The organism is Brucella sp. GW823-FHT04E01 (assembly GCF_058796175.1).
Map to the genome: position 1 here is coordinate 448267 of NZ_JBXAIK010000001.1, position 48057 is coordinate 496323.

Here is a 48057-nt window from a genome sequence, read left to right on the forward strand (position 1 = left end):
GGTGATCGACCGGGTTCATTGCAACGCCGCGAACGTGCGGACGCTTGCCACGCCACACCGAACGACCGGCCTTACCGTCGTTGATGTTGCCGTGGTCCGGGTTGGACACTGCACCGACCGAAGCGAAGCAGGCACCTGGAACCAGACGCTGTTCACCGGAGTTGAGGCGCAGAATGGCCATGCCCTGATCGCGACCAACCAGCTGAGCGTAGGTGCCAGCCGAACGAGCGATCTGACCGCCCTTGCCAGGCTTCAGTTCGACGTTGTGAACGATCGTACCAACCGGCATGGAAGCGAGCGGCATTGCGTTGCCCGGCTTCACGTCAACGGAGTTGCCTGCAACAACCTTGTCACCAACAGCCAGACGCTGCGGAGCCAAGATGTATGCCAGTTCACCGTCTTCGTAACGGATCAGCGCGATGAACGCGGTGCGGTTCGGATCGTATTCCAGACGTTCGACAGTGCCGACGACGTCAAGCTTGCGACGCTTGAAATCGATGAAACGGTACGTACGCTTGTGACCACCGCCCTGAAAGCGAACAGTGATACGACCGGTGTTGTTACGGCCACCCTTCTTGGACAGACCTTCGGTCAGGGACTTGACCGGCTTGCCCTTGTAGAGTCCCGAACGGTCCACGATGACCAGCTGACGCTGGCCTGGCGTGATCGGATTAAAATGCTTGAGTGCCATTGTCTCTTACTCCATGGCCTCTCAGAGACCGGTCGAAACGTCGATGCTCTGGCCTTCGGCCAAAGTAACGATCGCTTTCTTGACGTCGCTCTGGCGCCCGATAAGGCCGCGGAACCGCTTAACCTTACCCTTGCGCACTGCAGTGTTGACTGCGGTAACCTTGACGCCGAACAGCGCTTCGACTGCAGCCTTGATTTCCGGCTTCGTTGCCTTGCGGGCTACGTTGAAGACAACCTGGTTGTGTTCGGAAACCATGGTGGACTTCTCGGTGATAACCGGGCTGACGATCACGTCGTAATGGCGAAGATCAGTCATTTGAAACGCTCCTCGAGGGCTTCGACAGCCGCCTTGGAAAGAACGAGCTTGCCGCGGCGAAGGATGTCGTAAACATTGATGCCCTGCACCGGCAGAACGTCGATGTTCGGGATGTTCGAAGCCGCGCGCTGGAAGTTCACGTCGATCTCTGCACCGCCGATGACGAGTGCATTTTCAAGACCGAGCTTGGCGAACTGCGAAACAAGCTGCTTCGTCTTGGCTTCCGTTGCAGCCAGATCATCGATGATGATCAGGTCAGATGCCTTTGCCTTTGCAGACAGGGCATGACGCAGGCCAAGAGCGCGAACCTTCTTCGGCAGATCGTGATCGTGCGAACGGACAACCGGTCCGTGAGCCTGACCACCACCGCGGAACTGCGGAGCGCGAGCCGAATGGTGACGAGCGCGACCCGTACCCTTCTGCTTGTACATCTTTGCGCCGGTGCGGCTTACGTCGCCACGGCCCTGAGCCTTATGGGAGCCCTGCTGGCGGCGAGCCAGCTGCCAGCGCACAACGCGCTGAAGAATGTCGTCACGCGGGTCGAGGCCGAAGATTTCTTCGTTCAGCTTGACCTTGCCGGCATCCTTGCCTTCAAGAGTGGTAATCGTGAGATCCATTATTCGGCTCCCTCAGTCGCGACAGCTTCAGCCTTCGCGGCACCTGCACGCAGAGCGGCCGGCTTCGGCGCGTTCTCAGGCAGCGAGACCTTTACCGCATCGCGCACGATGATCCAGGCGCCCTTGGAGCCAGGAACCGCACCGCGAACCAGAATGAGGCCGCGATCGCTGTCCGTCGAGACAACTTCAATATTCTGCGTGGTTACGCGGGTCTGGCCCATGTGACCAGCCATCTTCTTGCCCTTGAACACCTTACCCGGGTCCTGACGCTGACCGGTCGAGCCGTGAGCGCGGTGGGTAATGGAGTTACCATGGGAAGCGCGATGACCGGCGAAGTTATGACGCTTCATAACACCAGCAAAGCCCTTACCAATCGAAGTACCCGTCACATCGACCTTCTGGCCAGCGACGAAGTGTTCGGCGGTGATTTCAGCGCCGACTTCGAGGAGGTTGTCCGGCGAAACGCGGAATTCCGCGACCTTCGCCTTTGGCTCGACCTCGGCCTTCGCGAAATGACCGCGCATAGCCTTGGACGTGTTCTTTACCTTGGCAAGTCCAACGCCAAGCTGAACAGCCGTGTAACCATTCTTTTCAACTGTACGCTGAGCTACCACGTGGCAATTCTCCATGCGGAGAACCGTCACCGGCACATGCTCGCCGGCGTCGTTATAGACGCGGGTCATGCCCAGCTTCTGTGCAATAACACCTGAACGCATCGGGTTCGTTCCTTCCGTCCTCAAGCCGATTAAAGCTTGATCTCGACATCGACACCGGCGGACAGATCGAGCTTCATCAGCGCGTCCACCGTCTGCGGGGTCGGGTCAACGATATCGAGAAGACGCTTGTGCGTGCGCATCTCGAACTGCTCGCGGCTCTTCTTGTCGATGTGCGGCGACCGGTTAACCGTGAACTTCTCGATCCGCGTAGGAAGCGGGATCGGTCCGCGCACATTTGCACCGGTACGCTTGGCAGTCGACACGATTTCCCGCGTCGAAGCGTCAAGGATCCGATGATCAAACGCCTTGAGGCGAATGCGGATGTTTTGACCGTTCATTTCATCTGTTCCTTGTTACGCGGGAACGCTCGCTCCAAAGCGAGCGTTCCTGCACAAACCTTCATTACTCGATGATCGAGGAGACGATGCCTGCACCGACGGTGCGGCCGCCTTCACGGATAGCGAAGCGGAGCTTCTCTTCCATGGCGATCGGCACGATCAGGGTGACGTCCATAGCGACGTTGTCGCCAGGCATAACCATTTCCGTGCCTTCCGGCAGCGTGACAACACCGGTCACGTCCGTCGTGCGGAAGTAGAACTGCGGACGGTAGTTCGTGAAGAACGGCGTATGACGGCCACCTTCGTCCTTGGTCAGAATGTAGGCTTCTGCCTTGAACTTGGTGTGCGGCTTCACAGAACCCGGCTTGCAGAGAACCTGGCCGCGTTCAACGTCTTCACGGCCAACGCCGCGGATCAGAGCGCCGATGTTGTCGCCAGCCTGGCCCTGATCGAGCAGCTTGCGGAACATTTCAACGCCGGTAACCGTCGTCTTCGCCGTCGCCTTGATGCCGACGATTTCAACTTCTTCACCAACCTTGACGATACCGCGCTCAACGCGACCCGTCACAACCGTACCACGGCCCGAGATCGAGAACACGTCTTCGATCGGCATCAGGAACGGCTGGTCGATCGGACGTTCCGGGGTCGGAATGTAGTCGTCAACAGCGGCCATCAGCGAACGAACGGCGTCTTCGCCCAGTTCCTTCGAAGAATCTTCCAGAGCAGCAAGAGCCGAGCCCTTGATGATCGGAACTTCGTCGCCCGGGAAGTCGTACTTCGACAGAAGTTCGCGTACTTCCAGTTCAACCAGTTCGAGCAGTTCTGCATCGTCAACCTGGTCGCACTTGTTCAGGAACACGACGATTGCCGGAACGCCAACCTGACGAGCGAGCAGGATGTGCTCACGGGTCTGCGGCATCGGGCCGTCAGCGGCCGAAACAACCAGAATTGCGCCGTCCATCTGGGCAGCACCGGTGATCATGTTCTTCACATAGTCAGCGTGACCTGGGCAGTCGACGTGTGCATAGTGACGGTTCGGCGTTTCGTACTCGACGTGTGCCGTCGAGATCGTGATGCCGCGGGCGCGCTCTTCAGGAGCGGCGTCGATCTGGTCATACGCCTTGAACTCGCCGAAAAACTTCGTGATCGCTGCAGTCAGCGACGTCTTGCCATGGTCAACGTGACCAATCGTGCCGATGTTAACGTGGGGCTTCGTACGTTCAAACTTACTCTTTGCCATTTGAGCTCTCCGTAAATTTAGCCTGCTCAGGCATTCTTTTAATTGGGAGCGTGACCCTTAGGTCACGCAAACTTCTTCTGGATTTCCTGTGCGACCGCCGTCGGAACCGGCTCATAATGGTCGAACTGCATCGTGTACTGTGCACGGCCCTGGGACATCGAACGCAGGTTGTTCACGTAACCAAACATGTTGGCGAGTGGAACATTTGCATTGACGACCGTGGCGATGCCGCGGGCTTCGGTGCCGGAAATCTGACCGCGACGCGAGTTCAGATCGCCGATAACGTCACCAACGTAATCTTCCGGCGTGACAACCTCGACCTTCATGATCGGCTCGAGGAGCTGAGCGCCTGCCTTCTGCGCACCTTCACGGAACGCTGCACGGGATGCGATTTCGAAGGCGAGAACAGACGAGTCAACGTCATGGTATGCGCCGTCGATCAGGGTGGCCTTCACGCCGAGCATCGGGAAGCCAGCCAGCGGGCCTGCACCCATGACGCTTTCGATACCCTTCTGGACGCCCGGAATGTATTCCTTCGGAACCGAGCCGCCGACGATCTTCGATTCGAAGATGAAATCGTCGCCATCATGCGGTTCGAAGATGATCTTAACGCGAGCGAACTGACCCGAACCACCCGACTGCTTCTTGTGGGTGTAATCGATTTCAGCCTGACGGGTGATCGATTCACGGTAAGCAACCTGCGGGGCACCGACGTTGGCTTCAACCTTGAATTCGCGCTTCATGCGATCGACGAGAATGTCGAGGTGAAGTTCGCCCATGCCGGCGATGATGGTCTGACCGGATTCTTCGTCCGACTTGACGCGGAAAGAAGGATCTTCGGCAGCCAGACGATTGAGCGCAATGCCCATCTTTTCCTGGTCGGCCTTGGTCTTCGGCTCGATAGCGATTTCGATAACCGGATCCGGGAATTCCATGCGCTCGAGGATAACCGGCTTCAGCGGATCGCAGAGCGTATCGCCAGTGGTGGTTTCCTTGAGGCCAGCCAGAGCAACGATGTCGCCTGCAAAGGCTTCTTCGATGTCTTCACGGCTGTTGGAGTGCATCTGCAACATACGGCCGATACGCTCACGCTTGCCCTTGACGGTGTTTTCGAGCGAAACGCCCTTGGTCAGCTTGCCCGAGTAGATACGAGCGAAGGTCAGCGAACCAACGAACGGGTCGTTCATGATCTTGAATGCGAGCATCGAAAGCGGTGCTTCATCCGAAGATTCACGGGTGGTTTCGGTTTCCGTCTTGACGTCGATGCCCTTGATCGCTGGCACGTCGGTCGGAGCCGGAAGGAATTCCACAACAGCGTCCAGAAGCGGCTGAACGCCACGGTTCTTGAACGCGGTACCGCAAAGGATCGGGTGGAACTTGACCTCGATGGTGCCCTTACGGATCAGCGCACGGAGCTGTTCGTTCGTAGGCATCGTGCCTTCGAGGTAAGCTTCCATGGCAGCTTCGTCGATTTCCACAGCCAGCTCGATGAGCTTTTCGCGGTATTCTTCAGCCTGATCCTTGAGATGCTCAGGAATTTCACCAACGGTCGCAGCTGCGCCGATCGTGCCATCCCAGGTCAGCGCCTTCATTTCGATCAGGTCGATGACGCCTTCGAACTCGTTTTCAGCGCCGATCGGCAGCTGAACCGGAAGTGCTACTGCGCCAAGACGCGAACCGACCATTTCTACGCAACGGTAGAAATCGGCACCGATCTTGTCCATCTTGTTGACGAAGACCATACGCGGGACGTGGTACTTTTCAGCCTGACGCCACACGGTTTCGGTCTGAGGCTCAACGCCAGCGTTGGCGTCGAGCAGTGCAATTGCGCCGTCGAGAACGCGGAGCGAACGTTCAACTTCAATCGTGAAGTCAACGTGGCCCGGCGTGTCGATGATGTTGAAGCGGCGCTTCTTGCCATCCTGACCCTGCCAGAACGTGGTCGTGGCAGCGGACGTGATGGTGATACCGCGTTCCTGCTCCTGCTCCATCCAGTCCATGGTCGACGCACCATCGTGGGTTTCGCCGATCTTATGGTTCTTACCGGTATAGAACAGAATGCGCTCGGTCATCGTCGTCTTACCGGCGTCGATGTGAGCCATGATACCGAAATTGCGGTAGTCTTCGATTTTATATTCGCGGGCCATGATAGTCGCTCTTTGAATAGGTTTCGACGATTACCAGCGGTAATGCGAGAAGGCGCGGTTGGCTTCAGCCATGCGGTGCGTGTCTTCACGCTTCTTCACAGCAGAACCACGGTTGTTAGCAGCGTCAAGCAGCTCACCGGAAAGACGATCGATCATCGTCGTCTCGTTACGGCCACGAGCAGCATTGATGAGCCAACGGATGGCAAGTGCCTGGCGGCGTTCTGGACGCACATCAACCGGAACCTGATAGGTTGCACCACCAACGCGGCGCGAACGGACTTCGATGTGCGGAGCTACATTGTCGAGCGCCTGATGGAACAGCGCGACCGGCTCGGACTTGGCCTTGGCTTCGATTACATCGAGCGCACCGTAAACGATGCTTTCAGCAACCGACTTCTTGCCATGAAGCATGACTGCATTCATGAACTTCGTGATAACGAGATCGCCGAACTTCGGATCCGGATTGATCTCACGCTTCTCAGCCTTATGGCGTCTGGACATTTCGTCTCTTCTTTCAATTACATCGGGCTCAGCTCGCCTTCTGGCGGCCGGTATCCCCGGAAAATCTTACTTCGGACGCTTTGCACCGTACTTCGAACGGCGCTGCTTGCGGTTCTTGACACCCTGGGTATCGAGAACACCGCGGATGATGTGGTAACGCACACCCGGCAAGTCCTTTACACGACCGCCGCGGATCATGACGACGGAGTGCTCCTGCAGGTTATGCCCTTCACCAGGGATATAACCAATGACTTCGAAGCCGTTCGTCAGACGAACCTTGGCAACCTTACGGAGAGCCGAGTTCGGCTTCTTCGGGGTCGTCGTGTAAACGCGGGTGCAAACGCCGCGCTTCTGAGGGTTTGCCTGCAGTGCAGGAACCTTATTACGCTTTACCGGCGCAATGCGCGGCTTGCGGATAAGCTGGTTTACGGTTGGCATACAACCTTCCTCTATAAAAAATCTCGTATCCACGCCCATACGGGCCGTTTCACCGCCATGCTGATGCACGAATTCGGGACAAGTCACGACAACCGGTGACCACCCCGAACAAAAGCAGAGGAAGCTGACGCTTCATGCGAACGGCAAGTTGCATTTCGATCGTAAAACGAACCCTGTTTGAGATGAACTTCAGGGCGCGTCGCCCCGAAAAAGCTTGTCTCACATCGGCTCAGATGGGGTGCTGATACGTCTTTAGCGACGTTTCGTCAAGGGCAGCGGCTCAAGTTTCTTCAATGGACGGTCCGAAACCAGCGTTTTGGCTTCGCCCGGACAGGTTATTGCGCCGCATTTGACGTCTATTCGCTAATATTTCGCGATCAAAACCGTCATTTTCCTATGCAAGCATGGCGCAGCCACTTGGTAAAGGTTATTGAAGCACATCTGAGTCGAAACGCAACAGAATATTAAGGGTTTCTCAATGTCTTCCACATCCCCAACAGCCGGCGACGATTCGCCAACCGTCCATCTCGTCATCGCTGACGTCTGGAATGAAGGTGAAGAATCTCCGGTAGAAGTGCACCTGCTTTTGAAATCAGACGAGAATGAAGATCTCGTCCAGACGGTCCTCAGCATTCTTGCCGAAGAAGGCTACCATGAAGCCGAGCTTCTCGAGATGGGCACGCTGACCGAAGAACCGGAAGAAGAGCCGCACAAGAGTGCCTGGGCCACCGCGCTCAGCGGCGAAGTCGCGCTGATCGAATTCGACGGCGACGACGAAGAAGAAGAATAAGCATCAGAAGAAAGTGCCGGTTCCGACCGGCATTTTTTTATCCAGCATCAAGCCGCACCCGCTTTTGCAGGAAATATCGAAATACAAAAAGGCCGCCTCGAAAGGCGGCCTTTTTCAGTTTCATATCTGTCGATCTTACTCGGCAGCGTTGTTGGTCATATCGACCAGCATTGCATTGGCTTCGGTAGAACCCGAAGACTTGCGGCGCTCATCGATGATCAGCTCGTCGCGTGCAGTTGCGATGCGACGGATCTGGTTGGTCATGCCGCCAGTACCGGCCGGAATGAGACGGCCGACGATGACGTTTTCCTTGAGACCCTGCAGCGTGTCCATCTTGCCGGCAACCGCAGCTTCGGTAAGCACGCGGGTCGTCTCCTGGAACGACGCAGCCGAGATGAACGAAGGCGTCTGCAGCGAAGCCTTGGTAATACCGAGGAGGACAGGATTGCCGGAACCCGGCTTCTTGCCTTCTTCGATAAGACGTTCGTTGATCTCTTCCAGCTCGATGCGGTCGACGTGGTCGCCCGGAATGTAACCGGTATCGCCGGATTCCGTGATTTCCACCTTCTGCAGCATCTGACGGACAATCACTTCGATGTGCTTGTCGTTGATCAAAACGCCCTGCAAACGATAGACTTCCTGGATTTCGTTCACGAGGTACGAAGCCAGAGCTTCGACGCCCTTGATCGCCAGAATGTCATGCGGTGCCGGGTTGCCGTCGAGGATGTACTCACCCTTTTCGATGACGTCACCGTCCTGAAGATGGAACGGCTTGCCCTTCGGAATGAGGTACTCGACCGGCTCGATCGTGTCGTCGTTCGGCTCGATGATGATGCGACGCTTGTTCTTGTAGTCGCGACCGAAACGAACGGTACCATCGATCTCGGCGATGACGGCATGGTCCTTCGGACGACGTGCTTCGAACAGTTCCGCAACGCGCGGCAGACCACCGGTGATGTCCTTGGTCTTGGCGCTTTCCATCGGCAGACGGGCGATAACGTCACCAGCCTTAACATGCGCGCCCGGCTCGACCGAAAGGATCGATTCCACGGAGAGCATGAAGCGGGCATCGCCACCCTTCGACAGTTTCAGGATCTTGCCGGCCTTGTCCTTGATGACCATGGCAGGCTTGAGGTCCGAACCGCGAGGGGTAGAACGCCAGTCGATAACGACGCGCTTGGTGATACCGGTCGACTCGTCAGCCGATTCCGAAACCGAGAGACCATCGACGAGATCTTCGAACTCAACGTAGCCTTCAACTTCGGTCATGATCGGACGGGTGTACGGATCCCACTCGGCAATACGCTGACCGCGCTTAACCGTGTCGGCCTCATCAACGAACAGACGCGAACCGTAGGTCACGCGATGGACCGCACGTTCCTTGCCCGTATTGTCGAGGATCAGCACAGCCATGTTACGGCCCATCACCACGAGGTTGCCATCGGAGTTGCGAACCACATTGCGGTTACGCAGCTTGACGGTGCCTTCGTACGAAGCTTCGAGATACGAGCTGTCAACAACCTGTGCAGTACCGCCAAGGTGGAAGGTACGCATGGTGAGCTGAGTGCCCGGCTCGCCGATCGACTGAGCGGCGATAACGCCGACAGCTTCGCCCTGGTTGACCGGAGTACCGCGTGCAAGGTCGCGACCATAGCACTTGGCGCAAACGCCGTTGCGGGTTTCGCAGGTCAGGGCCGAGCGGATGCGGATCGACTGGATGGCAGCCTTCTCGATGATCTCGACGTCCTTTTCCTCGATCATGCGGCCAGCCTCGACGATGACTTCGCCGGTGGTCGGATGCAGGATCGGATCGAGAGCCGTGCGGCCCAGAACGCGCTGGCCAATCGAAGCCACGATCTGGCCGGCATCGACGATCGGCTGCATGGTGAGACCGATTTCGGCGCCGCAATCGACTTCCGAAATGATCGCATCCTGTGCAACGTCAACGAGACGACGGGTCAGGTAGCCCGAGTTAGCAGTCTTCAAGGCGGTGTCTGCCAGACCCTTACGGGCACCGTGGGTCGAGTTGAAGTACTCGTTAACGGTCAGGCCTTCCTTGAAGTTCGAGATTATCGGGGTTTCGATGATTTCACCCGACGGCTTGGCCATAAGGCCACGCATGCCGCCCAGCTGACGCATCTGGTTGACCGAACCACGGGCACCCGAATGCGACATCATGTAGACCGAGTTCATCTGCTTCTGGCGACCGGTCACCGGATCGAATTCGACGGCCTTCAGGCGCGCCATCATCTCTTCGGTGATCTTGTCGGTAGCCTTGCCCCAGGCGTCGACGACCTTGTTGTACTTTTCGCCCTGAGTGATCAGGCCGTCATTGTACTGCTGTTCGTACTCGGTCGTAAGCGCTTCGGTGTCGGCAACGATCTTCGCCTTCGTATCCGGAATGACCATGTCATCCTTGCCGAAGGAAATGCCTGCACGGCAGGCATGCGCGAAGCCGAGCTGCATGATGCGATCGCAGAAGATAACCGTCTCTTTCTGACCGCAATGGCGGTAGACGTGATCGATCATCTTGGAGATGTTCTTCTTGGTCATCTCCTGATTGCAGATATCGAAAGGCACGTTGACGTTCTTCGGCAGCAGCTCACCGGTGATCATGCGGCCAGGCGTCGTGTCGTAGATCTTCGACACAGGCTTGCCTTCGGCATCGACCGTCTTGAAACGGCCCTTGATCTTGGTGTGCAGCGTGACGACCTTGTTCTCAAGCGCATGCTGCAGCTCGCCCATATCGGCGAACATCATGCCCTCGCCCGGCTCCTTGTCTGCCACGATGGACAGATAATAGAGGCCGAGAACCATGTCCTGCGAAGGAACGATGATCGGTGCGCCGTTGGCAGGGTGCAGGATGTTGTTGGTCGACATCATCAGCACGCGTGCTTCAAGCTGGGCTTCGAGCGACAGCGGAACGTGAACAGCCATCTGGTCACCGTCGAAGTCGGCGTTGAACGCCGTACAAACGAGCGGATGCAGCTGGATAGCCTTGCCTTCGATCAGCGTGGGTTCGAAGGCCTGGATACCAAGACGGTGCAGCGTAGGCGCGCGGTTCAGAAGAACCGGATGCTCACGGATCACTTCGTCGAGGATATCCCAGACTTCCGGACGTTCCTTTTCAACCAGCTTCTTCGCCTGCTTGACGGTCGAGGAGTAACCCTTGGCGTCAAGACGTGCGTAGATGAATGGCTTGAACAGTTCGAGCGCCATCTTCTTCGGCAGGCCGCACTGGTGCAGCTTGAGTTCCGGACCGGTCACGATGACCGAACGACCGGAATAGTCGACGCGCTTGCCGAGCAGGTTCTGACGGAAGCGACCCTGCTTGCCCTTGAGCATGTCGGACAGCGACTTCAACGGACGCTTGTTAGCACCGGTGATGACGCGACCACGACGGCCGTTATCGAACAGCGCGTCCACAGCTTCCTGCAGCATGCGCTTTTCGTTACGGATGATGATGCCCGGTGCGCGCAGTTCGATCAGGCGCTTCAGACGGTTGTTACGGTTGATGACGCGGCGATAGAGATCGTTCAGATCCGACGTCGCGAAACGACCGCCATCCAGCGGCACGAGCGGACGCAGATCCGGCGGAATAACCGGAACGATCTTCATGATCATCCATTCCGGGCGGTTTCCCGACTCCAGGAAGTTTTCGACGATCTTCAGACGCTTCATCAGCTTCTTCTGCTTCAGGTCCGAGGTGGTCTCGGCAAGATCAACGCGCAGATCGGCGGCAATCTTTTCGAGTTCCATCGAAGCCAGAAGCTCGTAGATAGCTTCAGCACCAATGAGAGCCGTGAACTGATCTTCGCCGAACTCGTCGACGGCGATCATGTATTCCTCTTCCGAAAGAAGCTGATGCTCCTTCAGCGAGGTCAGGCCCGGTTCGGTAACAATGTAGTTCTCGAAGTACAGGACGCGCTCGATATCCTTGAGCGTCATGTCCAGGAGCGTGCCGATACGGCTCGGCAGCGACTTCAGGAACCAGATGTGGGCAACCGGGGCTGCGAGTTCGATGTGGCCCATGCGCTCGCGACGAACGCGCGAGAGCGTGACTTCCACGCCGCACTTTTCGCAGATGATGCCCTTGTATTTCATACGCTTGTACTTGCCGCACAAGCATTCATAGTCCTTGATCGGGCCAAAGATGCGCGCGCAGAAGAGACCATCGCGTTCAGGCTTGAACGTGCGGTAGTTGATCGTCTCCGGCTTCTTGATCTCGCCGTATGACCAGGACAGAATCTTCTCAGGGCTGGCAATCGAGATTCTGATGGAATCGAACGTCTGTGCCGGAGCCTGAGGATTGAAAAGATTCATGACCTCTTGGTTCATGCCGTTCTCCTTGAGGGCGATCCGTCGCCCTGTGTCGTCGATGACAAGCTGAAAATCCTTGCCATCCTGAAAAGAAATCGCGGTACTACGCAGTTATGAACTGGCTTGCCGTAGTTTCGTTTCCGGTGCGGAACCGTGTTCCGCATATTCTGGAAACGATTATACGGGCGCGCCGCGGCAATACCGTGGCGCGCCCTTGAGCTTTATTCCGCTGCGTCAGGCAGGGCCTGCTGCTGTTCGTCGCGTGTATCGTCCAGCTCGACATTGAGACCGAGCGAACGCATTTCCTTTACGAGAACGTTGAAGCTCTCCGGAATGCCTGCTTCGAACGTATCGTCGCCGCGCACGATCGCTTCGTAGACCTTGGTACGGCCTGCCACGTCGTCCGACTTGACGGTCAGCATTTCCTGCAGCGTGTAAGCCGCACCGTATGCTTCCAGAGCCCAGACCTCCATTTCGCCGAAGCGCTGGCCACCGAACTGGGCCTTGCCGCCCAGAGGCTGCTGCGTAACGAGCGAGTAAGGTCCGATCGAACGAGCGTGGATCTTGTCGTCGACCAGGTGGTGGAGCTTCAACATATAGATGTAGCCCATGGTCACCTGACGGTCGAACGGCTCACCCGTACGGCCATCGTAAAGCGTCGACTGACCAGACGTTGCAAGACCCGCATCCGTCAGCATCGCGTTGATGTCGGCTTCCACCGCACCGTCGAAGACCGGCGTTGCGATCGACACGCCGCGCTTCACCTGGTTGGCCAGCATGAGGACGGAATCGTCGTCATAAGACCGGACCGGTTCGTTGCGGTCGTTGTCCGGATAGATGTGCTCCAGTGTATCGCGCAGCGGCTCGATATTGGCCGTCTTGCGATAAACGTCGATGAGTTCACCGATCTTCTTGCCCATGCCAGCGCATGCCCAGCCGAGGTGGGTTTCCAGAATCTGGCCCACATTCATACGGCTCGGAACGCCAAGCGGGTTCAACACGATGTCGGCATGCGTACCGTCTTCGAGGAACGGCATGTCCTCGACTGGCAGAATGCGGGAAACCACACCCTTGTTGCCGTGACGGCCAGCCATCTTGTCGCCTGGCTGGATCTTGCGCTTCACAGCGACAAAGACCTTGACCATCTTCATGACGCCTGGAGGCATCTCGTCGCCACGCTGTACCTTCTCGACCTTGTCCATGAAGCGTGCTTCGAGCAGCTTCTTGGATTCGTCATACTGGCCACGCAGAGCTTCGAGTTCGCCCTGGAGCTTCTCGTCGTCGACAGCAAACTGCCACCACTGCGACCGCGGATATTCGGTCATCAGTTCACGGGTGATCGTCGAGCCCTTCTTGAAGCCCTTCGGACCCGCTGCAGCGACCTTGCCATCGATCATGTCGGCAAGACGGCCATAGACGTTGCGATCCAGGATAGCCTGTTCGTCGTCACGGTCCTTGGCGAGACGCTCGATTTCCTCGCGTTCGATAGCCATGGCGCGTTCGTCCTTTTCAACGCCGTGGCGATTGAAAACGCGAACTTCCACAACCGTACCGTAGGTTCCGGGCGGCATACGCATGGAGGTGTCACGGACGTCCGATGCCTTTTCACCGAAGATGGCGCGCAGGAGCTTCTCTTCCGGCGTCATCGGGCTTTCACCCTTCGGCGTGATCTTGCCGACAAGAATGTCGCCAGGATGCACTTCGGCACCGATGTACACGATACCGGCTTCGTCGAGATTCTTCAGCGCTTCTTCCGAAACGTTCGGAATGTCGCGAGTGATTTCCTCAGGTCCAAGCTTGGTGTCGCGGGCAGCTACTTCGAATTCCTCGATATGGATCGAAGTGAACACGTCGTCCGAAACGATCTTCTCGGAAAGAAGGATCGAATCTTCGTAGTTGTAGCCGTTCCACGGCATGAACGCGACGAGCACGTTACGGCCGAGAGCCAGATCGCCCAGATCCGTCGACGGACCGTCAGCGATGATGTCACCCTTCTGGATGGGATCGCCAACGCGTACGAGCGGACGCTGATTGATGCAGGTGTTCTGGTTCGAACGCTGGAACTTCATCAGGCGATAGATATCGACGCCCGACTTGGACGGATCGAGATCTTCAGTCGCACGGATAACGATACGCGTTGCGTCAACCTGATCGACCACACCGCCACGGCGTGCTGCAATAGCGGCACCGGAGTCACGCGCAACGACAGCTTCCATGCCCGTACCGACGAACGGCGCTTCAGCGCGAACGAGCGGCACAGCCTGACGCTGCATGTTCGAGCCCATGAGAGCGCGGTTGGCGTCGTCGTTTTCAAGGAACGGGATGAGAGCCGCAGCAACCGAAACGAGCTGCTTCGGCGACACGTCCATCAGATCCACGTTTTCACGCGGAGCCATCATCACTTCGCCTGCATGACGGCAGATGACGAATTCGTCAACGAAACCGCCCCGCTCGTCCAGCTCGACGTTAGCCTGCGCAACCGAGTGCTTGGCTTCTTCCATCGCCGACAGATAGACAACGTCGTTCGTTACCTTGCCGTCGACAACCTTGCGGTACGGGCTTTCGATGAAGCCGTACTTGTTGACGCGGGCAAAAGTTGCAAGCGAGTTGATCAGACCGATATTCGGGCCTTCCGGCGTTTCAATCGGGCAGATACGGCCATAGTGGGTCGGATGCACGTCGCGGACTTCGAAGCCAGCGCGCTCGCGGGTCAGACCGCCCGGTCCAAGAGCCGAGAGACGGCGCTTGTGGGTGATTTCCGAAAGCGGGTTGGTCTGATCCATGAACTGCGACAGCTGCGAGGAACCGAAGAACTCGCGCACGGCTGCAGCAGCCGGCTTCGCGTTGATCAGATCCTGCGGCATGACCGTGTCGATTTCGATCGAGGACATACGTTCCTTGATCGCGCGCTCCATACGGAGCAGACCGACGCGATACTGATTTTCCATCAGTTCGCCGACCGAACGCACACGGCGGTTGCCGAGATTGTCGATGTCGTCGATTTCGCCGCGACCGTCGCGCAGTTCCACCAGCATCTTGACCACGGCCAGGATGTCTTCCTTGCGCAGAACGCGCACGGTGTCTTCCGCGTCGAGATCCAGACGCATGTTCATCTTGACGCGACCAACGGCCGAAAGGTCGTAGCGCTCAGCGTCGAAGAACAGCGAGTTGAACATCGCTTCGGCGGAATCCATCGTAGGCGGTTCGCCCGGACGCATGACGCGATAGATGTCGAACAGGGCTTCCTGACGGCTTTCGTTCTTGTCGACAGCCAGCGTGTTGCGGATGTAGCCACCGATGTTGATATGATCGATGTCGAGGACGTTGATTTCCGTCTCGCCGGTGTCGATCAGAGTCTTGAGGACCTTCTCGTCGATTTCGTCACCAGCTTCGAGATAAATCTCGCCGGTTGCGTAATTGACGACATCTTCCGCAAGATACGAACCGAACAGATCGTCTTCCGTCGCCTTGATGGCCTTGAGGCCCTTTTCAGCAAGCTGCTTGGCCGAACGGGCGGTCAGCTTCTTGCCGGCTTCAAGAACGACTTCACCGGTGTCCGCATCGATGAGATCGGAGATGATCTTCATGCCCTTGAAGCGGTCAGCCGAATACGGAATGCGCCAGTTGTCGCCGTCACGCGTATAGGTGACAGTCTTGTAGAACGTCGACAGAATGTCTTCGCCGTCCATGCCGAGAGCCATCAGCAGCGTGGTGGCCGGCAGCTTGCGGCGGCGGTCGATACGTGCGTAGACGATGTCCTTGGAATCGAACTCGATATCGAGCCAGGAACCGCGGTAAGGGATGACGCGCGCGGCGAACAGGAGCTTGCCCGAAGAATGGGTCTTGCCCTTGTCGTGGTCGAAGAAGACGCCCGGCGAACGGTGCATCTGCGAAACGATCACGCGCTCTGTGCCATTGACGATGAAGGTGCCGTTGTCGGTCATGAGCGGCATATCGCCCATGTAGACATCCTGCTCCTTGATGTCCTTGATCGACTTCGCGCCGGTATCTTCGTCAATATCGAACACGATAAGACGCAGCGTCACCTTGAGTGGCGCCGAATACGTCAGATCGCGCTGACGGCATTCGTCAACGTCGAATTTTGGTGCGTCGAATTCGTAGCGAACGAATTCGAGCATTGAAGCGCCGGAGAAATCCTGAATTGGGAAAACAGACTTGAAAACCGCCTGCAAACCCTCGTCAGAACGCCCACCGGATGGTTCTTCAACCATAAGGAACTGGTCGTAAGATGCCTTCTGAACCTCGATAAGGTTCGGCATCTCGGCGACCTCTGGGATCTTGCCGAAAAATTTGCGTACGCGCTTGCGACCATTGAATGAATGGGTCTGAGCCATCGTCGCTCCTCGTTCTATAGCCTTGCGGCTTGCTCACGCCTTGCGGCCTTTATCATGCGCCGCCCTTCGGCGGTCCTTCGAGCACATGGTCCTTCAGATCGGCCCCTTCAGATCGGATGGATCGAAAAGGATCATGTGCAAACTTTCCAGAGCTGCTTTCCGCATCGTTACCGGCACGCGGCGCTCTTAACGGGCTAAAACCCGTTTCCTGAAAGCCGTTCCGGCACTCAGGAAAAGGGTTCCAGTCATCCGACCCACCAGGAAAGTCCGGCGGGAACTGGCGGATGGAAAACCATCCGCCAGAATAGTCCGAACTTACTTGAGTTCGACCTTGGCGCCAGCAGCTTCGAGCTGTGCCTTGATCTTCTCAGCTTCGTCCTTCGAAGCGCCTTCCTTGACAGCCTTAGGAGCGCCTTCGACCAGGTCCTTGGCTTCCTTGAGGCCGAGACCGGTGATTGCGCGCACTTCCTTGATCACGTTGATCTTGTTAGCGCCGCCGTCAGCGAGAACGACGTCGAATTCGGTCTTTTCTTCAGCAGCAGCAGCCGGAGCAGCGCCACCAGCAGCAGCAACTGCAACAGGAGCAGCAGCCGAAACGCCCCACTTCTCTTCGAGAAGCTTCGAAAGCTCTGCAGCTTCGAGAACGGTCAGTGCCGACAGGTCGTCAACGATCTTTGCGAGATCAGCCATTTTGGTATTTCCTTAGTTTCAAGGTTTGAACAATTGACAGCGAAAAACGGCCTTACGCCGCCTCGTTCTTCCGGGCGTGCGCGCCAATAACGCGAGCGATCTGGCCCGCTGGTGCGCTGGTAAGTACTGCGAGACGCTGAGCCGGGGTCTGGATCATTCCAACCAGCTTTGCGCGCAGTTCGTCGAGCGATGGGAGCGAAGCAAGCGACTTGACGCCATCGGCGTTAAGCGTCGTTGCACCCATTGCACCACCGAGGATAACGAGCTTGTCGTTAGCCTTGGCGAATTCGACGGCTACTTTCGGAGCAGCAATCGGGTCGTTTGCATAAGCAACAACCGTCTGACCTGTAAACAGATCAGAAATGCCTTCCGATTCCGTGCCCTGAAGAGCGATCTTGGCAAGGCGGTTTTTCGCGACTTTAACGGACCCACCTGCATCACGCATCTTCGAGCGAAGATCGCTCATCTGCGCAACGGTGAGACCGGTATAGTGGGCCACGACGACCGAACCGGACTCTTTAAAAGCGCCGTTCAGCCACGAGACAAATTCGCGTTTTTCCGCTCTATCCACTGTCTCTCTCCAGTAGGCAGGACCACATGGCCCTGCCGGTTGCCTTTGCCGGACGAACTTCACAGTCAGCCCGACGTTCGAGGATCCTGTCCCCTTCAGCTATCCTGGAAGCCAGGCGTCACTCAAAGGCAACTACGGTTCAAACCTTGCATGCGTATTCACGCGAAACAGGGTTATTCCACGTCTCATGCAGGCCACATGTTTAAGGACAATCATCCGAAGATGATGATCCGCCTGCAATCTCGGACAGGATAACCGGACTTTCGTCCGGCTATCCGGATCTTGCGATCCGGAATTTTTGCCTTTCGCCCTGCTTTACAGGACTGGCTGGCAGCCACGCCTCCCCAACCGGAAAGGCTTGGACTCCGGCGAACCGGAGCCCATGAAAACTTAGGCGACGACCTTGACGGTTGCCGGATCGACCTTGACGCCAACGCCCATGGTCGAGGAAAGCGATACGCGCTTGACGTATTCACCCTTGGCAGCCGACGGCTTTGCCTTGATGACGGCGTCAGCGAAAGCCTTGATGTTTTCTTCGAGCTTGGCATTGTCGAAGGAAACCTTGCCGATACCGGCATGGATGATACCAGCCTTCTCGACGCGGAATTCGACTGCACCGCCCTTGGAAGCAGCAACAGCGGCTGCAACGTCGGTGGTGACGGTGCCAACCTTCGGGTTCGGCATCATGCCACGCGGGCCGAGAACCTTACCAAGACGGCCAACGAGCGGCATCATGTCCGGGGTTGCAATGCAGCGATCGAAGTCGATCTTGCCGCCATTGACGATTTCGAACAGTTCTTCCGCACCGACGATGTCGGCGCCAGCCTTCTTGGCTTCTTCAGCCTTGTCGCCGCGAGCGAAAACAGCAACGCGAACCGTACGGCCCGTGCCATTCGGCAGGTTGACAACGCCGCGAACCATCTGGTCAGCGTGGCGCGGATCGACGCCGAGGTTCATCGCGATTTCGATGGTTTCATCGAACTTGGCGACAGCACGTTCCTTGACGAGGCCGATAGCAGCCGACAGATCGTACAGCTTGTTGCGATCGACGCCTTCACGGATCTTGTTAATGCGCTTGGAAATCTTCGCCATCGTCTCAGCCCACCACTTCCAGGCCCATCGAACGGGCAGAACCTTCGATCATGCGCATCGCTGCTTCAATATCAGCGGCGTTCAGATCCTTCATCTTCGCTTCAGCGATCGTGCGAACCTTGTCGCGGGAGATCGTGCCGGCGCTCGCCTTGCCCGGGGTCTTCGAACCGGACTTGAGGTTAGCGGCCTTCTTGAGGAAGTAGGTCACCGGAGGGGTCTTCATCACAAAAGTGAAAGACTTGTCCTGATAATAGGTGATCACGACTGGAATCGGCGAACCCTTTTCCATTTCCTGCGAGGCAGCGTTGAACGCCTTGCAGAATTCCATGATGTTGATGCCGCGCTGACCCAGGGCCGGACCGATCGGGGGCGACGGATTGGCCGCACCTGCCGCTACCTGGAGCTTAAGCTGGCCTGCAATTTTCTTAGCCATTGCTTTCTGCCTTTTTAATTTGCCGGAAAATCCGGCTTTCTCGATTAATGCCGGAAGTTCCGGCTCTCGACTGACGCCAGCTGAACTGGCGGGCAGTTCGGTGGTTCGGAGCTCGACGACCGGCTAAGCCGCCTTCCCTTCCACCATTTCACCCCGCCCGAAATTCGGTCAGGGTGAATGCCCTTGCGGGCAAAACGATCAGAGCTTGTCGACCTGACCGTATTCCAGATCCACAGGCGTTGCGCGCCCGAAGATGGAAACCTCAACCTTGAGACGCGCACGTTCTTCGTCGACTTCCTGAACGATGCCGTTGAACGAAGCGAACGGACCATCGGAAACGCGAACGTTTTCGCCAATCTCGAAGGATACCGAAGTCTTTGGACGTTCGACACCATCCTGAACCTGGTTCAGAATCTGGTCGACTTCCTTCTGGGAAACCGGAACAGGCTTGGAATCGCCAAGGAAACCAGTGACTTTCGGGGTATTCTTGATAAGCGAGAAGACGGCATCCGTGAGGGTTGCACGAACCAGCACGTAACCCGGGAAGAACTTGCGCTCTGCGTCAACCTTGCGGCCGCGGCGCACTTCAACGATCTTCTCGGTCGGCACAACGATCTGCTCGATCAGCTCGGACAGACCCTTCTGCTTCGCCTTGGCTTCGATATCCTCGGCGACCTTCTTTTCGAAATTGGAATAGGCGTGAACGATGTACCAGCGCGCCGTCATCTAAAAACTCCCCAATCCTAACTTATCGACCAAGGCCGAGAATAAATTCTACGCCATAGGCCATAAGCTGGTCGGCAAGAAAAAAGAACGCGGCAGCCAGAAACGCCATAATCACCACCATAATGGTGGAGATGACCGTTTCACGCCGTGTAGGCCAGGTCACCTTCGCCGTTTCGGCGCGAACCTGCTGAAAAAAGGTGATCGGATTCGTTTTGGATGCCATCTGCCGCTCTGTCATTGATCCGGCGCTACCCCCAAACCCCAACCCGTCGAAACGAATCAGAAGCCTGAAGTCACGCGTATACGGCACGCAAAGCTGAAAATTCAGCCCCACGCGCCGCGTGTCTGTTGACGCTACATAGAATCGATTCCCGAAAAAAACAAGCCCAAAGGTTAAAAGAATACCATACAGGCTTATCGGAAATCCGATCCTTGCGAATATCACTCGGCGCACCATCCAATCGTGCGGCGGCGATCCTTCCCTACCCGGCCAACAAATCCCGCAGGGAATTATCATTTTCAACGACGTCGCCTTGCCGAAGCCTGCGCCACCGTCGAAAAGGTAAGGCGGCATAGATTGCCGCCTAACTTATAATATAGAAAACGGGCGCCCATAGTCAAGCCATGAGCACCCGTTATAAAATGGCAGGGGCAGCAGGGCTCGAACCCGCGACCTACGGTTTTGGAGACCGTCGCTCTACCAACTGAGCTATACCCCTATGCGGCATTGCAATGCCTGATCGGCAGAATGCCAGACTGGCGGCGTAACCGCCAGTCAAATTGATTACTCGATGATCGAGGAGACGATGCCTGCACCGACGGTGCGGCCGCCTTCACGGATAGCGAAGCGGAGCTTCTCTTCCATGGCGATCGGCACGATCAGGGTGACGTCCATAGCGACGTTGTCGCCAGGCATAACCATTTCCGTGCCTTCCGGCAGCGTGACAACACCGGTCACGTCCGTCGTGCGGAAGTAGAACTGCGGACGGTAGTTCGTGAAGAACGGCGTATGACGGCCACCTTCGTCCTTGGTCAGAATGTAGGCTTCTGCCTTGAACTTGGTGTGCGGCTTCACAGAACCCGGCTTGCAGAGAACCTGGCCGCGTTCAACGTCTTCACGGCCAACGCCGCGGATCAGAGCGCCGATGTTGTCGCCAGCCTGGCCCTGATCGAGCAGCTTGCGGAACATTTCAACGCCGGTAACCGTCGTCTTCGCCGTCGCCTTGATGCCGACGATTTCAACTTCTTCACCAACCTTGACGATACCGCGCTCAACGCGACCCGTCACAACCGTACCACGGCCCGAGATCGAGAACACGTCTTCGATCGGCATCAGGAACGGCTGGTCGATCGGACGTTCCGGGGTCGGAATGTAGTCGTCAACAGCGGCCATCAGCGAACGAACGGCGTCTTCGCCCAGTTCCTTCGAAGAATCTTCCAGAGCAGCAAGAGCCGAGCCCTTGATGATCGGAACTTCGTCGCCCGGGAAGTCGTACTTCGACAGAAGTTCGCGTACTTCCAGTTCAACCAGTTCGAGCAGTTCTGCATCGTCAACCTGGTCGCACTTGTTCAGGAACACGACGATTGCCGGAACGCCAACCTGACGAGCGAGCAGGATGTGCTCACGGGTCTGCGGCATCGGGCCGTCAGCGGCCGAAACAACCAGAATTGCGCCGTCCATCTGGGCAGCACCGGTGATCATGTTCTTCACATAGTCAGCGTGACCTGGGCAGTCGACGTGTGCATAGTGACGGTTCGGCGTTTCGTACTCGACGTGTGCCGTCGAGATCGTGATGCCGCGGGCGCGCTCTTCAGGAGCGGCGTCGATCTGGTCATACGCCTTGAACTCGCCGAAAAACTTCGTGATCGCTGCAGTCAGCGACGTCTTGCCATGGTCAACGTGACCAATCGTGCCGATGTTAACGTGGGGCTTCGTACGTTCGAATTTGCTCTTTGCCATCGCCGTTGTTCTCTTTGTTCTAGAACCGCTCAAGCGCCAGCACAAAAGCCTTTTGGCTTCCGGGCCAGCATTTATGCCAAAACGGAACGGCGAACCGCCCGTCGATGATTCCTTACACGCCAAACCGCTCTGAAAAATTTGGAGCGGGTAGCGGGAATCGAACCCGCGTATTCAGCTTGGAAGGCTGCTGCTCTACCATTGAGCTATACCCGCGCACTCTTAACTCTGATCCGACAGTGGTGGAGGGAGTTGGATTTGAACCAACGTAGGCATAGCCAACGGATTTACAGTCCGTCCCCTTTAACCACTCGGGCATCCCTCCAGATATCACTATCAGCAGAGTCGAGCGACTAGGCATTTCCGCGGGGCTTCTGGCTGACTGTTGGGCCAGCCGTCGATCCGCGAGGGGCCTTATGACGATAAGCTTATCCCCTGTCAACAGGGTAAAAGCGAAAAGAATGCATGTCCGTCCACAACGTCGTGGAAAGATCCTCTTCCACGCTCCTGTTCCATAGGCTCAAACGCCCGCATTTCTCAGGATTTTCCAGCCATCAGAGATTATTTTGCAATCAGAACAGCCTGATAGCAATCACAGGTGAAGTCGCTATCTTCCGCTCACCTAAAGAGTTATAAGCACGCCATGACCGATCAAAACTCGCCCCGCACCCCAAAAGATTCTCATTATGCGCGCCTGCGCCGCCAGCATCGCGACCAGAAGGCCGTGACCGAAGGCAAATCACCGCGCAAACCGCAGCGTCCTTCCATTTCGGCAAGCGCCGTGACTGAGGGAACCGTACGGCTTTATGGCCTGCATACAGTCCGCGCCGCCGTGGAAAACCCGGAACGCAAGATATTGCGCATGCGCGCGACGCGAAACGGATTCGCCCGACTTGAGATCGGAGAGGCTGAATCTCTCCCCTTCCCTGTCGAAATCGTTGATCCGCGCGATATCGACAAGGAAACGGGTTCCGAGGCCGTCCATCAGGGCGTCATGATAGAAGCTGAACCGCTGCGCGCCCGTAAACTGTCCGAACTGAAGGACAGCCCGCTGCTTCTCGTTCTCGATCAGGTGACGGATCCGCACAATGTCGGCGCTATCATGCGTTCAGCCGTCGCCTTCGGTGCTGGCGCGCTGATTACGACAAGCCGTCACAGCCCGCAGGAAACCGGCGTTCTGGCGAAGGCCGCCTCCGGTGCACTCGAAATGATCTCTCATATCGAAGTGCGCAATCTGGCCGAAGCGATTGAAGAGCTGCACAGCCTCGGGTTCCAGACCATCGGTCTTGATTCGGAAGGGCCGCAGGAAATGGAAGCCACCTTGTCCGGCGGACGAATCGCCCTGGTACTGGGTGCAGAAGGCAAAGGTCTGCGTCAAAAGACGCGCGAAACAGTCACCGCGCTTGCCCGCCTCGACATGCCGGGCGAAATCAAGTCGCTCAACGTATCGAATGCGGCTGCAATCTCGCTTTATGCTGCTGAGCGATATCTGCGCGCACGTTGATTCGAGTATGACTCTTCAATGAAATGCCTCCCGGCCGGTTGTCCTGCCGGGAGATACAGATATCGAATCGCGATGACCCGGAGCGGTTCCAGCTCAAACAGAAGCGTGGAACCGCTCTATCTCTTTGTTTGTACGCATTATCCTACGCGAAACCGCTTCGCACTTTCGCTGGAAATACTCTCAGGCAGTGGCGATATAGGTGCGAATATCTTCCGCCTCGCGCTCAACATCTTCGATGCGCCGCTTCACAACGTCACCAATCGAGATGATTCCCACGAGCTTGCCATGTTCTTCCACCGGCATATGGCGGAATCGGCTTCGTGTCATGATTTCCATCACCTGATTGATCGTGTGATGTTCGCGACAAACCTGCACTTTTGCCGTCATGACCTCGGTGACCGGCATGCTCATGGCCTTGGTTTCTTGAGCGGCAACAGCACGCACCACATCGCGCTCTGACAGGATTCCCTTGATTCGACCGGCCTCGTCGCACACCACCAGAGCGCCGATCTTGTATTTGTTCAACATGGCGACAGCATGGGATAGTGTATCGGCAGGTGCGATAACCACTACATCCCTGCCCTTTGTTTCGAGAATCGATCTTACGGTCATGCCAAGTCCCTCCAAGATTTAGCACTCGCTGCTTCTGGCGTTCAAACGCCATATGAAGCAGAACGCAGCTCCTCCCACCACGTTCCATGATGGTGCGCTTCGATCGTCCGATTAGCAAGTGGCATCAAATGAGGAGGTGGCTTTGTCAAAGCCAAAAGAGTGCAGAACCCTATCGCCTCAGCACGGCATCATAGCTGCGTGGGCGGTCCATCAGTGAAATACCGAAAAAGCCGGCGATGAAGCCGCCAATATGCGCTTCCCAGGCAATGCTGGAAAGGTCCGCCCCGCCAGTCGAGTAAAGACCGGTAATAATGTTGATCAGGAACCAGACACCCACAAAAGTCAGGACGGGCTTCAGCGTCAGGGTCAGCCCCACCGGAAGAACGGGGCCTGCGAATTCCGATCTGCGTCCATGGCCGATGCGACGAAAACCGTAACGCGCCGCTGCACCCATCATTCCCGAAATCGCGCCCGATGCGCCCACCAGTGGCGAAACGCTGTCCGGATAGATCGCATAATGGGTCAACCCGGCAATCACCGAAGTGAATATCCAGAAAACGATCATTCGTCCGGTACCGATGCGCCCGGCCAACGGGGAACCGAAAGCCGCAAGCCAGATCATGTTGACGGCAATATGGGCGAAGCCGCCATGCATGAAGGAATAGCTGATGAGCGTAAAAAGTGCGGCGGGATCGGTGAACCCGTCCGCCAGCGAGAACCGCGCCGGAACGAGCGCGAAGTTCAGCATGAATTCATAGTTCTGCTGCTCGCTGATGAGGTAGTTCTGATAAATATAGACTGCGGCGCAGAGGCCAATCAGAGCGAGAACAACGCCCGGAATATTGAACATCGGCTCACTACCGCCCGACCGGCGGTTACTGCCGTTCATTTCCGGCTGGGGAACGCTCATGAACTGCTGCTTTCTATTTTATGCGAAGCACCGCAATTGGACCGAAGGAGCCTTTTGCGTCTGGTCGATGCATGTTGATAGGGCAGAATTTGTTAAAAATAAAGGCCGACGGAGGTTCCCGGTCGGCCTTCACGCGAACAGAAATCTTTCGCGAAATTAAATCTGGAGCTCAGAAAAACGCCAACCAAGTCAAAGGCTTCGTCTGATGCCCTATCAAAGCGCGTCTTTCAGTGCCGTGCAACCATTACTTATTATTAACCTTAACGGACGAGCCCGGTGGATGAAGAAAGGGTTAAACTGGCATCCTCGCCGTTAATACTATTTTAATGCGTTCAACAGCGGAGCCAGCCTCCGCGTGCAACGGACAAATCAACGGCGCATGATGAAACACCGCAGTACGATCGCGATTTTCGCCGAATGGCAGCGCTTGGCCCGCACTGAAAGCGGTTTCTTTCGCGCGCCGATGCGCGAACAGATCGAGCCGCGCAAGCTCGGGCGCCATCTATCCGACCTCTTCTTCCTTGAGGCTGAAAAAGACGGCGACCTGTCGTTTCGTCTGGCCGGAACACGCATCTGCACCCTTTTCGGTCGCGAACTGAAGAACACACGGTTTCTCTCACTCTGGTCCGAGCGGGACCGGGCAGCCCTTGGCGAACTGTCGGAAAATGTAAGTAGCCTGGAAGTCCCTGCCCTCGTATCGCATGTGGGAATCAGCATGTCCGGGCGAAGCCTCGGGCTGGAAATGTTTCTCGCCCCGCTGGAGGCGCCAAACGGGCAGATCAGCCTGCTTGGCAGCATCGCCGTGCTTGATTCCGTCGCATGGGTCGGAGCCGATCCAATCGTCCTCGGGCATTTGAATTCCATCGACCCGGTGGCGCCCGATCTGATTCTTGCGGATGACATCCGAAAATCGGCTGCCATCACGGTGAATGCACCCCGAACAGGCCGGGAATGGACGAATGTTCGCCTGACGCAGCCACAGGAGCACGCCGCTCCGAAATTGCGCGTCATCAAGGGCGGCAAAGCCTGACGTAGGGTTGAAATCGCGATTTCTCTTTATCGACGGCTACTGTATTGTGACGGATAATAAGAGTACCCAATTTCGAGATGGATCGGCTTTGATGAATAGATTTGCTGCGGCATCTACTGCAAGCAATGTGCGGCAGGAAAATTTCAACGCCGTGAATGTCGATCTCAACGGTCGCTACATGCTGGAAAATCGCAGCGAATTTCCCTGCATCATCAAGCGTATGTCGCCCGGAACTGCCCTGATGAGCGGAATTGCAACGCCGCGCAACGGCGAACGGATCATCGCCTATATCGATCACGTGGGACGGATTGAAGGAATTGCCAACGAGGTTACATCCGAAGGTTTCCACATTCTCCTGTCGACCTCCGAACAGAAGAAAGACAAGCTTTCCGCACAGTTGACCTGGCTTGCCAACAAGCACGAACTTGCCCTGCCCGAAGATCGCCGTCACGAACGTGTTGTGCCACGCAAGACCCAGCAGAACATTACTTTTGCCGATGGCGCCCAAAGACTGTGCCGCATTGCGGACCTTTCGCTTTCCGGTGCGGCAATCGAAAGCGAGTTCAAGCCCGCGATCAAGAGCGGCGTCATGCTTGGACCGATCCGGGGAACTGTCGTCCGTCATTTCCAAGGCGGCTTTGCAATCGAGTTCGCCACCATCCAGACCAGCACAACGCTGGACAATCTTTTCGGCTGAAAGCATCCGCCCAAAAGATGAACGCGCGTCAAGGTTACGGAATGGCAAACCACGAAATGCCCGCATTCACGAAAAAGCCGCAAAAACAGCCCATTTTGCCCTGAATTTGTCCGTTCGTTGACAAAAAGTTTCAGCGTTATTTGCAGTTTTAATCGAATTTGACTCGCATTTTCGCGCGCAAATTTGCGTGCCTTCAAATTGTCTAAGTCATCTTGGTCTCCAACAGGGAGACAAAAGAATGACAAAACAAACAATCATCGCAGCCATCCTGATGCTGCTTGGAATCGGACTGGCAGAGGCAGCAAGCCCCGCCTCCAATTCACCGTGGATGACGACCGGCGAACGCACTTCGCAGCCGATTGGCCACTACGAATTCTGCGATCGCTACAAGTCCGAATGCAACATCACCAGCCGCAACAGCAATATGCTGAAGCTGACACCGGAAATCTGGAAACAGATCATCGCGGTCAATGCGAGCGTCAACGAAAAGATTGCGCCGATGACCGATATGGAAGCCTGGGGTCGCGAGGAATACTGGGAATATCCGACAACAGTCGGTGACTGCGACGACTACATGCTTTTGAAGCGTCGTGAACTGATGGCGCTCGGCATCCCGGCAAATACGCTGCTTTTCACAGTGGTTCGCCAGCCAAACGGTGAAGGCCATGCGGTTCTGACCGTTCGCACCGACCGTGGCGACTTCATTCTCGACAATCTCGATACCCGCGTTCTCGCCTGGAACAAGACCGACTATACCTATCTCAAGCGCCAGTCGACCACGAACACCGGTAGCTGGGTCTCAATCAAGAGCGACCGCGAACTCTTGGTCGGCAGCATCAAGAACTAACCAAAAGACAAAACAAACAAGGACGGGCCGTCAGTCTCCCTCTGGCCCCGTCCTTTTTATTTTCAGGCCGGCTCCAGCCCACGCATGAAAGACCGGGCCTTCTCGACGTAATGCTCCGCGGAAAGTCTGAGTTTCTCGACCGCAGCATCGTCCAGTTCCCGGAGGATTCGCGCAGGAGAACCGACGACCAGCGAATTGTCCGGTATTTCCTTGCCCTCGGTCACAAGCGCCCCTGCCCCGATCAGACAGTTTTTTCCAATCTTCGCGCCGTTGAGAACGATGGTTCCCATACCGATCAATGTGTTGTCGCCAACGGTGCAGCCATGAAGTATGGCCCGATGCCCGATGGTGCACCCTGCACCGACTGTGAGCGGAAAGCCGATATCGGTATGCATGATGGTGTGTTCCTGAACATTGGTGTCATCGCCAATGGTGATCGGCTCATTATCGCCGCGCAATACGGCACCGAACCAGAACCCGGCATTCTCACCCACAACGATCTTGCCGATCAGGGTCGCATCAGGCGCGATCCAGTTGCTGCTGCGGTCCGCGAATAGCGGCTTGTGCCCGTTATATGCATAGATCGGCATGTTCTTCCTCCATCAGCAAACTCGATATTGAATCGCTAAGCCGTTTCAAGCAGTCATACAAGCACGACTTCACGCTCTGTTAACCATAAAAGACCGATATTCTTTTGCAATATCATCACCATGACACCCAGATGGAAACAGCACCAGATTACACCGCCTCGAAAATGGGAAGCCGCCTCTTCGGCTGGCTGCTGTTGGCGGTTATCGTCCTGATTCTGCTTTCGGTTGCCGTAAATGTTGGCGGGCGTCTGCTTGGCCCGCTGATTGCGCGCGGCGGACACTCCGACAGCACGCACGGTTATGAAATCATCATTGGCAACAATGTCCTGTCGATTCCAGCCAATATGATCCGCTTTTCGAACCAGCGACGTGACGGGGTGACGAGGCGTCTCGATCTTTATGCCCGCTGGCCGGGCCTTACCGGCTATACGGAACGCGACCGCGCCATCTTCAACCTTCTCACTTCGAAGCGGCATCTCATTTTCATGTCTATCGAACAGCGAACCATGTCCCGCGACATGAGCGGGCGCTATCTGGCCATCTATGCCGAGCTGATAGACCCGAACGGGGAAACCGCCCCCGGAAACCTGACGGTACACCGTTTTCTGGAAAGCAGCGGTTACAAGGGCGAGGAACTCGTCCTGTCCGATCCGAGCAGCGGCAAGCCGGAATTCGTTGCACGATGTCTTGCGGATAGCGGTGCGGAAAGCTTCAATTCATGCGAGCGCGACGTCCAGTTCGGCCGCGACTTGCAGATACTTTATCGCTTCCCCCGCTCCATGCTTGGCGAATGGAAGTCACTGGACAAGGCGATCGTCGATTTTGCGAACGCGCATCTTCTGGGAAACGATACGAAACAGATCGACTGATCTCAAAGCATGTTGCTTAAAAGTGGGAACCGCCTCCGCGGGGAAATCGGTTCACTGGACTGATTTCTGATCCCCGCTACGATGGGATAAAGACATGCTTGAAAACAAAAGCTTAAAGCGTGCCTTTCAAATTGATAAAGCGCGACACGCTTTATTGCCCAACCAGATACTGAAATTTGGAGCGACCGTCTTCAGCGAACTTGATCTGGCTGAGCGGAACGCCGCTCAAAAGATGCTCCTCCGTGGCAGCCAGCACGATCTCCAGCTTTAGTATTTCTGCCGACCCAAGAAACTTCCAGCATCCTTTTCCTGCGAGAAGCGAGTAGTTGTGGTCCATAACATAGGCTGCGGCGGCATAAGCGCCGTCGCATTTCCCGATGCTTTGCGGTTCATCGAGGATCTCAATGACCGATCGTGAGCCATCGTCCTGCCCGGTTTCGATAGTGCCGAGGACTTCTGCGCGCGCCGCTAAGGACAGGGCCACCAAAAGCATGGCCAATGAAAAACCGAATTTCATAAAGACACCCAAGGGTCAAAACTATCTGGCGTTCTCAGGGATAATCGCAAATCTCATAACCGCTCAGCTCTGATTCCACGCCCGCCTTGATCCAGAAGAAAACGCTGCCTTCGCTCGTCATATGGGCGGTGCATAAAGCGACGACATTTTCCTTGCCGACGGGCGCCTTGCTCGCGCAAGAGGCTTTCCAGCTCGCGATCCGCGCGATGGAATCCTTTTTGATATCAGGAAATCCGAAATAGATGGTTTTGAAGTTCTCTGCGAGCTTCGGGCAGGTTCCGTCATCCTCGATAGCCTGCGCACGGACGACTGACGGCAGCATGACAGAAAGGGCCAGCGTAGCAGCGATGATCTTCATGAATCCTCATTAGTCATATCTGGAGTCATATCTGGACAACAAAACGCCCTCTCCATAGGAAAGGGCGTCAAAGAACATTCCTGCCCGGCATCAGCGTCGTTCGCGACGCGATTGCCGTGACTGATCAAAGATCGACGTCAAGAATGGCCATCGAGAAATTGTAGGAGAGTTCGCCTTCATCCTCGTCCTTATAGACCAGGCCCAGGAATTCGTCGTTGAGGTAAAGCTCGGCGGAGTCGTTCTTGCGCGGACGCGCCTTCACCTGCAGGCCGGGATTATTGAAAGTCCGTTTGAAATAGGCGTCCAGTTTTTTGAGTTCTTCGGGTTTCAACCGGCTTCTCCTGATATTGAATTGAGCCGGTTTATTGCACCCGGCAATTTCCTATGTAAACCCCCGATAAACGGGGACTCAAGGGATGTTGGCGTCCAATAGCCTCTTTAGACAGAATATAGGCCGCATACTGGAAAAAACCAGCAAGCGGCCTTGTTCAAGCTGCAACGATACGATGTATCGCCTAAATCCCTTCGCCCAGCATCTGGTCCATGACGCGGGAAGGCTCGGCACAACCCGTATCGCCCATGATCCGGGCCGGTACACCGGCTACCGTGACATTGTTCGGAACAGGCTTCAGAACCACCGAACCGGCTGCAATTTTCGAGCAATGACCGACTTCGATATTGCCGAGAATTTTCGCGCCAGCACCGATCAGCACACCGTGACGGATTTTCGGATGACGGTCGCCGCTCGACTTCCCCGTACCGCCGAGTGTGACACCGTGAAGAATCGAAACATTGTCTTCGATCAACGCTGTTTCGCCGACCACAAGTCCGGTCGCATGATCAAGGAAAAGGCCGCTGCCAAGCCGTGCGGCCGGATGAATATCGGTCTGGAAGATCGATGACGAGCGGCTTTGCAGGTAATAGGCAAAATCCTTGCGGCCTTCATGGTAAAGCCAATGCGCCAGACGATGGGTCTGGATCGCATGGAAACCCTTCAGATAAAGGATAGGGTCCATGAAGCGGCTATAGGCCGGATCGCGATCATAAACCGCCTGAATATCAACGCGGACAATCTGCGACCACTCCGGATTGGCATCCAGCATCGCGTCGAAGGTCTGGCGCAGAATATCGGCGCTCAGATCGGCATGGCCGAGACGCTCGGCGATACGATGCATGACCGCATCTTCCAGGCTCGGCTGGTTGAGGATCGTCGCATAAAGGAACGTGCCCAATACGGGATCGTTCTTGGCGGCTTCCTCCGCTTCGGCACGGATGGAATGCCAGATAGGATCGACCTGCCCCAGACCGGGGGTCGCTTTCGCTGATGTGCGAACGGACATATGCATACTCCAGTTTTGCACCGCGCGAGGAGGAGACGGCAGCCGAACTTTCGCTCAGTCCCCACGCCGCAATACGAGTTCGGCGCGCAGCATAACTTAAAATGGTTTGCCTTGACACAGCCGAATTTGACGCGCCCTGTCGGCGCGCTCTTTGTCCAAGATCAAATTCCCGTCAGAGCGGATTTTCTTTCAAAAACTGCAACACCGCCTGCTTGTAGACCTTGTCACCAACGGCCAGCATATGGTCGCGGTCCGGAATATCGACGGCCTGTCCATTTGGCAGAAGATCGGCGAGTTCCTGCGCGCTGCCTGCAATATCATCGGTCGTGCCGACGGCCACGAGAACAGGCTGCATAATGCGTGCAATCGCAGCGGCGGGAACCAGCTCCTTGGAGGTAATCACACAGGCTGCAAGGGCGATACGGTCACTCTTCGTCTGGTCGGCAAATTTCCGGAACATCTGCCCACGTGGATGGGTGATCGTGGTCGGATCTTCTGCAAGCAGCGCCTCGCCAATAGGCTCCCAGTCGCCAGCGCCAGTCACCATACCGATGCCAAGCCCGCCGAAAACAGCGCTATGAACGCGCTCGGCGTGTTCAATCGCCAGAAATGCGGTGATGCGTGCGCCCATGGAATAGCCCATGACATGCGCCTTTTCGATCCCGAGATGATCGAGCAGGGCTGCGGCATCAGCCGCCATTTTGGTCGGCGTGTATTCGTCTGTGTCGTGGGGCTTCGCGGAAAGCCCGTGCCCACGATTATCGATGGCGATAACGCGGTATCCGGCTTCGGTCAGCGTACGGAACCAGCCGGGCGAAACCCAGTTGACGAGACTTGAAGAAGCAAAGCCATGAATGAGCAGGATCGGATCGCCTTCTCCGTCCTGACGATATGCCAGACGCAAACCGTCATGTTCGAAATATTCGATATCGAGGGCACTCACCTGATTATTCCTCTTGATTTTATTACAGCAGCGTCACGACCGGCATTCGCCACAAATCACACGATGGACCGCTTTGTCACCAATCTTTATCCCGGTTCGTTTAACCGTACCGGCCAGAACCTCCACGACATACGCTGCCGGCACTTCAGATGAAATGATATTTTCGGAGAATGGCACCGCATTTTGGTGAATGGCCGATACGCGTCCCTTGTCATCAAGGAAAATCATATCAAGAGGCGACGGTGTATTCTGCATCCACATCATGACACGGCGCATTTCTCCGAACACGAAGATCATGGCGCGATCCTTGGGAAAATCCGTGCGCCACATCAGGCCGCGCACACGCGCATCGTCGCTTTCAGCCACTTCCAGCGCAAAATTTACCTTGTTGCCATTGGAGGTAATGAATGTCAGCGGTTCCTTGTCGACCGGCAGCCGCATCGGCTGTGTCTCATCGGCCTGAGCAACGAATGCGAAGAAAACAAATGCAAAAGCGAGAAAAATGCGGCCCATACCCTGCCCACTCAGATAAACAAACTTGCTTGTAAACAAACAGGCTTGGAACCTAGCAACGGGACGGAGTGACGACAAGACCGCTCAGGCCGCACAAAGCGGCCTTCACCTGCTTGTTACAAGAATTGAGAAATTTGGCGCGCTTTTAACGGTCGCGCCCTAGATCCGTTCTGGTTAAAGCGGAATCATTGGAACCGCTCTATCCATTTGTTTTTAAGCATGTCTTTACCCCGAAACCGGTTCCCACTTTCGGGAGACATGCTCTAATGCGAAACCGGGATTGCCGTGCCGATATCCGGATGGATTTCAGCCGCCATCAGGCCCTTGTCGCCTTCGCCGAAGCGAATAAGCACGACCTGACCGGGGCGCAGCTCCATCATGCCGAAACGACGCAGCGTTTCCATATGGATGAAAATATCTTCCGTCCCCTCGCCGCGCGTCAGGAAGCCGAAGCCCTTGGTGCGGTTGAACCACTTGACGATCACGCGCTCAAGGCCGCTCGACGGCGTAACAGTCACATGAGTGCGCTGTGGCGGCATCTGCGCCGGGTGAACGGCAGTAGACGTATCCATCGACAGGACGCGGAAACATTGCAGGCCGCGATCGCCATTGCGAACTTCACAAACGATGCGTGCACCTTCCAGAGCAGTCTGGAAGCCGTCGCGGCGCAGTGACGTCACATGGAGAAGAATGTCATTAAGGCCCGGCTGGTCTGGAACAATGAAGCCGTAGCCCTTGGCTACGTCGAACCATTTGATATGGCCCGAGACTTCGATGATATCGCCCAGCTCTTCCGAGGCGTGCTGGCTGTGAAACTGGTCATTAGACACAGACTTGTCCGCCATGCGTTCGCCCCTCCTCTGTTCTTCCGTTGCGATTCCGACCTGATTCTTGTCCAAAGAATAACACTTCCTTAACCGGAGGCGGCAAGCCCAAACTTGCATCCGTCCCCATGAAGACCACAGACTTCACAACTTCATGGTTACTTTTCCCGGCACAGCAGCGTTTGAAACTGACCCACCACCTGAAATATGGCCGGTCGTCAATTTGGCAATGACATGTTCAGGACATTTCCGGTCACATCTGCTGCTCAAAATTTTTGAACGTCACTCTGTCCATGATAACTTGACGTTCGGCCTCCGACATCGGATTCGATGTCCTTGCGTTTCCCGAACGTCAACCGCCCGAATTACAACAGCCGAGGAAAAGACTATGCGCTATCTGCACACGATGGTCCGAATTCGCGACATCGACGAATCTCTCGATTTTTATGTAAACAAACTCGGCCTTGAAGAAATCCGCCGCACTGAAAATGACAAAGGCCGCTTCACGCTGATTTTTCTTGCTGCGCCCTCCGATACGGATCGGGCGAAGGCAGAGCGGGCGCCGGAACTGGAACTCACCTTCAACTGGGATCCGGAGACCTATACGGGCGGCCGCAATTTCGGCCATCTCGCCTATATGGTCGATGACATCTACACCACTTGCCAGAAGCTGCAGGATGCAGGCGTCACCATCAATCGTCCGCCGCGTGACGGGCACATGGCCTTCATCAAATCGCCCGATGGCATTTCCATCGAACTGATCCAGAAGGGCGACCGTCTGGCGCCGCAGGAGCCTTGGGCTTCAGCCGAAAATATCGGTAGCTGGTAACAGACCATGTCTCCCGAAAGTGGAAGCCGGTTTCGGGAAAAAGACATGCGTAAAACAAAAAGCCCGGTCTCACGACCGGGCTTTTTCTCAATTCTGAACGGTTATTCCGTTCCCTGAATGGCTGCGAGAAGCCATTCACCGCCATCCGTGCGGGTGAACGTCCAGAGTTCAACGCTTTCCACCGGCTCATCCGGATTGCCTTCGACGACAGCGCCGGTATTGCGATCCAGCATCACGTCGATCGCCGAATAGCGGATTGCAACGGTTGCGTATTCGACATCGCCTTCGCGCCAGGCTTCGGAAACGTCACCCTGCAGAAGCTTGACGTCCTTCACTTCGTTGCGCATGCCGCTGGAAGCGATCTCGCCCAGTTCTTCCGCCAGATAGGACATGGCTTCCGGGGTAGCGAGCTTGCGCAGCGCTGCATAATCCTCGCGGCCATAAGCGGTCTGGACTTCAGCAAGCATCTGTTCGAAACGATCCAGATCCTCTTGACCGACATCCATCGGTTCATCTTCAACCGCCGAAGCGGCGGGAGTGACCGGAGCGGCTGCCTGCTTGGTCTCGAACGGGTTCACCGAAGGCGTACGACCACCAAAACCGGCCTGTGAACCAGCTTGCGGGGCTGCTGTCTTTGCCGCACCGAAAGGCTGTGCGCCTGTGTTACCGGCGCCCGCCGCTGCCGGCTGGCGACGATTTGCGAACATACGCATGACAAACATCGCAATGAGCGCGATCACCGCAACCTGCAACAACAGGCCGAACATGCCGGCAAGACCGCCAAGGCCGTTGCCGAGCAGCATGCCGATCAGGCCACCGACGAGAAGACCGCCCAGCATGGAACGACCGAAGTTACCGAACATACCGCCGGAACGCTGTGCCTGCGCAGCATTCTGCGTGCCTGTTGCGCCCGGACGGTTGGTCTGCGTCGCGCCGGTATTCGGCGTCATCGAACGTTCCATCGGCGCGGCATTGTTAGGTGCAGTGCGCGTCGGCGCTGGCGCCTGATAAGTGCGCGCGCCACGGCTGCCGAAACCGCCACCGCCCGCACGGCGAGCCTCGGCGAAATCGACCGCAGCAAAAGAGGCAATCAGCCCTAATACCATTGCAGCTGTCAGTTTGGTCAGGCGGCTTCCGGAACCCGGCATCGGTTTCTCCCACTTAGAGTCATGTCTGAATGTTTAAATCAGTGCTCATATGGGAATTCGCCCCCACACCTCACAAGAGCGTGAAGACAAAAAATCCAGAAATTTCAAATGGACCCAGAACCTTCAAACGAGCCCGAAACTTTAAACAGGCAAAGCGGCATCCAGAATCTGTATCTGAGGCGTGACCGAGCCATTCCAATGATTTAGTGACAGATTGCCTGCCACATGGACGCTCTGACCGATATTGTTGAACAGGAAGCGCCCCAGATCGCCTTCCGCCGCCCGGAAGGCGATGGCATTGACGCGCTTTCCATCCGCGCCACGCAACGCGACACGCACATGATCGCGCCCCACGCCACGCACATCGGCCAATATATGATGCGGCAGCGCCAATATAGGCTGCGGATGCGCAGAACCATAGGGCCCAGCCTTCTGCAAGGCTTCGTAGAGCGACACTGTTGCGCCCGATGCGGCCAGCGCACCGTCGATGGACAGGCTCTGGTTTTCGCGCAGGCGCGAAACGATATGCGCCGATTCTTCTTCAAGATAAGCCCGCAACGCGCCGAGATTTGCGCGCTCGATGGTGATACCGGCCGCCATGGCATGGCCACCACCCTTGACGAGCAGCCCGCGTTCCACCGCGCCCCGCACCAGCTTGCCGAGATCAAGCCCCATGATCGAGCGACCGGAACCCGATCCGACACCATTGGCGTTGAAAGCAATGGCAAAGGCTGGCCGCCGGGCCTTTTCCTTAAGCCGCGAGGCCAGCAACCCGACGATACCGGGATGCCAGCGGTCACTTGCCGTCACGATCACCGATGCGCCCGCACCGCCGGATATTTCCAGCGAAGCTTCCGCTTCCGCCTCCATAAGCATCTCGGCTTCCATGGCCTGACGCTCCTGATTGAGCCGGTCAAGTTCCACGGCAATACGATCCGCGGTTGCGGGATCATCCAGCGTGAGCAATCGAGCGCCAAGCCCCGCATCGCCGATACGCCCGCCAGCATTGATGCGCGGCCCAATGAGATAGCCGAGGTGAAAGACATTGAGCGGTTCGCCAATGCGGGCAACGCGCGCCAAAGCCGCAAGGCCGACATTGCTCTGCGACCGAGCAACGACCAGTCCTTTGACGACGAAAGCGCGGTTCACGCCGGTCAACGGCACCACATCGCAAACCGTTGCCAGCGCCACCAGATCGAGCAGGGAAAGAAGATCAGGGCCTGGTCCCTTGCCGCGCTCACGCAGGATTTTGGTCACCTGTGCCAATGTCAGAAAGACCACGCCTGCGGCGCAAAGATGCCCCTGCTGCGAAATATCGTCTTCCCGGTTGGGATTGACGATAGCCACCGCATCTTCAGGCAGATCGCCGCCGACCTGATGGTGATCGAGCACGACGACATCCGCTCCAGCCTGCTTGGCGGCTGTAATCGACGGTGCGCTGTTGGTGCCACAATCGACTGTGACGATAAGGGTCGCACCCTTGGCGACCAGATCGCGCATGGCATCGGGATTGGGGCCGTAACCTTCAAAAATCCGGTCGGGAATATAGATGGAGTGCTGAATGCCGTAATGTTTGAGAAAACGCGCCATCAAGGCGGAAGAACACGCCCCATCGACATCGTAATCGCCAAAAATGGCCACGGTCTCGCGACGCAGAATGGCATCGGCAATACGGCTTGCCGCATTTTCCATATCTGTGAGCGTCGCCGGGTCGGGCATGAGATTGCGCAGCGTCGGATCGACAAATTCCGGCGCGTTTTCTACCGACACCCCCCGCCCGGCAAGCACGCGTGCAACCAGATCGGAAATGCCGTGATGCTGCGCAATGGCAAGCGCCGTATTGGCCTCCCGCAGGCCAAGCCGGTCTACCCATTTCTGTCCGGTTGCGGATTGTTTTATTCCGAGGAAAAAGCGCTCTGTCGTCATAAGTTTCTAAAGACACAAAAGGCGGCAAACGGTCAAGACAGACGATTTTTATCTCGCCAATCAGCGGGACTAAGCGACGTCACCCGTCGAAACTCGCGATTGAAGTTCGATTTGGTCTGAAATCCGGATTCAAACATTACAGCCGTTATAGAAGTGTCGGACTTTTGAAGCCGCCGACAAGCTTCGGCAATTCTATAGTCATTGATGAAGCGGGAAACATTCTTGCCTGTCAGCCGATTGATGGCTCCCGATATTTGACGTGTCGGAATGCAGGCGCGCCGCGCCAACCGCGATAGCGTCAGGTTCTCATCGAGAAAAAGTCTTTGTTCAGTCAAGAGCGCTTCGATCTTGTCCAGAACATTGCGATCCGCTTCCGCGTTTGGTTCGGGTGGTGCTGTTTCGAAATCCAGTTCCGGCGCGACTTTCGCGCGGGCTGCCACCAACGCTGTCAGGCCGATGAGAAACAGACCCAATAGATTGCCATTGCCGATGATCGCAGCCGCAGAATCGCCTTTCTGCCATTGGAAATCCAGAACCACCACCAGATCAAACAAGGCAGAAAGGCACAGCGATGCAGCAGCAATCACAAGAGCCCGATGCGCTGCCACCGCACTATCCAGGCGTGCCGCATCCAATGCATCTGGACCTGAGCGCCCAAGCAACAACAGGGCAAATGCATAGCCAACGTAAAGTCCAATCAGCGCCAGATCGATCAGACCCGGTGCAAAATATACAAGTGCAGCAACACCAAATGGCGGCAACACGTGAAACCAGCCAAGAACGTTATCGCCTGCTTCATCCCGATGGATCAGGCTTCTGAAACTCGTGAGCGTCAGCCCCGGCAAACAACTGGCCAGAACAGGTAAAACATAGCGGAGTTCCGTAACGCCATAGCCCCAGCGCAGTCCTACAATGAGGGATTGCAAGGCACTCAATCCCAACACGAAAAGGAAGGGGCGGTTCGCTCCGTTCCAACCGAAACGGTGCAGCAATACGGCCAGCAGTAACAGAAGCAAAAGTGTGGAGACGAATGGCAAAGGAATGAAAATCATAAAGCACACACGATCAATATGCAGACAACCGATCATGGCCGAAATCGCGATTAGAAACGACCTGAATCATGATTAAGGACGCAACTCTCGCGAAAACAGGTGACGTTTTCCGTGTTCTGTCAACCACGGGAGATAACCATGTTTCGTTTTCATATCGTCAGCGCCCTTCTCACCCTTTTTATCGCCGTACCCAGCCAGGCCCATGATGTCGGCCAGCGAGAAATCAAAATCAGCGGCGCTGAACCGGGCCGCAATCTTGAAGTCAGTGTATGGTACCCAGCCGCAATCGATGGCAAAGCTACCCTTATCGGGGACAATATAATTTTCAAAGGCGCTCCGGCTGTAATCGACGCCACACCGGAAAAGGGTAGCTTCCCACTGCTTGTCATGTCGCATGGCTCCGGCGGCCGCGCTCAGGGTATGGCCTGGCTTGCAACCGAACTAGTCAAGGCAGGCATTATCGTCGCGGCCCCCAATCACCCCGGCACGACCAGCGGTGATTCCACCCCACAAGACACGCCGAAAATCTGGCAACGCACAGGCGACCTGTCAGCAGTAATCGATACGATGACTACAGATCCCGCATGGAGCGGAATAATCGACAAAAACAAGATTAGCGTTCTCGGCTTCTCGCTCGGCGGCGCCGCAGCAATGGAAATTGCGGGGGCAAGAGCCAATCTCGAAGCTTATGCCCGTTATTGCGACACCTACGGCAAGTGGGACTGCGCATGGTATGCTGGCGGCATCGGCTACCGAGATGATAAGCAGATAAAAGTCGATAAAGTCGATCTGCGCTCAGTGGACAAGAGCCGCTTCGAGCAATCCAATCTCGACCGCCGCATCGCGTCAGCCATAATGATCGACCCCGGCCTCGCGCAAGCTTACGATGCACAAAGCCTTGCATCGATTTCAATTCCCATGAGCTTCATCAATCTTGGAGAAGTTGAGACAATCCCTACGGGAGTGGTTGCCGATAAGCTGGCATCGATCACACCGCAGGGAACTTATGTCACTGTCGCTGGCGCAACCCATTTCAGCTTTCTGCCCGAATGCAAGAAAGGCGCTGCAGACCGGCTCAAATCTGCGGGTGAGGTAGACCCCATTTGCAGTGACGATGCCCGCCGTCCGCGTGCGGACATCCACGCGGATATCACAAAGCTGGTTCTGAAAGCATTGCAGTCTATGCCCAAAACCTGAGATAACGAGAACATGACAAAGGCGGCATTTTTGCAATGCCGCCTTTGACTATTCTACGCTCAATCCTGCCAAGATTTAGGCTGAACCGTTCTCGCGCAATCCCCTAGAACTTGGACAGATCCTGATGCCTTGCCTTGATTTCACGCACCGTCTGCGAGCTTGAACGCATGACGATAGTGTGCGTCTGGATATAGTCGCGGGCAAACTTCACACCGGAGAGCATGTTGCCATCCGTCACGCCGGTAGCGGCAAAAAGAACGTCGCCCTTGGCCATTTCTTCCAGCGAATAGACCTTCTTCGGGTCCGCAATGCCCATCTTCGCGGCACGAGCAATCTTTTCATCGGTATTGAGCTGCAGACGACCCTGCATCTGGCCACCAATGCAGCGCAACGCTGCCGCAGCCAGAACGCCTTCAGGCGCGCCGCCAATACCGATATAGATGTCGATACCGGTTTCGTCCGGGTTGGTCGTATGCATCACACCGGCCACGTCACCGTCGCCGATGAGGCGGATGGCAGCGCCGGTCGCCCGCACTTCCTCGATCAAACGGGCATGGCGCGGACGATCCATGATGCAGGCGGTGATTTCATTCGGCTTCACGCCCTTCGCCTTGGCGACCGACATGATGTTATCCGTCGGGCTGGCATCAAGGTCCACGACGCCCTTCGAGTAGCCCGGACCAACGGCGATCTTTTCCATGTAGACATCAGGCGCATAAAGCAGATTGCCCTTCTCGGCGATCGCGATGACAGCAAGCGAGTTCGGCAGATTCTTGGCGCAAATCGTGGTGCCTTCCAGCGGATCAAGCGCGATATCGACGTCCGGTCCCTGCTTGGTGCCAACTTCTTCGCCGATATAGAGCATCGGCGCTTCGTCACGCTCGCCTTCACCGATAACAACCGTTCCGGCGATCGGAAGACGGTTCAATTCCTGACGCATGGCATCGACGGCGGCCTGATCAGCAGCCATTTCGTCGCCACGGCCACGCAGCCTCGCCGCGGCGACCGCTGCACGCTCGGCCACGCGGACCAGTTCGAGTGTGAGAATGCGATCCAGTCCGTGGGGGTGCTGCTCTGCGGTCTTGGCCATTTGAACAAAGTCCTGAATTCGAATTGCGTGGACGCGGCGCATGAAGCCCGCGATTGCCGCCTCTTATAGCGACACTGTGCAAACCTTTTGTCAAAGTCCCCCGCCCCCCGCAAGGGCGATAGAGCTAAAAACAATGTACGCTCAAACTCTTAATCGATTTAAGCTATACACGCTTCGTTTCATGCCCGGGCCGGATGTGAACGCTCACACCCGGCCAGAAGTTGCAGAAATTGTTAAACAACCAAAAGATGTTGCGGGCAATCAGCTTCCGATTCCATCAAAGAAAAACTCCGGAGTTTCCACTTCGACCAGCTTTTTTCTTTCGATCATCCAGAAACGGTTGCCGACATTGCGAACAAAACTGCGGTCATGCGAGACGATCAGGCTCGCCGCCTCGTTGCGCAGCAGTTCCACCTCCAGCGCTTCCTGACCTTCGATATCGAGATGATTGGTTGGTTCATCAAGAATATAGAAGTTCGGATTGGTCAGTCGCAGAACCAGCATGGCAAGTCGCGCCTTCTGCCCGCCAGACAAGCGTTCAAGCGGCTTGGCCTGCATTTCAAGCGTCATGCCCGCCCCGGCCAGCAAGGATCGCGTCCGCTGGTCGCCAATATCGAACCTTCTTGCAATCGTCTCGAATGGCGTCCAGTTCGAGCGAAGTTCCGACAGGGCCTGATCGCTATATCCAAGCACCAGTGACGGCGTTGCCTTGATACCGGCTTGTGCCTGATCCGGCGCAAGGATGGCCTCGCGCACGAGCGTCAGCAACCGGGTCTTGCCCATGCCATTGGCCCCCAGCAGAACAATTCGGTCACCGGGATTGATCCAAAGCTGTCCTGTCTTGAAGAGAAGTCGCCTATCGGGCGTGGCAATTTCGACCTGATCGAGAACAACCAGTGCCTTGGCGTGGCTGCCTCGACTGCTCAGTATGATCTTGCCGGCTGAGCGCTCCACATGCCCCGCCTTGGCGCTTTCCTCGATCTTGTCGGCCCGCGCTTTCAACTGCTTGGTCTTGATCACAAGCAGATCACTACCCGAATTGATGCCAATATTGTTGAGCTTCGCCGCCTGCTTGCGCAACTGCTGGACTGTTTTCATGTCCTTTTCAAATTGCCGGGCATCGGCCGCGTCGATTTCATCGAGCGCAACACGCGCCTGACTATATGGCAAGGCGAAAACCGGTGATTTTTCCGCCCGCAGAAACAGCGTTCGCTTCGTAACCGCATCCAGAAATGCGCGATCGTGACTGCTGACCACCACCGCAACCGAACGCGGCAGCGCATTCAGCCAGTCTTCCAGCAACCTCACTTTTTCAAGGTCCAGATGGTTGGTCGGTTCGTCGAGAAGAAGAACATCAGGTTCGGAAACCCAAGCGCGCGCCAGAAGTGCAAGCCGCTGCCAGCCGCCGCTCAACTGCCCGATGGAGCGCTGCCGCAGTTCTTCGGTGACGTTGAGGTCATCCAGCACGATATCGGCGCGCCAGCTTTCATAATCGCGCTCTTCTTCGTCAAGCCCATCCAGCACGACCTCATAGAAACTGCGGTTCAACAGGTTTTCGGGCACATACTGGCTGACATAGCCGATCTTCAACCCGCGCGACCGCGTGATGGTGCCAAGTGTCGGATCGCCCTCCCCGACAAGGAGACGCAGAAGACTGGTCTTGCCGCGCCCGTTGGCAGCGACGATGCCAAGCCGCTCGCCCTCGCCTATGACGAGATCGAGATTGGCAAACAGAGGTTCATGAAGGGTCAGGGAAAGATTCTGGATAGAAACAAGAGACATGGCAATCAGCCCAATTCTGCCACGCACGAATGTCCGGTTTCCAAACCGTGACACGAATAGATGTGCTGGCGAATGTCCGGCAGCGGTTCAACGACCGCGCCTTCAGGAAAAGGCAGAACAAGACAGTGATTTCAGTCTTTTTCCGCCCTGCACAAGTTACTTATGCAGGGCAAAATCGGGGCCGTGCTGACGGTGATGATCATGACGCGTCACATACATCATACAGCCCTCCTTTTCCTGTTTTGTCTCTTGAAACGAATAAAGCCGGATCAAATCCGACCCGGCTTTCATAACAAAGGTGAATCCAACCTGCAAGAGAGGCAGGCACGCCGGTTCTCACCCGGCGCGTTCGATGCGGATCATCTGCGGTTTATCGACCAGATGATCGTCCTTGAGGATTGCTTCCAGCGCTTTCTTGACGGCTGCTTCAGTCGTCTCATGCGTGACGAGGATGACCGTCTTGATGCCTTCGTTGGCTGCGCCATCCATTGGTGGACGCTGGACGATCGATTCCAGCGAAATATCGTTTTCAGCCATGCGCTTGGCAATGGCCGCAAAAGCGCCAATGCGGTCAAGGACGGTCAGACGGATGAAGTAACCGCCTGCATGCTTGCGCATCTTGGCCCGTTTGTAAGGCTGCAATGCCTTGGCAGGCGTACCGAACACAGGACCGTGCTGGAAACCCGGACGGCTCTTGGCGATATCCGCAACATCGCCGATCACGGCGGAAGCCGTCGCATTGCCACCTGCACCGGGACCGGAAAGCAAAAGCTCGCCCAGAAGATCGGTTTCGATTGCCACGGCGTTGGTGACGCCATGAACCTGCGCGATGACCGACGAGGTCGGCACCATGGTCGGGTGCACGCGCTGTTCAATGCCCGTATCGGTCTTCTGCGCGACGCCCAGAAGCTTGATGCGATAGCCGAGTTCATCAGCGGCGCGAATATCGGCCAGCGAGATATTGCTGATGCCTTCCAGATAGATATCGTCGGCAGCGATCTGCGTACCAAAGGCAAGGCTGGTCAGGAGCGCCAGCTTGTGCGCCGTATCATTACCTTCGATGTCGAACGTCGGATCAGCTTCAGCATAACCGAGGCGCTGCGCGTCCTTGAGACAGTCTTCAAACGAAATACCCTCTTCCCACATCCGGGTCAGGATATAGTTGCAAGTGCCGTTCATGATGCCATAGACGCGCGAAACCGTATTGCCGGTCAGCGATTCACGCATCGCCTTGATGACCGGAATGCCACCCGCAACAGCCGCTTCAAAATTGAGCAGAACGCCCTTGTCTTCGGCGATCTTGGCAAGCGCAACGCCATGGCGCGCAAGCAGGGCCTTGTTTGCGGTGACGACATGGCGACCGGCGCGCAGAGCTGCTTCCACGGAAGCCTTGGCCGGGCCGTCCTCACCGCCGATCAGCTCGACGAAAACGTCGATATCGGCAGATTTGGCCAGTTCCACCGGATCGTCGAACCAGGCAATACCGGAAAGATCGATACCGCGGTCCCGCGTGCGGTCGCGGGCACTGACCGCCGTAACCGTTACGGGCTTGCCGCATTGGCGCGTGAGCATTTCGGACTTGTCACGCAGGATACGCAACACCGAAGCACCAACGGTGCCGAGCCCGGCAACGCCGATCCGTAATGCATCACTCATTATATCGACCTTCTGTATGGAGTGGCTTATCGGGTGAGATGCCACGGGCTGCATGATGCCGCCCGTAGCCTTTTGAAATATTATCCGCGACGACCTTCGAGCGGTATCACATTCTGCAGGTTCTCATCCTTGGTGGAGAGGAACCGCTTGATGTTGCGCGCGGCCTGACGAATGCGATGTTCGTTCTCGACCAGCGCGATACGCACATAATCGTCGCCGTGTTCGCCAAAACCGATGCCCGGCGCAACGGCCACATCGGCCTGCTCGACCAGAAGCTTGGAAAATTCGAGCGAACCCAGTGGACGGAAGCGTTCAGGGATCGGAACCCAGGCGAACATGGTTGCCGCTGGCGGCGGAACATCCCAGCCCGCCCGACCGAAGCTTTCGACCAGCACATCGCGGCGCTGTTTATAGACATTGCGCACATAGGCGATGTCCGAACCGTCACCATTCAACGCTGCCGTCGCGGCAACCTGGATTGGTGTGAACGCACCATAGTCGAGATAGGACTTCACGCGGGTAAGAGCCGCGATCAGGCGCTCATTGCCAACCGCAAACCCCATGCGCCAGCCCGGCATGGAAAACGTCTTCGACATGGAGGTGAACTCCACCGCCACATCCATGGCGCCCGGCACTTCCAGCACCGACGGTGGCGGATTGCCATCGAAGTAGATTTCCGAATAGGCTAGATCCGACAGGATGACGATGTCATGCTTGCGCGCAAATGCGACGACATCCTTGTAGAAATCAAGCGTTGCTACATAGGCCGTCGGGTTGGACGGGAAATTCAGGATCAATGCGATCGGCTTCGGGATCGAGTGCTTCACGCCGCGCTCAAGTGTCGGAATGAAGGTATCATCCGGCTTGGCCTGAACTGAACGGATCACCCCGCCCGACATGATGAAGCCGAAGGAGTGAATCGGATAGGTCGGGTCCGGGCACAAAACCACATCGCCCGGCGCGGTGATGGCCTGCGCCATATTGGCGAAACCTTCCTTGGAACCGAGCGTGGCAACGACCTGCGTATCGGGATTGAGCTTCACACCGAAGCGGCGCGCATAATATTGTGCCTGCGCGCGACGCAGCCCCGGAATCCCCTTGGATGAGGAGTAACGATGCGCGCGCGGATCCTGCACGGCCTCACACAGCTTGTCGACAATGTTCTGCGGGGTCGGCAGATCGGGGTTGCCCATGCCCAGATCGATGATGTCGGCACCCGCCGCTCGCGCCGATGCCTTCAGACGATTGACCTGTTCAAAGACATAAGGGGGCAGACGACGGACTTTATGGAATTCTTCCGACATGATCCTGTTCCAGTGGAGGGTTGAACGTAATGGCGCGTATGCGCCGCAATGGAGCTATACACCTGTTCTCGAATCGGGTCGAGACGTGTTGCCGCGTCAAAGAACGCGGATTTCGTCTTTAGAGCACATCCCGAAAAGTGTGAAACGGTTTTCGGATAAGATGCGCGCCAAAAAACCAAGGAAGAGGATTTACTCTTCCCCGCTTTCGATCTGTTTCAGGGTAGCGTCCGTTTCCTGCTGCGCCTGCTGACGCAAGCTCGCAGCCTCGGCGGGCGTGAAGCCGGCGCCAGTGCCTCTGGATGCCGCCAGACGCGTGCGGTCGGCATCAAGCTTGGTTGTAAGCTGCTGCTTTTCTTCTGCGGTGATCTGCGTGGTCGCAGCCTTCGGCATATGGCCGAATGTGGGGAAAACACCGGTGCGCGAAGCACCTTCCTGCGGCGTACCCTGAAACTCTTTTCCGCCCGCGCATGCCGTGAGCATCGCCGCCGCCGTTGCTGCCAGCAAAAGATTGGCGATCTGCCGCGTGCGATTGGTCATGTTTCTGTTCCCGGTTAATGCCGCATAAGGTGCCGTTGGCCACAACACCAGACAAAGATAAAGCAATTGCGAAGGGATAGCACCAAGTCGAGGCACCCTGTCAACAAGTGAGTGATGTAAATCGGAAATTCGCCTTGCCGTGAAGCCGGATCAGGGCTCGCAGACTATCGTGCGCGACGGATAGGAACGGCGAATGTAACCAATGGTTACATAAAGTAATATTTCGTTATTGTCGAATATTCCGCACGGACTGCGAAGTCTTTTAACTCTAAATGTGCATCAATAGTTGCGCTCGGCGATTAAAAAACTTAAAAATTGGTAACCAATTGCCAATCAGGTGATTTGTCCAATACAGCGAAATGACAGTCATAACTCTGAAGTGACCATCATAACACGCTGATATTTCTGAATTTCTTTCCCGGCACGAACAGTCGGGAGCTGTGGGGACGATAGCCATCAGGGATGATGTCAGCCTCGCACGGGAGAGCCGATCTCCCGAAACCAGGTAGGCCCGAATGGATTCGGGTCGCCAAACTGGTCAGGGAAATCGAGCTGGAGCAGACTGTTGAAATTTGCGCATTCTACACACCGGACCACCGGCAGGTTTCTTTCAGGCAGCGTGGCTTTGCTTGCGCTTCTTGTCGCGTCCTGCACGTCAACCGGTACAGGCCTTGACGGCAAACCGCTCCAGATGACCTCTGCAACCGGTGGCTCCATGATTGCGGACACATTGCAAAGTGCCGCCGATCAGACAGCTGCCGCAGAAGCGACGGCTGCAACTCCGTCGACAGAAGAGAAAAAGGCCGAAGCCAAGCCGGGCGAAACTAAACCCGCCACAGTGGCTGAAGCGACAAACACCAATAATAAAGAGCAGGCAAAACCGGTCGAGACTGCAACGGCCACGGAACAACAGCCCGCACAGGTAGCAGCCCTCGCCCCGCAGCAGCCGAAGAGTTCATCGCTTTTCGGCATGTTCGGTGGCAACAAGCCCGCTGAACCTGAACCTGCGCAAGCCGCAGAACAACCTGCGGCAGCCGCTCCAGCCGAAACCACGAAAAAGCAGCAGGAACCGGCAAAGGACGAAAAGCCTGCCGAAGCTGCAGAAACACAGCAAACCGCAGCGGCAAAACCTGCCGAAGCTGAAAAGCCCGTTCAGGTCGCTTCATTGTTCGGCTCCACGAAGAGCGCTTACGCCTCGCCGCAGCGCCCAACGGCTTCGCAAGGCAGCATATCCCGACTTTTCTCGGACGAATCGACCGGAAAACGCTCAGACAGAACCGAAAACAAGAAGCTTGCTGTCGCCAAACCGGTTTCGCCATCTGCGAAGCATGAATACAATTATTCGCTGCCGGGCGTGCGCCCCAATGGCGGCGTTGAAATCAAGCATCGCAACAGTCTTTATGACGATAGCGATATTGACGCGAACGAAGATGATGAATTTGCGAGCGTAACACTTGCTTCGGCTCCGGGTCTTGCCCGCCTTGCGCCCAATGGCCTGAAAGTACAAAGACAGACCGTCGATGTTGCCTGTCTCAAGCCGCAACTCGTATCCATGCTGAAAACCATGGAGCGGCATTTCCGCCGTCCGGTAATGGTAACTTCGGGCTATCGCAGCCCGTCCTATAACCGGAAAGTCAATGGTGCCCGCAAATCGCTCCATATGATCTGTGCAGCCGCAGATATTCAGATCGACGGCGTTTCCAAGTGGGAAGTCGCTCGCTTCGCCCGGTCCATGTCGGGACGTGGCGGCGTCGGCACCTATTGCCACACGACTTCGGTTCACGTCGACGTTGGGCCGGAACGCGACTGGAACTGGCGCTGCAAGGGCTAAAAAAGAGGCGTCCCAAGGATACACGGAAGCCGGATCATATGATCCGGCTTTTTCTTTTGTCTTTATATTCAAGGAAATAAGGAATCCACCCGCCGAAGTTTCCCCCATTTTTGCAGTACATTCGATTTTTTTCAGAAAAGTGTTTTTTGGGGCTTGCGAGTCAGAACCTTCCTGAATATAAGCCCACTCACACCAGCAGGCGCCCATCGTCTAG

At 56.4% G+C, this 48057-nt stretch carries 45 protein-coding genes and 3 tRNA genes (1 of these 48 only partly in view); 9 read left to right on the forward strand and 39 right to left on the reverse strand.

What is annotated here, in order from left to right; genetic code table 11:
- The 9 genes from rplB to rpsL all read right to left on the reverse strand — a co-directional run.
- Positions 1 to 691 carry the 5' portion of a 50S ribosomal protein L2 gene (rplB, locus tag AC1RHM_RS02345; RefSeq protein ID WP_010659916.1) on the reverse strand. The gene continues 143 nt to the left of window position 1, outside the view, so only the first 691 of its 834 coding nucleotides appear in the window; the start codon lies at positions 689 to 691; its stop codon lies off the left edge, out of view.
- A gap of 21 nt (positions 692 to 712) precedes the next feature.
- Positions 713 to 1006, reverse strand: coding sequence for a 50S ribosomal protein L23 (locus tag AC1RHM_RS02350; protein ID WP_006467028.1), 294 nt, complete (start codon positions 1004 to 1006; stop codon positions 713 to 715).
- Positions 1003 to 1623 carry a 50S ribosomal protein L4 gene (rplD, locus tag AC1RHM_RS02355; RefSeq protein ID WP_010659915.1) on the reverse strand — a complete coding sequence of 207 codons (621 nt, stop codon included), beginning with the start codon at positions 1621 to 1623 and terminating at the stop codon, positions 1003 to 1005. The genes AC1RHM_RS02350 and rplD overlap by 4 nt, the downstream gene beginning before the upstream one ends.
- Positions 1623 to 2339 carry a 50S ribosomal protein L3 gene (gene rplC, locus AC1RHM_RS02360; RefSeq protein ID WP_012091910.1) on the reverse strand — a complete coding sequence of 239 codons (717 nt, stop codon included), beginning with the start codon at positions 2337 to 2339 and terminating at the stop codon, positions 1623 to 1625. Before rplC ends, rplD begins: the two co-directional genes overlap by 1 nt.
- 29 nt (positions 2340 to 2368) lie before the next feature.
- On the reverse strand, positions 2369 to 2677 hold the full coding sequence (gene rpsJ / locus AC1RHM_RS02365) for a 30S ribosomal protein S10 (RefSeq protein ID WP_002964363.1): 309 nt from the start codon (positions 2675 to 2677) through the stop codon (positions 2369 to 2371).
- 64 nt (positions 2678 to 2741) lie between these two features.
- The gene (gene tuf, locus AC1RHM_RS02370) at positions 2742 to 3917 is read right to left on the reverse strand and encodes an elongation factor Tu (RefSeq protein WP_012091906.1); all 1176 of its coding nucleotides are present in this window, start codon (positions 3915 to 3917) and stop codon (positions 2742 to 2744) included.
- 62 nt (positions 3918 to 3979) lie between these two features.
- Positions 3980 to 6064, reverse strand: a complete 2085-nt coding sequence (fusA, locus tag AC1RHM_RS02375) for an elongation factor G (protein WP_010659911.1) — start codon at positions 6062 to 6064, stop codon at positions 3980 to 3982.
- A 30-nt stretch (positions 6065 to 6094) separates the two neighbouring features.
- A complete protein-coding gene (gene rpsG / locus AC1RHM_RS02380; RefSeq protein ID WP_010659910.1) occupies positions 6095 to 6565 on the reverse strand; it encodes a 30S ribosomal protein S7 in 471 nt (156 codons plus the stop codon).
- A gap of 66 nt (positions 6566 to 6631) precedes the next feature.
- Positions 6632 to 7003, reverse strand: coding sequence for a 30S ribosomal protein S12 (gene rpsL / locus AC1RHM_RS02385; RefSeq protein ID WP_006471111.1), 372 nt, complete (start codon positions 7001 to 7003; stop codon positions 6632 to 6634).
- Between the two features lie 478 nt (positions 7004 to 7481).
- On the opposite strand from rpsL, the gene AC1RHM_RS02390 reads away from it, so the two are divergent.
- Positions 7482 to 7793 carry a hypothetical protein gene (locus AC1RHM_RS02390; RefSeq protein ID WP_010659909.1) on the forward strand — a complete coding sequence of 104 codons (312 nt, stop codon included), beginning with the start codon at positions 7482 to 7484 and terminating at the stop codon, positions 7791 to 7793.
- Positions 7794 to 7928: 135 nt separating this feature from the next.
- On the opposite strand, the gene rpoC is transcribed toward AC1RHM_RS02390, so the two are convergent.
- The 12 genes from rpoC to AC1RHM_RS02450 form a co-directional block, all read right to left on the reverse strand.
- Positions 7929 to 12131, reverse strand: coding sequence for a DNA-directed RNA polymerase subunit beta' (gene rpoC, locus AC1RHM_RS02395; protein WP_012091907.1), 4203 nt, complete (start codon positions 12129 to 12131; stop codon positions 7929 to 7931).
- Positions 12132 to 12334: 203 nt separating this feature from the next.
- Entirely contained in the window at positions 12335 to 16468 is a 4134-nt protein-coding gene (gene rpoB, locus AC1RHM_RS02400) for a DNA-directed RNA polymerase subunit beta (RefSeq protein ID WP_010659907.1), read from the reverse strand.
- 315 nt (positions 16469 to 16783) lie between these two features.
- Complete coding sequence (rplL, locus tag AC1RHM_RS02405) at positions 16784 to 17158, reverse strand: 50S ribosomal protein L7/L12 (protein ID WP_010659906.1); 375 nt, start codon at positions 17156 to 17158, stop codon at positions 16784 to 16786.
- Between the two features lie 52 nt (positions 17159 to 17210).
- Complete coding sequence (rplJ, locus tag AC1RHM_RS02410) at positions 17211 to 17729, reverse strand: 50S ribosomal protein L10 (RefSeq protein ID WP_010659905.1); 519 nt, start codon at positions 17727 to 17729, stop codon at positions 17211 to 17213.
- A gap of 390 nt (positions 17730 to 18119) precedes the next feature.
- On the reverse strand, positions 18120 to 18821 hold the full coding sequence (gene rplA / locus AC1RHM_RS02415; protein ID WP_010659904.1) for a 50S ribosomal protein L1: 702 nt from the start codon (positions 18819 to 18821) through the stop codon (positions 18120 to 18122).
- Between the two features lie 4 nt (positions 18822 to 18825).
- Positions 18826 to 19254 (reverse strand): 50S ribosomal protein L11, encoded by a 429-nt coding sequence (rplK, locus tag AC1RHM_RS02420; RefSeq protein ID WP_010659903.1) that lies wholly within the window; start codon positions 19252 to 19254, stop codon positions 18826 to 18828.
- Positions 19255 to 19452: 198 nt separating this feature from the next.
- Positions 19453 to 19980: a transcription termination/antitermination protein NusG gene (nusG, locus tag AC1RHM_RS02425; RefSeq protein ID WP_006467043.1), complete on the reverse strand. Its 528-nt coding sequence runs from the start codon at positions 19978 to 19980 to the stop codon at positions 19453 to 19455.
- A 22-nt stretch (positions 19981 to 20002) separates the two neighbouring features.
- Positions 20003 to 20203: a preprotein translocase subunit SecE gene (secE, locus tag AC1RHM_RS02430; protein WP_002964376.1), complete on the reverse strand. Its 201-nt coding sequence runs from the start codon at positions 20201 to 20203 to the stop codon at positions 20003 to 20005.
- Between the two features lie 420 nt (positions 20204 to 20623).
- A tRNA-Trp gene (locus AC1RHM_RS02435) sits at positions 20624 to 20699 on the reverse strand.
- Positions 20700 to 20764: 65 nt separating this feature from the next.
- Entirely contained in the window at positions 20765 to 21940 is a 1176-nt protein-coding gene (tuf, locus tag AC1RHM_RS02440; protein WP_012091906.1) for an elongation factor Tu, read from the reverse strand.
- Positions 21941 to 22079: 139 nt separating this feature from the next.
- Positions 22080 to 22153 (reverse strand) — tRNA-Gly (locus AC1RHM_RS02445).
- A 24-nt stretch (positions 22154 to 22177) separates the two neighbouring features.
- A tRNA-Tyr gene (locus AC1RHM_RS02450) sits at positions 22178 to 22262 on the reverse strand.
- A gap of 318 nt (positions 22263 to 22580) precedes the next feature.
- On the opposite strand from AC1RHM_RS02450, the gene rlmB reads away from it, so the two are divergent.
- Positions 22581 to 23441 carry a 23S rRNA (guanosine(2251)-2'-O)-methyltransferase RlmB gene (gene rlmB / locus AC1RHM_RS02455; protein WP_010659900.1) on the forward strand — a complete coding sequence of 287 codons (861 nt, stop codon included), beginning with the start codon at positions 22581 to 22583 and terminating at the stop codon, positions 23439 to 23441.
- A 180-nt stretch (positions 23442 to 23621) separates the two neighbouring features.
- Here rlmB and AC1RHM_RS02460 read toward each other — a convergent pair whose 3' ends face one another.
- Positions 23622 to 24053 carry a CBS domain-containing protein gene (locus tag AC1RHM_RS02460; protein WP_010659899.1) on the reverse strand — a complete coding sequence of 144 codons (432 nt, stop codon included), beginning with the start codon at positions 24051 to 24053 and terminating at the stop codon, positions 23622 to 23624.
- A gap of 169 nt (positions 24054 to 24222) precedes the next feature.
- A complete protein-coding gene (locus AC1RHM_RS02465) occupies positions 24223 to 24963 on the reverse strand; it encodes a rhomboid family intramembrane serine protease (protein WP_010659898.1) in 741 nt (246 codons plus the stop codon).
- Positions 24964 to 25345: 382 nt separating this feature from the next.
- On the opposite strand from AC1RHM_RS02465, the gene AC1RHM_RS02470 reads away from it, so the two are divergent.
- The 3 genes from AC1RHM_RS02470 to AC1RHM_RS02480 all read left to right on the forward strand — a co-directional run bounded on the left by AC1RHM_RS02470 (position 25346) and on the right by AC1RHM_RS02480 (position 27537).
- On the forward strand, positions 25346 to 25993 hold the full coding sequence (locus AC1RHM_RS02470) for a PAS domain-containing protein (RefSeq protein ID WP_029376087.1): 648 nt from the start codon (positions 25346 to 25348) through the stop codon (positions 25991 to 25993).
- Positions 25994 to 26084: 91 nt separating this feature from the next.
- A complete protein-coding gene (locus AC1RHM_RS02475) occupies positions 26085 to 26690 on the forward strand; it encodes a PilZ domain-containing protein (RefSeq protein ID WP_010659896.1) in 606 nt (201 codons plus the stop codon).
- A gap of 238 nt (positions 26691 to 26928) precedes the next feature.
- Positions 26929 to 27537, forward strand: a complete 609-nt coding sequence (locus AC1RHM_RS02480; protein WP_010659895.1) for a transglutaminase-like cysteine peptidase — start codon at positions 26929 to 26931, stop codon at positions 27535 to 27537.
- A 62-nt stretch (positions 27538 to 27599) separates the two neighbouring features.
- On the opposite strand, the gene AC1RHM_RS02485 is transcribed toward AC1RHM_RS02480, so the two are convergent.
- Positions 27600 to 28127 (reverse strand): gamma carbonic anhydrase family protein, encoded by a 528-nt coding sequence (locus AC1RHM_RS02485; RefSeq protein WP_010659894.1) that lies wholly within the window; start codon positions 28125 to 28127, stop codon positions 27600 to 27602.
- A gap of 131 nt (positions 28128 to 28258) precedes the next feature.
- On the opposite strand from AC1RHM_RS02485, the gene AC1RHM_RS02490 reads away from it, so the two are divergent.
- Positions 28259 to 28996 (forward strand): hypothetical protein, encoded by a 738-nt coding sequence (locus AC1RHM_RS02490; protein ID WP_010659893.1) that lies wholly within the window; start codon positions 28259 to 28261, stop codon positions 28994 to 28996.
- Positions 28997 to 29147: 151 nt separating this feature from the next.
- On the opposite strand, the gene AC1RHM_RS02495 is transcribed toward AC1RHM_RS02490, so the two are convergent.
- The 7 genes from AC1RHM_RS02495 to AC1RHM_RS02525 form a co-directional block, all read right to left on the reverse strand.
- Positions 29148 to 29513: a hypothetical protein gene (locus tag AC1RHM_RS02495; protein WP_029376086.1), complete on the reverse strand. Its 366-nt coding sequence runs from the start codon at positions 29511 to 29513 to the stop codon at positions 29148 to 29150.
- 34 nt (positions 29514 to 29547) lie between these two features.
- Positions 29548 to 29871, reverse strand: a complete 324-nt coding sequence (locus AC1RHM_RS02500) for a hypothetical protein (RefSeq protein WP_010659891.1) — start codon at positions 29869 to 29871, stop codon at positions 29548 to 29550.
- A gap of 124 nt (positions 29872 to 29995) precedes the next feature.
- Positions 29996 to 30202 (reverse strand): DUF3126 family protein, encoded by a 207-nt coding sequence (locus AC1RHM_RS02505; RefSeq protein WP_010659890.1) that lies wholly within the window; start codon positions 30200 to 30202, stop codon positions 29996 to 29998.
- A 184-nt stretch (positions 30203 to 30386) separates the two neighbouring features.
- Complete coding sequence (cysE, locus tag AC1RHM_RS02510) at positions 30387 to 31211, reverse strand: serine O-acetyltransferase (RefSeq protein ID WP_010659889.1); 825 nt, start codon at positions 31209 to 31211, stop codon at positions 30387 to 30389.
- A 172-nt stretch (positions 31212 to 31383) separates the two neighbouring features.
- Positions 31384 to 32154, reverse strand: a complete 771-nt coding sequence (locus tag AC1RHM_RS02515) for an alpha/beta fold hydrolase (protein ID WP_010659888.1) — start codon at positions 32152 to 32154, stop codon at positions 31384 to 31386.
- Positions 32155 to 32187: 33 nt separating this feature from the next.
- Positions 32188 to 32667, reverse strand: a complete 480-nt coding sequence (locus tag AC1RHM_RS02520) for a DUF192 domain-containing protein (RefSeq protein ID WP_010659887.1) — start codon at positions 32665 to 32667, stop codon at positions 32188 to 32190.
- Between the two features lie 263 nt (positions 32668 to 32930).
- The gene (locus AC1RHM_RS02525; RefSeq protein ID WP_010659886.1) at positions 32931 to 33512 is read right to left on the reverse strand and encodes a cold-shock protein; all 582 of its coding nucleotides are present in this window, start codon (positions 33510 to 33512) and stop codon (positions 32931 to 32933) included.
- Positions 33513 to 33879: 367 nt separating this feature from the next.
- On the opposite strand from AC1RHM_RS02525, the gene AC1RHM_RS02530 reads away from it, so the two are divergent.
- Positions 33880 to 34320, forward strand: coding sequence for a VOC family protein (locus AC1RHM_RS02530; RefSeq protein WP_010659885.1), 441 nt, complete (start codon positions 33880 to 33882; stop codon positions 34318 to 34320).
- A 101-nt stretch (positions 34321 to 34421) separates the two neighbouring features.
- Here the strand turns inward: AC1RHM_RS02530 and AC1RHM_RS02535 are convergent, their stop codons facing one another.
- The 3 genes from AC1RHM_RS02535 to AC1RHM_RS02545 all read right to left on the reverse strand — a co-directional run bounded on the left by AC1RHM_RS02535 (position 34422) and on the right by AC1RHM_RS02545 (position 38446).
- Positions 34422 to 35468 carry a Tim44 domain-containing protein gene (locus tag AC1RHM_RS02535; RefSeq protein WP_010659884.1) on the reverse strand — a complete coding sequence of 349 codons (1047 nt, stop codon included), beginning with the start codon at positions 35466 to 35468 and terminating at the stop codon, positions 34422 to 34424.
- A 141-nt stretch (positions 35469 to 35609) separates the two neighbouring features.
- Complete coding sequence (recJ, locus tag AC1RHM_RS02540; protein ID WP_010659883.1) at positions 35610 to 37394, reverse strand: single-stranded-DNA-specific exonuclease RecJ; 1785 nt, start codon at positions 37392 to 37394, stop codon at positions 35610 to 35612.
- A gap of 32 nt (positions 37395 to 37426) precedes the next feature.
- Positions 37427 to 38446: a helix-turn-helix domain-containing protein gene (locus AC1RHM_RS02545; RefSeq protein ID WP_010659882.1), complete on the reverse strand. Its 1020-nt coding sequence runs from the start codon at positions 38444 to 38446 to the stop codon at positions 37427 to 37429.
- Positions 38447 to 38584: 138 nt separating this feature from the next.
- On the opposite strand from AC1RHM_RS02545, the gene AC1RHM_RS02550 reads away from it, so the two are divergent.
- A complete protein-coding gene (locus AC1RHM_RS02550; RefSeq protein WP_010659881.1) occupies positions 38585 to 39643 on the forward strand; it encodes an alpha/beta hydrolase family protein in 1059 nt (352 codons plus the stop codon).
- Positions 39644 to 39746: 103 nt separating this feature from the next.
- Here AC1RHM_RS02550 and glpX read toward each other — a convergent pair whose 3' ends face one another.
- From glpX to AC1RHM_RS02575, 5 genes are all read right to left on the reverse strand, one after another.
- Entirely contained in the window at positions 39747 to 40733 is a 987-nt protein-coding gene (glpX, locus tag AC1RHM_RS02555) for a class II fructose-bisphosphatase (RefSeq protein WP_010659880.1), read from the reverse strand.
- Between the two features lie 261 nt (positions 40734 to 40994).
- Positions 40995 to 42515, reverse strand: coding sequence for an ABC-F family ATP-binding cassette domain-containing protein (locus AC1RHM_RS02560; protein ID WP_010659879.1), 1521 nt, complete (start codon positions 42513 to 42515; stop codon positions 40995 to 40997).
- A 336-nt stretch (positions 42516 to 42851) separates the two neighbouring features.
- Positions 42852 to 44171: a homoserine dehydrogenase gene (locus AC1RHM_RS02565; protein WP_010659878.1), complete on the reverse strand. Its 1320-nt coding sequence runs from the start codon at positions 44169 to 44171 to the stop codon at positions 42852 to 42854.
- Positions 44172 to 44251: 80 nt separating this feature from the next.
- A complete protein-coding gene (locus AC1RHM_RS02570; RefSeq protein WP_010659877.1) occupies positions 44252 to 45475 on the reverse strand; it encodes an LL-diaminopimelate aminotransferase in 1224 nt (407 codons plus the stop codon).
- A gap of 189 nt (positions 45476 to 45664) precedes the next feature.
- Complete coding sequence (locus AC1RHM_RS02575) at positions 45665 to 46012, reverse strand: hypothetical protein (protein WP_010659876.1); 348 nt, start codon at positions 46010 to 46012, stop codon at positions 45665 to 45667.
- Positions 46013 to 46577: 565 nt separating this feature from the next.
- Here AC1RHM_RS02575 and AC1RHM_RS02580 point away from each other — a divergent pair.
- A complete protein-coding gene (locus AC1RHM_RS02580; protein WP_010659875.1) occupies positions 46578 to 47843 on the forward strand; it encodes a YcbK family protein in 1266 nt (421 codons plus the stop codon).
- Positions 47844 to 48057: the final 214 nt, after the last annotated feature.

Coding starts and splice junctions, on each gene's coding strand:
- AC1RHM_RS02350 (WP_006467028.1), bottom strand. CDS start 1,006: ATGACTGATCTTCGCCATTACGACGTGATCGTCAGCCCGGTTATCACC.
- rplD (WP_010659915.1), bottom strand. CDS start 1,623: ATGGATCTCACGATTACCACTCTTGAAGGCAAGGATGCCGGCAAGGTC.
- rplC (WP_012091910.1), bottom strand. CDS start 2,339: ATGCGTTCAGGTGTTATTGCACAGAAGCTGGGCATGACCCGCGTCTAT.
- rpsJ (WP_002964363.1), bottom strand. CDS start 2,677: ATGAACGGTCAAAACATCCGCATTCGCCTCAAGGCGTTTGATCATCGG.
- tuf (WP_012091906.1), bottom strand. CDS start 3,917: ATGGCAAAGAGTAAGTTTGAACGTACGAAGCCCCACGTTAACATCGGC.
- fusA (WP_010659911.1), bottom strand. CDS start 6,064: ATGGCCCGCGAATATAAAATCGAAGACTACCGCAATTTCGGTATCATG.
- rpsG (WP_010659910.1), bottom strand. CDS start 6,565: ATGTCCAGACGCCATAAGGCTGAGAAGCGTGAGATCAATCCGGATCCG.
- rpsL (WP_006471111.1), bottom strand. CDS start 7,003: ATGCCAACCGTAAACCAGCTTATCCGCAAGCCGCGCATTGCGCCGGTA.
- AC1RHM_RS02390 (WP_010659909.1), top strand. CDS start 7,482: ATGTCTTCCACATCCCCAACAGCCGGCGACGATTCGCCAACCGTCCAT.
- rpoC (WP_012091907.1), bottom strand. CDS start 12,131: ATGAACCAAGAGGTCATGAATCTTTTCAATCCTCAGGCTCCGGCACAG.
- rpoB (WP_010659907.1), bottom strand. CDS start 16,468: ATGGCTCAGACCCATTCATTCAATGGTCGCAAGCGCGTACGCAAATTT.
- rplL (WP_010659906.1), bottom strand. CDS start 17,158: ATGGCTGATCTCGCAAAGATCGTTGACGACCTGTCGGCACTGACCGTT.
- rplA (WP_010659904.1), bottom strand. CDS start 18,821: ATGGCGAAGATTTCCAAGCGCATTAACAAGATCCGTGAAGGCGTCGAT.
- rplK (WP_010659903.1), bottom strand. CDS start 19,254: ATGGCTAAGAAAATTGCAGGCCAGCTTAAGCTCCAGGTAGCGGCAGGT.
- nusG (WP_006467043.1), bottom strand. CDS start 19,980: ATGACGGCGCGCTGGTACATCGTTCACGCCTATTCCAATTTCGAAAAG.
- secE (WP_002964376.1), bottom strand. CDS start 20,203: ATGGCATCCAAAACGAATCCGATCACCTTTTTTCAGCAGGTTCGCGCC.
- tuf (WP_012091906.1), bottom strand. CDS start 21,940: ATGGCAAAGAGCAAATTCGAACGTACGAAGCCCCACGTTAACATCGGC.
- rlmB (WP_010659900.1), top strand. CDS start 22,581: ATGACCGATCAAAACTCGCCCCGCACCCCAAAAGATTCTCATTATGCG.
- AC1RHM_RS02460 (WP_010659899.1), bottom strand. CDS start 24,053: ATGACCGTAAGATCGATTCTCGAAACAAAGGGCAGGGATGTAGTGGTT.
- AC1RHM_RS02465 (WP_010659898.1), bottom strand. CDS start 24,963: ATGAGCGTTCCCCAGCCGGAAATGAACGGCAGTAACCGCCGGTCGGGC.
- AC1RHM_RS02470 (WP_029376087.1), top strand. CDS start 25,346: ATGAAACACCGCAGTACGATCGCGATTTTCGCCGAATGGCAGCGCTTG.
- AC1RHM_RS02475 (WP_010659896.1), top strand. CDS start 26,085: ATGAATAGATTTGCTGCGGCATCTACTGCAAGCAATGTGCGGCAGGAA.
- AC1RHM_RS02480 (WP_010659895.1), top strand. CDS start 26,929: ATGACAAAACAAACAATCATCGCAGCCATCCTGATGCTGCTTGGAATC.
- AC1RHM_RS02485 (WP_010659894.1), bottom strand. CDS start 28,127: ATGCCGATCTATGCATATAACGGGCACAAGCCGCTATTCGCGGACCGC.
- AC1RHM_RS02490 (WP_010659893.1), top strand. CDS start 28,259: ATGGAAACAGCACCAGATTACACCGCCTCGAAAATGGGAAGCCGCCTC.
- AC1RHM_RS02495 (WP_029376086.1), bottom strand. CDS start 29,513: ATGAAATTCGGTTTTTCATTGGCCATGCTTTTGGTGGCCCTGTCCTTA.
- AC1RHM_RS02500 (WP_010659891.1), bottom strand. CDS start 29,871: ATGAAGATCATCGCTGCTACGCTGGCCCTTTCTGTCATGCTGCCGTCA.
- cysE (WP_010659889.1), bottom strand. CDS start 31,211: ATGTCCGTTCGCACATCAGCGAAAGCGACCCCCGGTCTGGGGCAGGTC.
- AC1RHM_RS02520 (WP_010659887.1), bottom strand. CDS start 32,667: ATGGGCCGCATTTTTCTCGCTTTTGCATTTGTTTTCTTCGCATTCGTT.
- AC1RHM_RS02525 (WP_010659886.1), bottom strand. CDS start 33,512: ATGGCGGACAAGTCTGTGTCTAATGACCAGTTTCACAGCCAGCACGCC.
- AC1RHM_RS02530 (WP_010659885.1), top strand. CDS start 33,880: ATGCGCTATCTGCACACGATGGTCCGAATTCGCGACATCGACGAATCT.
- AC1RHM_RS02535 (WP_010659884.1), bottom strand. CDS start 35,468: ATGCCGGGTTCCGGAAGCCGCCTGACCAAACTGACAGCTGCAATGGTA.
- recJ (WP_010659883.1), bottom strand. CDS start 37,394: ATGACGACAGAGCGCTTTTTCCTCGGAATAAAACAATCCGCAACCGGA.
- AC1RHM_RS02545 (WP_010659882.1), bottom strand. CDS start 38,446: ATGATTTTCATTCCTTTGCCATTCGTCTCCACACTTTTGCTTCTGTTA.
- AC1RHM_RS02550 (WP_010659881.1), top strand. CDS start 38,585: ATGTTTCGTTTTCATATCGTCAGCGCCCTTCTCACCCTTTTTATCGCC.
- glpX (WP_010659880.1), bottom strand. CDS start 40,733: ATGGCCAAGACCGCAGAGCAGCACCCCCACGGACTGGATCGCATTCTC.
- AC1RHM_RS02560 (WP_010659879.1), bottom strand. CDS start 42,515: ATGTCTCTTGTTTCTATCCAGAATCTTTCCCTGACCCTTCATGAACCT.
- AC1RHM_RS02565 (WP_010659878.1), bottom strand. CDS start 44,171: ATGAGTGATGCATTACGGATCGGCGTTGCCGGGCTCGGCACCGTTGGT.
- AC1RHM_RS02570 (WP_010659877.1), bottom strand. CDS start 45,475: ATGTCGGAAGAATTCCATAAAGTCCGTCGTCTGCCCCCTTATGTCTTT.
- AC1RHM_RS02575 (WP_010659876.1), bottom strand. CDS start 46,012: ATGACCAATCGCACGCGGCAGATCGCCAATCTTTTGCTGGCAGCAACG.